This is a genomic window from Pseudomonas sp. Pseusp15 (assembly GCF_059492165.1).
The window spans coordinates 5001-59732 of the sequence record NZ_CP168523.1; the positions used below are offsets into that span (position 1 = coordinate 5001).

54 protein-coding genes and 2 rRNA genes (2 of these 56 running past the window's edge) are annotated in these 54732 nt (G+C 59.6%); 32 read left to right on the plus strand and 24 right to left on the minus strand.

The window, feature by feature from the left end; translation table 11 throughout:
- From ACEN8R_RS00020 to ACEN8R_RS00045, 6 genes are all read left to right on the plus strand, one after another.
- Positions 1-480: ribosomal RNA gene (locus tag ACEN8R_RS00020) — 23S ribosomal RNA — on the plus strand (it extends 2412 nt beyond the left edge of the window).
- Positions 481-648: 168 nt separating this feature from the next.
- Positions 649-764, plus strand: a 5S ribosomal RNA gene (gene rrf, locus ACEN8R_RS00025).
- 149 nt (positions 765-913) lie between these two features.
- A complete protein-coding gene (locus tag ACEN8R_RS00030) occupies positions 914-1573 on the plus strand; it encodes a paraquat-inducible protein A (protein ID WP_018927224.1) in 660 nt (219 codons plus the stop codon).
- Positions 1560-2183, plus strand: coding sequence for a paraquat-inducible protein A (locus ACEN8R_RS00035; protein WP_007941211.1), 624 nt, complete (start codon positions 1560-1562; stop codon positions 2181-2183). Before ACEN8R_RS00030 ends, ACEN8R_RS00035 begins: the two co-directional genes overlap by 14 nt.
- Positions 2176-4479: a PqiB family protein gene (locus ACEN8R_RS00040; RefSeq protein WP_018927223.1), complete on the plus strand. Its 2304-nt coding sequence runs from the start codon at positions 2176-2178 to the stop codon at positions 4477-4479. The genes ACEN8R_RS00035 and ACEN8R_RS00040 overlap by 8 nt, the downstream gene beginning before the upstream one ends.
- 129 nt (positions 4480-4608) lie before the next feature.
- Positions 4609-5550 (plus strand): AEC family transporter, encoded by a 942-nt coding sequence (locus ACEN8R_RS00045; protein WP_018927222.1) that lies wholly within the window; start codon positions 4609-4611, stop codon positions 5548-5550.
- Positions 5551-5580: 30 nt separating this feature from the next.
- Here the strand turns inward: ACEN8R_RS00045 and ACEN8R_RS00050 are convergent, their stop codons facing one another.
- From ACEN8R_RS00050 to gatC, 6 genes are all read right to left on the minus strand, one after another.
- Entirely contained in the window at positions 5581-5961 is a 381-nt protein-coding gene (locus ACEN8R_RS00050; RefSeq protein WP_007941215.1) for a carboxymuconolactone decarboxylase family protein, read from the minus strand.
- Entirely contained in the window at positions 5958-7019 is a 1062-nt protein-coding gene (locus ACEN8R_RS00055) for a calcium/sodium antiporter (protein ID WP_018927221.1), read from the minus strand. Before ACEN8R_RS00055 ends, ACEN8R_RS00050 begins: the two co-directional genes overlap by 4 nt.
- Positions 7020-7069: 50 nt before the next feature.
- The gene (locus ACEN8R_RS00060; RefSeq protein WP_018927220.1) at positions 7070-7444 is read right to left on the minus strand and encodes a septal ring lytic transglycosylase RlpA family protein; all 375 of its coding nucleotides are present in this window, start codon (positions 7442-7444) and stop codon (positions 7070-7072) included.
- A gap of 191 nt (positions 7445-7635) precedes the next feature.
- Complete coding sequence (gatB, locus tag ACEN8R_RS00065; RefSeq protein ID WP_018927219.1) at positions 7636-9081, minus strand: Asp-tRNA(Asn)/Glu-tRNA(Gln) amidotransferase subunit GatB; 1446 nt, start codon at positions 9079-9081, stop codon at positions 7636-7638.
- Positions 9082-9091: 10 nt separating this feature from the next.
- Positions 9092-10543, minus strand: a complete 1452-nt coding sequence (gene gatA, locus ACEN8R_RS00070; RefSeq protein ID WP_018927218.1) for an Asp-tRNA(Asn)/Glu-tRNA(Gln) amidotransferase subunit GatA — start codon at positions 10541-10543, stop codon at positions 9092-9094.
- Between the two features lie 16 nt (positions 10544-10559).
- Positions 10560-10847, minus strand: coding sequence for an Asp-tRNA(Asn)/Glu-tRNA(Gln) amidotransferase subunit GatC (gatC, locus tag ACEN8R_RS00075; RefSeq protein ID WP_007901429.1), 288 nt, complete (start codon positions 10845-10847; stop codon positions 10560-10562).
- Between the two features lie 210 nt (positions 10848-11057).
- Here gatC and mreB point away from each other — a divergent pair, with 210 nt between their 5' ends.
- The 8 genes from mreB (at position 11058) to tldD (ending at position 22355) form a co-directional block, all read left to right on the plus strand.
- Positions 11058-12095: a rod shape-determining protein MreB gene (gene mreB, locus ACEN8R_RS00080; protein WP_002555108.1), complete on the plus strand. Its 1038-nt coding sequence runs from the start codon at positions 11058-11060 to the stop codon at positions 12093-12095.
- Between the two features lie 143 nt (positions 12096-12238).
- Positions 12239-13366 (plus strand): rod shape-determining protein MreC, encoded by a 1128-nt coding sequence (gene mreC, locus ACEN8R_RS00085; RefSeq protein ID WP_081626525.1) that lies wholly within the window; start codon positions 12239-12241, stop codon positions 13364-13366.
- Complete coding sequence (gene mreD / locus ACEN8R_RS00090; RefSeq protein ID WP_018927216.1) at positions 13366-13857, plus strand: rod shape-determining protein MreD; 492 nt, start codon at positions 13366-13368, stop codon at positions 13855-13857. The genes mreC and mreD overlap by 1 nt, the downstream gene beginning before the upstream one ends.
- Positions 13858-13948: 91 nt before the next feature.
- Positions 13949-14545 (plus strand): Maf family protein, encoded by a 597-nt coding sequence (locus ACEN8R_RS00095; protein WP_018927215.1) that lies wholly within the window; start codon positions 13949-13951, stop codon positions 14543-14545.
- A gap of 57 nt (positions 14546-14602) precedes the next feature.
- Positions 14603-16060: a ribonuclease G gene (gene rng, locus ACEN8R_RS00100; RefSeq protein WP_007941226.1), complete on the plus strand. Its 1458-nt coding sequence runs from the start codon at positions 14603-14605 to the stop codon at positions 16058-16060.
- A gap of 75 nt (positions 16061-16135) precedes the next feature.
- Positions 16136-19939: a YhdP family protein gene (locus tag ACEN8R_RS00105; RefSeq protein ID WP_018927214.1), complete on the plus strand. Its 3804-nt coding sequence runs from the start codon at positions 16136-16138 to the stop codon at positions 19937-19939.
- 106 nt (positions 19940-20045) lie between these two features.
- Positions 20046-20900: a carbon-nitrogen hydrolase family protein gene (locus ACEN8R_RS00110; RefSeq protein WP_495624514.1), complete on the plus strand. Its 855-nt coding sequence runs from the start codon at positions 20046-20048 to the stop codon at positions 20898-20900.
- A 12-nt stretch (positions 20901-20912) separates the two neighbouring features.
- Positions 20913-22355 (plus strand): metalloprotease TldD, encoded by a 1443-nt coding sequence (gene tldD, locus ACEN8R_RS00115; protein WP_495624515.1) that lies wholly within the window; start codon positions 20913-20915, stop codon positions 22353-22355.
- A 60-nt stretch (positions 22356-22415) separates the two neighbouring features.
- Here tldD and yjgA read toward each other — a convergent pair whose 3' ends face one another.
- The gene (gene yjgA, locus ACEN8R_RS00120; protein WP_007941230.1) at positions 22416-22940 is read right to left on the minus strand and encodes a ribosome biogenesis factor YjgA; all 525 of its coding nucleotides are present in this window, start codon (positions 22938-22940) and stop codon (positions 22416-22418) included.
- Positions 22941-23048: 108 nt separating this feature from the next.
- On the opposite strand from yjgA, the gene pmbA reads away from it, so the two are divergent.
- Positions 23049-24395 carry a metalloprotease PmbA gene (gene pmbA, locus ACEN8R_RS00125; protein WP_018927211.1) on the plus strand — a complete coding sequence of 449 codons (1347 nt, stop codon included), beginning with the start codon at positions 23049-23051 and terminating at the stop codon, positions 24393-24395.
- 130 nt (positions 24396-24525) lie between these two features.
- Here pmbA and ACEN8R_RS00130 read toward each other — a convergent pair whose 3' ends face one another.
- From ACEN8R_RS00130 to ACEN8R_RS00175, 10 genes are all read right to left on the minus strand, one after another.
- Positions 24526-24798 (minus strand): HPr family phosphocarrier protein, encoded by a 273-nt coding sequence (locus ACEN8R_RS00130; RefSeq protein WP_018927210.1) that lies wholly within the window; start codon positions 24796-24798, stop codon positions 24526-24528.
- A 15-nt stretch (positions 24799-24813) separates the two neighbouring features.
- Positions 24814-25671, minus strand: coding sequence for an RNase adapter RapZ (rapZ, locus tag ACEN8R_RS00135; RefSeq protein WP_018927209.1), 858 nt, complete (start codon positions 25669-25671; stop codon positions 24814-24816).
- 2 nt (positions 25672-25673) lie between these two features.
- On the minus strand, positions 25674-26138 hold the full coding sequence (ptsN, locus tag ACEN8R_RS00140; RefSeq protein WP_018927208.1) for a PTS IIA-like nitrogen regulatory protein PtsN: 465 nt from the start codon (positions 26136-26138) through the stop codon (positions 25674-25676).
- A gap of 12 nt (positions 26139-26150) precedes the next feature.
- The gene (gene hpf, locus ACEN8R_RS00145; RefSeq protein WP_007941242.1) at positions 26151-26459 is read right to left on the minus strand and encodes a ribosome hibernation-promoting factor, HPF/YfiA family; all 309 of its coding nucleotides are present in this window, start codon (positions 26457-26459) and stop codon (positions 26151-26153) included.
- A 74-nt stretch (positions 26460-26533) separates the two neighbouring features.
- Entirely contained in the window at positions 26534-28027 is a 1494-nt protein-coding gene (locus ACEN8R_RS00150; RefSeq protein ID WP_064620307.1) for an RNA polymerase factor sigma-54, read from the minus strand.
- Positions 28028-28211: 184 nt separating this feature from the next.
- The gene (gene lptB, locus ACEN8R_RS00155; RefSeq protein ID WP_018927206.1) at positions 28212-28937 is read right to left on the minus strand and encodes an LPS export ABC transporter ATP-binding protein; all 726 of its coding nucleotides are present in this window, start codon (positions 28935-28937) and stop codon (positions 28212-28214) included.
- Positions 28937-29482 (minus strand): lipopolysaccharide transport periplasmic protein LptA, encoded by a 546-nt coding sequence (gene lptA / locus ACEN8R_RS00160; RefSeq protein ID WP_019581168.1) that lies wholly within the window; start codon positions 29480-29482, stop codon positions 28937-28939. The genes lptB and lptA overlap by 1 nt, the downstream gene beginning before the upstream one ends.
- Positions 29469-30041 carry an LPS export ABC transporter periplasmic protein LptC gene (lptC, locus tag ACEN8R_RS00165; RefSeq protein ID WP_018927204.1) on the minus strand — a complete coding sequence of 191 codons (573 nt, stop codon included), beginning with the start codon at positions 30039-30041 and terminating at the stop codon, positions 29469-29471. The genes lptA and lptC overlap by 14 nt, the downstream gene beginning before the upstream one ends.
- Before the next feature lie 7 nt (positions 30042-30048).
- Entirely contained in the window at positions 30049-30573 is a 525-nt protein-coding gene (locus ACEN8R_RS00170; RefSeq protein ID WP_064620298.1) for a KdsC family phosphatase, read from the minus strand.
- Entirely contained in the window at positions 30573-31547 is a 975-nt protein-coding gene (locus ACEN8R_RS00175; protein WP_086944705.1) for a KpsF/GutQ family sugar-phosphate isomerase, read from the minus strand. The genes ACEN8R_RS00170 and ACEN8R_RS00175 overlap by 1 nt, the downstream gene beginning before the upstream one ends.
- Positions 31548-31823: 276 nt before the next feature.
- Between ACEN8R_RS00175 and ACEN8R_RS00180 the strand changes: the two genes are divergently transcribed.
- The 10 genes from ACEN8R_RS00180 (at position 31824) to hisC (ending at position 39774) form a co-directional block, all read left to right on the plus strand.
- Positions 31824-32633, plus strand: a complete 810-nt coding sequence (locus ACEN8R_RS00180) for an ATP-binding cassette domain-containing protein (RefSeq protein WP_018927201.1) — start codon at positions 31824-31826, stop codon at positions 32631-32633.
- Positions 32633-33430: a lipid asymmetry maintenance ABC transporter permease subunit MlaE gene (mlaE, locus tag ACEN8R_RS00185; RefSeq protein ID WP_026286502.1), complete on the plus strand. Its 798-nt coding sequence runs from the start codon at positions 32633-32635 to the stop codon at positions 33428-33430. Before ACEN8R_RS00180 ends, mlaE begins: the two co-directional genes overlap by 1 nt.
- Entirely contained in the window at positions 33430-33897 is a 468-nt protein-coding gene (mlaD, locus tag ACEN8R_RS00190) for an outer membrane lipid asymmetry maintenance protein MlaD (protein WP_007941252.1), read from the plus strand. The genes mlaE and mlaD overlap by 1 nt, the downstream gene beginning before the upstream one ends.
- Positions 33898-33908: 11 nt before the next feature.
- Positions 33909-34562: an MlaC/ttg2D family ABC transporter substrate-binding protein gene (locus tag ACEN8R_RS00195; RefSeq protein WP_064620291.1), complete on the plus strand. Its 654-nt coding sequence runs from the start codon at positions 33909-33911 to the stop codon at positions 34560-34562.
- Entirely contained in the window at positions 34559-34864 is a 306-nt protein-coding gene (locus ACEN8R_RS00200; protein ID WP_018927197.1) for an STAS domain-containing protein, read from the plus strand. The genes ACEN8R_RS00195 and ACEN8R_RS00200 overlap by 4 nt, the downstream gene beginning before the upstream one ends.
- A gap of 114 nt (positions 34865-34978) precedes the next feature.
- The gene (locus tag ACEN8R_RS00205; protein WP_018927196.1) at positions 34979-35218 is read left to right on the plus strand and encodes a BolA family protein; all 240 of its coding nucleotides are present in this window, start codon (positions 34979-34981) and stop codon (positions 35216-35218) included.
- 22 nt (positions 35219-35240) lie between these two features.
- The gene (murA, locus tag ACEN8R_RS00210; protein WP_018927195.1) at positions 35241-36506 is read left to right on the plus strand and encodes a UDP-N-acetylglucosamine 1-carboxyvinyltransferase; all 1266 of its coding nucleotides are present in this window, start codon (positions 35241-35243) and stop codon (positions 36504-36506) included.
- Positions 36507-36632: 126 nt separating this feature from the next.
- A complete protein-coding gene (hisG, locus tag ACEN8R_RS00215; RefSeq protein ID WP_007941260.1) occupies positions 36633-37268 on the plus strand; it encodes an ATP phosphoribosyltransferase in 636 nt (211 codons plus the stop codon).
- Between the two features lie 125 nt (positions 37269-37393).
- The gene (gene hisD / locus ACEN8R_RS00220; RefSeq protein ID WP_018927194.1) at positions 37394-38719 is read left to right on the plus strand and encodes a histidinol dehydrogenase; all 1326 of its coding nucleotides are present in this window, start codon (positions 37394-37396) and stop codon (positions 38717-38719) included.
- A gap of 2 nt (positions 38720-38721) precedes the next feature.
- Positions 38722-39774 (plus strand): histidinol-phosphate transaminase, encoded by a 1053-nt coding sequence (hisC, locus tag ACEN8R_RS00225; protein ID WP_018927193.1) that lies wholly within the window; start codon positions 38722-38724, stop codon positions 39772-39774.
- Between the two features lie 45 nt (positions 39775-39819).
- Here the strand turns inward: hisC and ACEN8R_RS00230 are convergent, their stop codons facing one another.
- Together ACEN8R_RS00230 and algW are read right to left on the minus strand one after the other, a co-directional pair.
- The gene (locus tag ACEN8R_RS00230; protein ID WP_495624416.1) at positions 39820-40767 is read right to left on the minus strand and encodes an IS110 family transposase; all 948 of its coding nucleotides are present in this window, start codon (positions 40765-40767) and stop codon (positions 39820-39822) included.
- A gap of 240 nt (positions 40768-41007) precedes the next feature.
- Positions 41008-42168: a Do family serine endopeptidase AlgW gene (algW, locus tag ACEN8R_RS00235; protein WP_018927192.1), complete on the minus strand. Its 1161-nt coding sequence runs from the start codon at positions 42166-42168 to the stop codon at positions 41008-41010.
- 102 nt (positions 42169-42270) lie between these two features.
- On the opposite strand from algW, the gene ACEN8R_RS00240 reads away from it, so the two are divergent.
- From ACEN8R_RS00240 to cysN, 3 genes are all read left to right on the plus strand, one after another.
- Entirely contained in the window at positions 42271-43029 is a 759-nt protein-coding gene (locus ACEN8R_RS00240) for a Nif3-like dinuclear metal center hexameric protein (RefSeq protein WP_018927191.1), read from the plus strand.
- Positions 43030-43175: 146 nt separating this feature from the next.
- Positions 43176-44093 carry a sulfate adenylyltransferase subunit CysD gene (gene cysD, locus ACEN8R_RS00245; protein WP_007941268.1) on the plus strand — a complete coding sequence of 306 codons (918 nt, stop codon included), beginning with the start codon at positions 43176-43178 and terminating at the stop codon, positions 44091-44093.
- A 9-nt stretch (positions 44094-44102) separates the two neighbouring features.
- Positions 44103-46001: a sulfate adenylyltransferase subunit CysN gene (cysN, locus tag ACEN8R_RS00250; protein ID WP_018927190.1), complete on the plus strand. Its 1899-nt coding sequence runs from the start codon at positions 44103-44105 to the stop codon at positions 45999-46001.
- An 83-nt stretch (positions 46002-46084) separates the two neighbouring features.
- On the opposite strand, the gene yihG is transcribed toward cysN, so the two are convergent.
- From yihG to ACEN8R_RS00265, 3 genes are read right to left on the minus strand one after another with little or no spacing between them, the layout of a single operon-like run.
- Positions 46085-46990, minus strand: coding sequence for a 1-acylglycerol-3-phosphate O-acyltransferase, YihG family (gene yihG / locus ACEN8R_RS00255; RefSeq protein WP_495624516.1), 906 nt, complete (start codon positions 46988-46990; stop codon positions 46085-46087).
- Positions 46991-49090 (minus strand): phosphate acetyltransferase, encoded by a 2100-nt coding sequence (gene pta / locus ACEN8R_RS00260; RefSeq protein ID WP_018927188.1) that lies wholly within the window; start codon positions 49088-49090, stop codon positions 46991-46993.
- A gap of 60 nt (positions 49091-49150) precedes the next feature.
- Positions 49151-49489 (minus strand): DUF3565 domain-containing protein, encoded by a 339-nt coding sequence (locus ACEN8R_RS00265; protein WP_064621356.1) that lies wholly within the window; start codon positions 49487-49489, stop codon positions 49151-49153.
- On the opposite strand from ACEN8R_RS00265, the gene ACEN8R_RS00270 reads away from it, so the two are divergent.
- The 3 genes from ACEN8R_RS00270 to ACEN8R_RS00280 all read left to right on the plus strand — a co-directional run bounded on the left by ACEN8R_RS00270 (position 49458) and on the right by ACEN8R_RS00280 (position 51842).
- Complete coding sequence (locus ACEN8R_RS00270; protein WP_064620281.1) at positions 49458-49943, plus strand: FKBP-type peptidyl-prolyl cis-trans isomerase; 486 nt, start codon at positions 49458-49460, stop codon at positions 49941-49943. The genes ACEN8R_RS00265 and ACEN8R_RS00270 overlap by 32 nt on opposite strands.
- Positions 49944-50067: 124 nt before the next feature.
- Positions 50068-50550, plus strand: a complete 483-nt coding sequence (locus ACEN8R_RS00275) for a glutathione peroxidase (RefSeq protein ID WP_018927186.1) — start codon at positions 50068-50070, stop codon at positions 50548-50550.
- 188 nt (positions 50551-50738) lie between these two features.
- Entirely contained in the window at positions 50739-51842 is a 1104-nt protein-coding gene (locus ACEN8R_RS00280; protein WP_064620276.1) for an NADH:flavin oxidoreductase, read from the plus strand.
- Between the two features lie 70 nt (positions 51843-51912).
- Here the strand turns inward: ACEN8R_RS00280 and ACEN8R_RS00285 are convergent, their stop codons facing one another.
- On the minus strand, positions 51913-53112 hold the full coding sequence (locus ACEN8R_RS00285) for a glycosyltransferase family 4 protein (RefSeq protein WP_018927184.1): 1200 nt from the start codon (positions 53110-53112) through the stop codon (positions 51913-51915).
- A gap of 40 nt (positions 53113-53152) precedes the next feature.
- Positions 53153-53908: a sulfate transporter CysZ gene (gene cysZ, locus ACEN8R_RS00290; protein ID WP_018927183.1), complete on the minus strand. Its 756-nt coding sequence runs from the start codon at positions 53906-53908 to the stop codon at positions 53153-53155.
- A 314-nt stretch (positions 53909-54222) separates the two neighbouring features.
- On the opposite strand from cysZ, the gene trxB reads away from it, so the two are divergent.
- Positions 54223-54732: the 5' portion of a thioredoxin-disulfide reductase gene (trxB, locus tag ACEN8R_RS00295; protein ID WP_018927182.1), read on the plus strand. 453 nt of this gene lie beyond the right edge of the window; the window shows 510 of its 963 coding nt (coding positions 1-510); its start codon is at positions 54223-54225; the stop codon falls past the right edge of the window.

Genomic DNA, 54732 nt, shown 5'->3' on the forward strand with positions numbered 1-54732 from the left:
AACGGATAAAAGGTACTCCGGGGATAACAGGCTGATACCGCCCAAGAGTTCATATCGACGGCGGTGTTTGGCACCTCGATGTCGGCTCATCACATCCTGGGGCTGAAGCCGGTCCCAAGGGTATGGCTGTTCGCCATTTAAAGTGGTACGCGAGCTGGGTTTAGAACGTCGTGAGACAGTTCGGTCCCTATCTGCCGTGGACGTTTGAGATTTGAGAGGGGCTGCTCCTAGTACGAGAGGACCGGAGTGGACGAACCTCTGGTGTTCCGGTTGTCACGCCAGTGGCATTGCCGGGTAGCTATGTTCGGAATAGATAACCGCTGAAAGCATCTAAGCGGGAAACTAGCCTCAAGATGAGATCTCACTGGGACCTTGAGTCCCCTGAAGGGCCGTCGAAGACTACGACGTTGATAGGTTGGGTGTGTAAGCGCTGTGAGGCGTTGAGCTAACCAATACTAATTGCCCGTGAGGCTTGACCATATAACACCCAAGCAATTTGTATGCTTCGAGCTGAAAAGCGAAAGGGCACCAGATTGCGGTGTGTGAAGACGCAATGAACCGAAAGTTCGCAAGCATTCACAAAAACCGCACAAACTATCGCATACCCAATTTGCTGAAGCGTCGAAAGACGGTTCGGTACCCGAATTTCTTGACGACCATAGAGCATTGGAACCACCTGATCCCATCCCGAACTCAGAAGTGAAACGATGCATCGCCGATGGTAGTGTGGGGTTTCCCCATGTGAGAGTAGGTCATCGTCAAGATTAAATTCCGAAACCCCTATCTGCGTATGCAGGTAGGGGTTTTGTTTTGCCCGCAGAAAAAGTCTACTTCGCTGGTAACACAAAATTGCACAGTTATTTTCGAGTCAGGGCACTAGAATAGGTCCAACTTTTTTGGAGCCAGAGCCTTTATGCCAGATCCGGTTGACGCCCCTGGGCTGTCAGATTTACCACTGGACGGTTTGGTGGCGTGTCATGAGTGCGACTTGCTGATGCGCAAGCCTGAACTCGCCCATGGTGAGAAGGCCATTTGTCCACGCTGCGGTTATGAGCTGTATGCCCATCGGCACAATGTCGTGCAGCGCAGTCTCGCCTTGGTCATTGCCGCCCTGTTGTTGTATATCCCCGCGAACTTTTTACCCATCATGCAGCTCCATCTACTCGGACAGTCATCGAATGACACCGTCTGGAGCGGTGTTGTCGGCTTGTTCGATACCGGTATGCAGGGCGTAGCAGCAGTCGTATTTCTCTGCAGCATGGGGATTCCGCTGCTCAAGCTGCTCTGCCAATTGGTGGTGCTGCTGAGTATCCGATTCAATATCGGACGCAGCTACGGTTTGCTGCTCTACCGCATTTATCACCATCTTCGGGATTGGGGGATGCTTGAGGTTTACCTCATGGGCGTGCTGGTCGCGATCGTCAAATTGGCCGATATGGCGGCGATTACCGTAGGTCTTGGTCTGGCGTGCTTTATCAGTTTGTTGTTGGTCCAGGTCTGGCTGGAAGTGGTGATGTCGCCGCACCAGATCTGGCAGGCATTATCAGGAGAAGATGCCCATGCGGGCGATTGATGCGGGCATTCTGATTTGTGCCGAATGCCACGAGTTGAACAAGCAGGAAGCTGGCACTGACGAGCAGGTCTGCACCCGCTGTGGTGCGTTGGTTCATGCGCGCCGACCGAACAGCCTGATGCGTACCTGGGCGCTGCTAGTCACCGCTGCGATTATTTATATCCCGGCCAATGTGCTGCCGATCATGACCGTCAGTTCCCTGGGGCAGGGCGATCCGAGCACCATCATGTCCGGCGTGATCCAACTGGTTCAGCACGGCATGATTCCAATCGCGGCTGTGGTTTTTATCGCCAGTATTCTGGTTCCTACGTTCAAACTGGTGGGCATCGGGTTGCTGCTGTTTTCGGTGCAGCGGCGCCAGCCACTCTCCGCACGCCAACGTATATGGATGTACCGCTTTATCGAGTTCATCGGCCGCTGGTCGATGCTGGATATTTTTGTGATCGCCATCCTGGTGGCGGTTGTGAATTTCGGACGGCTTGCCAGCGTCGAAGCCAATCTTGGCGCCATCGCCTTCGCCAGTGTGGTGATTCTGACGATGCTTGCCGCAGTAACTTTCGATCCCCGACTGATTTGGGATAACACGGAGTCGGACGACGACCATGACTGATTTGCCTACAGCGAAAACCCGACCGGCCTCTAACTGGTCTGCCATTTGGGTATTGCCCCTGATCGCCTTGCTCATTGGCGGTTGGCTCGCCTGGCGTGCCTATAGCGAGACAGGCATTGAGATCCATGTGCGCTTCGAAAGCGGCGAAGGTATTCAGGCCAACAAGACCGAAGTCGTTTACAAAGGTATGTCGGTCGGTAAGGTGAAAGCCCTCACACTCGATGACGAAGGCAGCGCCAAAGGCGTGATCGCCACCATCGAGATGAATAAGGACGTGGAGCAATACCTCAGAACCAGCACGCGTTTCTGGCTGGTCAAGCCGAGCGTAACCCTGGCCGGTATCACGGGCCTGGAGACGCTGGTCTCGGGTAACTATGTGGCTGTCAGCCCGGGAGAGGGCGAACCGACCCGCAAGTTCAAGGCCCTGGCCGAAGAGCCGCCGCTGTCGGACGCCAAGCCTGGTCTGCACCTGACCATCAAGGCTGATCGTCTTGGTTCGCTGAATCGCGGCAGCCCGGTGTTCTACAAGCAGATCCAGGTCGGTCAGATCAAAAGCTATTTGCTGTCCGCGGACCAGAACACCGTTGAACTCAAAGTCTTCATCGAACCGACCTATGCCAGCCTGGTACGCAAACACACGCGTTTCTGGAATGCCAGCGGCATCAGCATCGATGCCAACCTGTCCGGTGTGAAAGTGCGTAGCGAGTCCCTCGCCAGCATAGTCGCTGGTGGTATTGCATTTGCTACACCGGAAAACCGCAAGGACAGCCCGCCCACCGACCCAAGCCTGCCGTTCCGTCTCTATGAAGACTTCGATGCAGCCGCCGCCGGTATTCGGGTCAAGGTCAAACTCAGCGATTTCGAAGGCCTGCAGGCCGGTCGTACACCGGTGATGTACAAAGGCATTCAGGTCGGCAATCTGAAGGCGCTCAAGATTGACCCGGACCTCTCCAGTGCAACCGCCGAGCTGACGCTCGACCCATTGGCTGAGGATTATCTGGTCACCGGCACGCAGTTCTGGGTGGTCAAGCCATCGATTTCGCTGGCTGGTATCACCGGTCTGGAAGCATTGGTCAAAGGTAACTACATTGCCGTGCGCCCTGGTGACAAGGGGGGCGCACCGCAGCGCGAGTTCGAAGCACGGGCCAAGGCGCCGCCGCTGGATCTGCGTTCGCCGGGCCTGCATCTGGTGCTGTTCACCGAAAACCTCGGCTCACTGGAAGTCGGCAGTCCGATTCTCTACAAGCAGGTCAAGGTGGGTTCGGTGCAGAGCTACCAGTTCTCTCGCACTAAAAAACAGCTGGTGATCGGTGTGCACATCGAGAAGGAGTACGAGGGGCTGGTCAACGCCTCGACGCGCTTCTGGAATGCCAGCGGCATTACGCTGACAGGTGGGCTGACCGGTGGCATCCAGGTCAAAAGTGAGTCGTTGCAAAGCCTGATGGCTGGCGGCATTGCTTTCGAAACCCCAGAAGCCAAAGCGCCGTTGCGGAAGCGCATTCCACGTTTCCGTCTGTTCGCCAGTCATGAAGAGGCAAACCAGAAAGGCGCCGTGGTGACCATCAAGGTCGATCGCGCCGATGGTCTGCGCATGGGCACGCCGATCCGGTTCAAAGGCCTCGACGTCGGCAAGGTCGAAGACGTTGACCTCAGCGACGACCTGCAATCGGTGCTGCTGACTGCGCGAATCACGGAAGTGCCGGAGCGTATCGCTCGGGTGGGCAGTCAGTTCTGGGTGGTCAAACCTGAATTGGGTCTGATCAAGACGTCCAACCTTGAGACACTGGTGACCGGGCAGTACATCGAAGTGCAACCGGCGCCGAAGAATCTCGGTCCGCAAAAGGACTTCGTAGCGCTGACCAATCCTCCGGAAACCGCCAAGGAAGAGGCCGGTTTGAGCCTGGTATTGAGTGCTGCTCGTCGAGGCTCGCTGAAGACCGGTGTACCCGTCACCTATCGCGAAATCACGGTGGGCAAGGTGACTGGCTATGAACTGGGGCAGACGGCGGATCGAGTGTTGGTACACATCCTGATCGAGCCGAAGTACGCGCCATTGGTACGCAGTGGCACGCGGTTCTGGAACACCAGTGGTTTTGGTTTTGACTACGGCTTGTTCAAAGGCGCAACCATACGCACCGAATCGCTGGAGACGCTGATCCAGGGCGGTATCGCCTTTGCCACACCGGATGGCGACCGCATGGGTGTCCCGGCGCGGCCTGAACAAACGTTCCCGCTGTTCGACAAGTTTGAAGATGAATGGCTGACTTGGGCGCCGAAGATTTCTATCGGTAAGTAACCCGAGGTTAATTTGGCGCTTATCAGGACGTCTTCGCGGGCAAGCCCGCGAAGACGGTCTACCAGACGCCGACGTCTCCGGTGGCTTATCATTAGCCCCCTAACGACGCCCACCCAAGGTTCCCCCGGCATGCTGGCTATTTTCCTCGAAACCCTGAACATCACTGCGCCGGTGTTTGCCATGCTGTTTCTGGGTGTGCTGCTCAAGCGCATCGACTGGATCAACGACAACTTCATCCATACTGCATCGGCCCTGGTGTTCAATGTCACCATGCCGGCGTTGCTGTTTCTGGGCATCTTGCATGCCGACCTGCACGCTGCGTTGCAACCGGCGCTGCTGATCTACTTCTCGGTCGCGACCCTGATGTGCTTTGCAATTGCCTGGGGTTGGGCGATCTGGAAATGCCCGCGGGAAGATCGGGGCATCTACACCCAAGGCGCGTTTCGCGGCAATAACGGGGTAATCGGCCTGGCCCTGGCGGCGAGCATGTACGGCGACTATGGCATTTCCCTTGGGGCGATTCTCGCGGCGCTGGTGATCCTGTTTTACAACACGCTCTCAACCATTGTGCTGGCGGTCTATAGCCCGGTGATCAAGTCTGATCCGTGGAGTATCTGCAAAAGTGTGATGGCCAATCCGCTGGTCATCAGTGTGATAGCGGCCGCACCATTTGCCTGGTTCCAGATCGGCTTGCCGGGGTGGCTGGAGAGGTCCGGTCAATATTTGGCGCAAACCACCTTGCCATTGGCATTGATCTGCATCGGTGGCACGTTGTCGCTGGCGGCAATGCGCAAAAGCGGCACGATGGCGCTGAGTTCAAGTCTGGTGAAGATGATCGGCCTGCCGGTGCTGGCGACACTCGGCGCCTGGCTCTGGGGCTTTCGTGGGGCGGAGTTGGGGATTCTGTTTCTGTACTTCGGCAGCCCGACCGCCGCGGCCAGTTTCGTCATGGCCCGGCAGGCCAATGGCAATCATGAACTGGCGGCGGCGATCATCGTGATTACTACACTGATGGCGGCGGTCACCACCAATATCGGGATCTTTTTGTTGCAGTGGGGTGGGTGGATCTAACCTCGGGATTTGCGGCGTTCTTCAGGTCGTCTACTCCGGCTTCTGATAGGTATCGATCACTTCCTGCGCCGCCCGAAATGCATCGATCGCCGCCGGCACACCGGCATACACCGCGCAATGCAGCAGTGCTTCGCGAATCTCTTCCACCGTGCAACCGTTGTTCAACGCACCGCGCACATGGCCTTTCAATTCTTGCGGGCACTTCAACGCGGTCAGCGCAGCGAGAGTGATCAGGCTGCGGGTTTTCAGCGGCAAACCTTCGCGGTTCCACACGCCGCCCCAGGCGTGCTCATTGACGAAGTCCTGCAGCGGCTGGGTGAATTCGGTGGCGTTGCCCAGGGCGCGGTCGACGAACGCGTCGCCCATCACTTGGCGGCGGATTTCAACCCCAGGCTTCTTATCAGTGCTCATGGCAATTCCCTCTTGTGGTGTTGGCGACGCCAGGCGCGAAGAGAGGTGAACAGCAAAAACGCCACCAGCGCCGGCAGGACGAAAAACAGCATAAGGTGTTCAAGCTTGCCAGCCAGCGGCATGCCCGTGGTGAACGACACCACGTGCAGCCCATAGGCCAGGTACAAGCCCAAAAACAGCAGGCCTTCGGCGCGGGTCACCCGGTAGCCGGAATAGAACACAGGCAGGCACAGCACCGCGACTCCGAGCATCACCGGCAAATCGAAATCCAGCGCGTTGGGCGAGACCGACAATGGTGATGGCGCGATCAATGCGGTCAGCCCGAGCACGCCCAAAAGGTTGAACAGGTTGCTGCCGATCACGTTGCCCACCGCGATGTCCCGCTGACCGCGCAACGCGGCGATCAACGAAGTGGCCAGTTCCGGCAGGGAGGTGCTGACGGCGACGATGGTCAGGCCGATGATCCGCTCCGACAAACCCAGGTCGGTCGCGACCGCCACCGCGGCGCCGAGCAACAAGTGCCCGGCGAACACCAGCATCGCCAGCCCGGCGACAATCATCAGCAGGCTGCTGAACCACGGTGCCTGCGACGCTTCATGAGCCCCTGATGGCGGACGGGCCGAGTGCCGCGACTGGCGCAGCAGCAAGCCCAGGTACAGCACCAGCGCGGCCAGCAGCATCATGCCGTCGACTCGATTCAGTTCTTTGTTCCACGCCAGTACGAACACCAGCAGGCTGGCGCCGATCATCAGTGGAATATCCAGACGCACCAATTGTCGCGAAACCCGCAATGGAGTAATCAGCGCCGAGAGCCCGAGGGTGACGAGGATGTTGAAGATGCTGCTACCAATCACGCTACCGACGGCGATGTCGGCGTTTTGCGCCAGGGTGGCTTGCAAGCTGACCGCCATCTGCGGTGCGCTGCTGCCGAGGGCCACGATGGTCAGGCCGATGATCAGCGGCCGCACATGCAGGCGCGCGGCCAGGCGTACCGCGGCGCGCACCATCAGTTCGGCGCCGGCGATCAATAAAAACAGACCGCAGAGCAATTCAATCACGCTGATCAGGGGTAAATCGGCCAGTCCGAAAATAGTCAGCGCTCCGTCTATCAGTCGTCGAGGGCTTGCACGCGAACCTTCGCGGTGCCACTGCGCAGCATGCCCAACTGGTCGGCCGCTTCACGGGACACGTCGATCAGGCGCCCGCGAGAATACGGTCCGCGGTCGTTGATGCGTACCACGCAGGATCTGTCGTTATTCAGGTTGGTAATCTTCACCCGGGTGCCGAATGGCAACTGGCGATGGGCAGCGGTCAGGCCATGCTGATTGAAACGCTCACCGCTGGCGGTGCGTTTGCCATGGTGCTTGGCACCGTAATACGAGGCCAGGCCGGTCTTGTCGTAGCCGTGTGGATCGATGGTGTCGGTACTGGCACAACCGGCCAGCAGAGAGAGCAGGGCGCAAGCGCTGAGCAGACGTTTCATTTGGACGGCTCCCAAAATAAATGTGGCGAGGGAGCTTGCTCTCGCTCGACCGAGAAGCGGTCGCAAAATCGGCTGATGCATTCTCGCTGAAAGAGTGCGGTTGCCGATTTGGGCCTGCTTCGCAGACCAGCGGGAGCAAGCTCCCTCGCCACAAGGAATGGAGCCAATATTGAGAGTTGGCTCCATTCTCATCAGCCTTCGAGCTTGCTTTTAAGCAGTTCGTTGACCTGTTGCGGGTTGGCTTTGCCTTTGGAGGCTTTCATGGCCTGGCCGACGAAGAAGCCGAACATCTTGCCGCGTTTGGCTTCGTCTGCCGCGCGGTATTGTTCGACCTGTTCAGCGTTGGCTGCGAGCATTTCGTCCAGTACCGCCGAGATCGCGCCGGTGTCGGTCACTTGCTTGAGGCCGCGCTTGTCGATGATTTCGTCCGCGCTGCCTTCGCCGTTGGCCATGGCTTCAAACACCACTTTGGCGATCTTGCCGGAGATAGTGTTGTCCTTGATGCGCAGCAGCATGCCGCCCAGTTGCTCGGCCGAAACCGGCGACTGGTCGATGTCCAGGCCTTGCTTGTTCAACAGGCTGCCCAGTTCAACCATGACCCAGTTGGCCGCCAGTTTGGCGTCGCCACTGATGCTCACGACTTTCTCGAAGTAATCGGCTTGTTCGCGGCTGGTGGCCAGTACGCTGGCGTCATACACCGACAAACCGAACTGCTGCTGGAAACGCTCGCGTTTCTGCGGCGGCAGTTCCGGCAGGGTGGCGCGCACCTCGTTGAGGAACGAGTCCTCGATGACCACCGGCAGCAGGTCAGGGTCGGGGAAGTAACGGTAGTCGTTGGCTTCCTCTTTGCTGCGCATCGGACGGGTTTCGTCCTTGTTCGGATCGTACAGGCGAGTCTGCTGGATCACCTTGCCGCCGTCTTCGATCAGTTCGATCTGGCGTTGCACTTCGCTGTTGATCGCCTTCTCGATGAAGCGGAACGAGTTGACGTTCTTGATCTCGCAGCGAGTACCGAACTCGGCCTGGCCTTTCGGACGGATCGACACGTTGCAGTCGCAACGCAGCGAGCCTTCGGCCATGTTGCCGTCACAGATGCCCAGGTAGCGTACCAGCGCGTGGATAGCCTTGACGTAAGCCACGGCTTCCTTGGCGCTGCGCATGTCCGGCTCGGAAACGATTTCCAGCAACGGCGTGCCGGCACGGTTCAGGTCGATGCCGGTGGCGCCGCTGAATTCTTCGTGCAGGCTTTTACCGGCGTCTTCTTCCAGGTGCGCGCGAGTGATGCCGACGCGTTTGACCGTGCCGTCTTCGAGGGCGATGTCCAGGTGGCCCTTGCCGACGATCGGCAATTCCATCTGGCTGATCTGGTAGCCCTTGGGCAGGTCCGGGTAGAAGTAGTTTTTGCGGGCGAACACGTTGTGCTGACCGATCTCAGCATCGATGGCCAGGCCGAACATCACCGCCATGCGCACTGCTTCCTGGTTCAGCACCGGCAATACGCCGGGCATGCCGAGGTCAACCAGGCTGGCCTGGGTGTTCGGCTCGGAACCGAAGGTGGTGGAACTACCGGAAAAGATTTTCGACCGGGTGGTGAGCTGGGTATGAATCTCCAGCCCGATCACGACTTCCCATTGCATGTGTTTCTCCTCAGAAGCCGGTTGGGGTGCGGGTGTGCCAGTCAGTGTTTTGCTGATACTGATGGGCAACGTTCAACAGGCGACCTTCCTGGAAATACGGGGCGAGCAGTTGCACGCCGACCGGCAGGCCATCGACAAAACCTGCAGGCATGGACAAGCCCGGCAGACCGGCGAGGTTGGCGGTGATGGTGTAAACGTCTTCCAGGTACGCGGCGACCGGGTCGTTGTTCTTGGCGCCGAGCTTCCAGGCCGGGTTCGGCGTGGTTGGGCCGAGGATGATGTCGACCTCATTGAAGGCGGCCATGAAGTCGTTCTTGATCAAGCGACGGATCTTCTGCGCCTTGAGGTAGTAGGCGTCGTAGTAACCGGCCGACAGTGCATAGGCACCGACCATGATCCGGCGCTGTACTTCCGGGCCGAAACCTTCGCCACGGGAACGCTTGTACAGGTCTTCCAGGTTTTTCGGGTCTTCGCAGCGATAGCCGAAACGTACGCCATCGAAGCGCGACAGGTTGGAGGACGCTTCCGCCGGGGCGATCACGTAGTACGCAGGAATCGCGTGCTGCATGTTCGGCAGGCTGATTTCCTTGATCACGGCGCCGAGCTTTTTCAGCTCTTCAACGCTGGCCATGATCAGGTCGGCGATGCGCGGGTCCAGGCCTGCGCTGAAGTATTCCTTCGGCACGCCGATGCGCAGGCCTTGCAGCGAACCGTTGAGGCCGGCGCTGTAATCAGGCACGGGCTCGTCGATGCTGGTGGAGTCCTGCGGGTCGAAACCGGCCATGCCTTGCAGCAGGATCGCGCAGTCTTCGGCGGTACGGGCCAACGGGCCGCCCTGATCGAGGCTGGATGCGTAGGCGATCATGCCCCAGCGCGAAACACGACCGTACGTCGGTTTCAGGCCGGTTAGGTTGGTCAGCGCAGCGGGCTGACGAATGGAGCCGCCGGTGTCGGTGCCCGTTGCCGCCGGCAACAGACGAGCGGCCACCGCCGCCGCGGAACCGCCGGACGAACCGCCCGGAACATATTCCAGGTTCCACGGGTTTTTCACCGCGCCGTAGTAGCTCGACTCGTTGGCCGACCCCATGGCGAATTCGTCCATGTTGGTCTTGCCCAGAGTCACGGCCCCGGCAGCGGCCAGTTTGGCGACCACGGTGGCGTCGTACGGCGCCTTGAAGTTGTCGAGCATCTTCGAGCCGCAGCTGGTGCGGATGCCCTGGGTGCAGAACAGGTCTTTGTGGGCGATCGGCGCGCCGAGCAGGGCGCCGCTCTCACCGTTGGCCCGACGTGCGTCAGCGGCTTTCGCCTGCTGCAGTGCCAGGTCTTCGGTGAGGCTGATGAAACTGTTGAGCTGCGGGTCGAGCTGGGCGATGCGCGCCAGCAGGACTTTGGTCAGCTCTTCGGAGGAAAACTTTTTATCGGCGAGTCCGCGGGCGATCTCGGCCAGAGTCAATTGATGCATTGCAGGCTCTTTCCCTTTAGTCGATGACTTTCGGAACCAGGTACAGGCCGTTTTCGACCGCTGGTGCGATGGACTGATAGGCCTCGCGATGATTGGTCTCGGTCACGACGTCTGCACGCAGGCGCTGGCTGGCTTCCAGTGGGTGGGCCAGCGGCTCGATACCGTCGGTATTGACCGCTTGCATTTCGTCGACCAGCCCGAGAATGCTGTTCAGGGCCGAAGTGATGTGTGGAAGATCGGCATCATTGAGGCCAAGGCAGGCCAGATGAGCGATTTTTTCCACGTCGGAGCGTTCAAGCGCCATGGGAATCTCCAGTGGAAAACAAAACGGACCGCGTCCGTGTGTTAGATTGTCGGAACACTACCGCATATCTACGGTCTCAAGGCCGCGATTGTGGTGCTTGGTGCACAGAAAAGCAGCCAATTTAACATATTGGCGCCTTGCCCAAAATCCCTGTCGTTGTTAGAGTTTGCCGCACTTTTTTACCCACGCGTTGCCTAGGGTCCCTTTCCCATGTTCAAGAAACTGCGTGGCATGTTTTCCAGCGATCTTTCCATTGACCTGGGCACTGCCAACACCCTTATTTACGTGCGCGAGCGCGGTATCGTCCTGAATGAGCCATCGGTTGTGGCTATTCGGACACACGGTAACCAGAAAAGTGTCGTTGCTGTCGGCACCGAGGCCAAGCGCATGCTCGGTCGTACGCCGGGCAATATTGCAGCCATTCGTCCGATGAAGGACGGCGTGATCGCCGACTTCAGCGTTTGCGAAAAAATGCTGCAGTACTTTATCAACAAGGTTCACGAAAACAGCTTTTTGCAGCCTAGCCCTCGTGTGCTGATCTGCGTTCCATGCAAATCCACCCAGGTTGAGCGTCGTGCCATCCGTGAGTCGGCCCTCGGTGCCGGCGCCCGTGAAGTGTTCCTGATTGAAGAGCCAATGGCTGCTGCGATCGGTGCCGGCCTGCCGGTTGAAGAAGCTCGCGGTTCGATGGTTGTCGATATCGGTGGCGGTACCACTGAAATCGCGCTGATCTCCCTCAACGGTGTGGTCTATGCCGAATCCGTACGGGTTGGCGGCGACCGCTTCGACGAAGCGATCATCACCTACGTGCGTCGCAACTACGGCAGCCTGATCGGCGAATCCACCGCCGAGCGCATCAAGCAGGAAATTGGTACGGCCTACCCGGGCGGCGAAGTTCGTGAAGTCGACGTTCGTGGCCGTAACCTGGCCGAAGGCGTTCCACGCGCATTCACCCTGAACTCCAACGAAGTGCTGGAAGCTCTGCAAGAGTCGCTGGCCACTATCGTTCAGGCAGTGAAAAGTGCGCTGGAGCAATCGCCTCCGGAACTGGCTTCCGATATCGCCGAGCGTGGTCTGGTACTGACCGGTGGTGGCGCTTTGCTGCGCGACCTCGACAAGTTGCTGGCCCAGGAAACCGGTCTGCCGGTGATCGTCGCCGAAGACCCGCTGACCTGCGTTGCTCGCGGCGGTGGCCGTGCATTGGAAATGATGGATAAACACACCATGGACCTGCTGTCGAGCGAGTGATCTCGCCCGATGCATCTATGCTGGTGAGCCCGCAGGCAGCACTTTGCAGTGCTGCCTGTTGGCGTTTATCTTCTGTCAGTCTGCATCCAGGCCGGTTTGATGCCGTATGAATAAAGAGAACATTTGCCTGGGAGGAGCGGCTTATTAAACCGCTTTTCACCAAAGGCCCCTCACTGGGCGTGCGCTTGTTGGTGCTGGTCGTGCTATCGGTCGCGCTGATGGTGGTCGATGCCCGCTTCACACTGCTCAAGCCAGTGCGTAGCCAAATGTCGCTGGTGCTGATGCAGTCTTACTGGATCACCGACCTGCCACAGCGGCTATGGCAAGGTGTGGCCAGCCAATTCGGCAGCCGGACCGAGCTGGTCGCCGAAAACGAAAAACTCAAAACCGAAAACCTGCTGTTGCAGGGCCGCATGCAAAAGCTTGCCGCCCTCACCGAGCAGAACGTTCGGCTGCGGGAGTTGCTCAACTCTTCCGCGCTGGTCAACGAGAAGGTCGAAGTGGCCGAGTTGATCGGCATGGACCCCAACCCCTTTACCCATCGCATCATCATCAATAAAGGTGAGCGCGACGGTGTGATCCTCGGTCAGCCGGTGCTCGATGCCCGTGGCCTGATGGGGCAGGTGGTCGAGTTGATGCCGTACACCTCTCGGGTACTGTTGCTGACCGACACCACCCACAGCATTCCGGTGCAGGTGAACCGTAACGGTCTGCGTGCGATTGCCAGCGGCACCGGCAACCCGGAACGCCTTGAGCTGCGTCATGTGGCCGATACCGCCGATATTAAGGAAGGCGATCTGCTGGTCAGCTCCGGCCTCGGTCAGCGTTTCCCGGCGGGTTACCCGGTAGCGACGGTCAAGGAAGTGATCCACGATTCCGGTCAACCGTTTGCCATTGTGCGTGCGGTGCCGACTGCCGCGCTGAACCGCAGTCGTTATTTGCTGTTGGTGTTCAGTGATGGTCGCACAGCCGAGGAGCGCGCCAATGAAGCCGCTCAGGCTCAAGAGGCTCTGGACCGGCAAGGTGGCGGGCCGATCATTCCTGCAACCGTGCCGAAACCGGCCGCGTCGGTGGTACCGGCTGCCGCTGCAACTCCGGCTGCCGCACCTGCCGCACCTGCCGCCGCGACCCCAGTCAAACCTGCCGCGTCCCATCCTGCTGCCGCCAAGCCACCCGCGACGGCGACGGCCGCCAAACCCAAACCTGCGGCCGTGAAGCCTGCTGCCAAACCGCCTGTCGCTGCGCCGGCCACCACTGGGGGAACAGAATAATGGGCGGTGCAACTTCCTCCCGAAACGGCTGGATGGTCTGGCTGACGTTCGCCATCGGCATGTTGCTCAGCGTTTCACCGCTGCCGCAATTCATGGAGATCCTGCGTCCTTTGTGGCTGGCCTTGCTGTTGGCCTTCTGGGCGTTGGCCCTGCCGCATAAAGTCGGCATGGTCACCGCCTGGTGCCTGGGGTTGGCCGAAGACGTGCTGTATGGCACGTTGCTGGGCCAGAACGCATTGATCCTCACGCTCATTACGTTCCTGGTGCTGTCGCTGCAACAGCGCCTGCGCATGTTCCCGATGTGGCAACAGAGCCTGGTGATCCTGGTGATCTTCGGCCTCGCCCAACTGGTTCAGTTGTGGCTGAGCGCCCTGACCGGTAATCGTCAGCCGACCCTGGCTCTGGTGTTGCCGGCACTGGTCAGTGCGTTGCTCTGGCCTTGGATCAGCTTCGGTTTGCGCGGTTTGCGTCGACGCTACAAAATTAATTAATTCGGTCAGGCATGTGCTCGCACCCGGTGTCCTGTCTCGCCAAAAAGGAACAGTATTCGTGAGACAGGGCACTAGACAGGGAGATGTCTTGATGAAACAGCTGTACCTCGCCTCAGGCTCGCCGCGTCGGCGTGAACTGCTCACGCAGATCGGCGTGCCGTTCACCGCCATCAGCGCGGACATCGACGAAACCCCTTTCCCTGAAGAATCCCCATCGGCCTATGTCGAGCGTTTGGCGCGCGGCAAGGCCGAGGTCGGGCGCGGGGCGATCGTGTCCGACGCGGATTTCTGCGTGCTGGGCGCCGACACTGCCGTGGTGCTGGACGGGAAAATTCTCGGCAAACCAGTGGATGAAGCCGAAGCGTGCGCCATGCTTATGCTGTTGTCCGGGTGTGAGCATGAAGTCCTGACGGCGATTGCAGTGCACGATGGTGAACGTTGCGAGTCTCTGGTAGTGCGCAGTCTGGTGCGTTTTCGCACCATCGGCCGCGATGAAGCGGCGGCCTATTGGGCCAGCGGCGAACCCCGGGACAAGGCGGGCGGCTACGGGATTCAAGGGCTGGGCGCGGTGTTCGTCGTCGGGCTCAATGGCAGCTACTCGGCGGTGGTCGGTTTGCCGCTGTGCGAAACCGCAGAACTGCTCGGCCATTTCGGCATACCCTGTTGGCAAACCCTTAACGCGCACTGAGCGTCGTACTGACAAGATGCGGCCATTATCGTGAACATGCCTGAACGAGACCCTGCCATGAGTGAAGAGATCCTGATCAACATCACGCCGATGGAATCACGCGTGGCGGTGGTCGAAAACGGTGTTCTGCAAGAGGTCCATGTCGAACGCACGCAAAAACGCGGGATCGTCGGCAATATCTACAAAGGCAAGGTCGTTCGGGTATTGCCGGGCATGCAGGCCGCCTTCGTCGATATCGGGCTGGACCGCGCCGCATTCATTCACGCCTCGGAAATTTCCCTGCGCGAAGGCCCGGCGGTGGAGAGCATCAGCTCGCTGGTTCACGAAGGCCAAAGCCTGGTGGTGCAAGTCACCAAGGACCCGATCGGCTCCAAAGGCGCACGCCTGACCACGCAACTGTCGATCCCGTCGCGCTATCTGGTGTACATGCCGCGCACTGCCCACGTCGGTATTTCCCTGAAGATCGAAGACGAAGCCGAGCGCGAACGCCTCAAGCAAGTGGTCACCGACTGCGTGGAGAAAGAAGGTATCAAGGAAGCCGGCGGTTTCATTCTGCGTACCGCTGCCGAAGGGGCCGGAGCCGATGAAATCCTCATGGATATCCGCTACCTGCGCAGGCTTTGGGACCAGATCAACGCCCAGATCAAAACCATCAGCGCGCCGAGCGTGATCTACGAAGATCTTGGTCTGGCATTGCGTACCTTGCGTGACCTGGTGAGCCCGAAGATCGAAAAGATCCGCATCGACTCCCGGGAAACCTTCCAGAAAACCACACAGTTCGTCGCCGAACTGATGCCGGAAATCGCTGACCGTCTGGAGCATTATCCGGGCGAGCGGCCGATTTTCGACCTGTATGGCGTCGAAGACGAAATCCAGAAAGCCCTGGAGCGCAAAGTGCCGCTCAAGTCCGGCGGCTATCTGGTGGTCGACCCGGCGGAAGCCATGAGCACCATCGACGTCAACACCGGAGCCTTCGTCGGTCATCGCAATCTCGAAGAAACCATCTTCAAGACCAACCTCGAAGCCGCCACCGCCATTGCCCGTCAACTGCGTCTGCGCAACCTGGGCGGGATCATCATCATCGACTTCATCGACATGGAAGATGAAGAGCATCAGCGTCAGGTGTTGCGCACCCTCGAGAAGCAACTGGAGCGCGATCACGCCAAGACCAACATCATCGGCATCACCGAGCTGGGCCTGGTGCAGATGACCCGCAAGCGCACCCGCGAAAGTCTCGAGCAAGTGCTGTGCGAACCGTGCAGCAGCTGCCAGGGGCGCGGCAAGCTCAAGACCCCGGAAACCGTCTGCTACGAGATCTTCCGCGAAATCCTGCGTGAGGCCCGTGCCTATCAGGCCGAAGGCTATCGCGTGCTGGCGAACCAGAAAGTGGTCGACCGCTTGCTCGATGAAGAGTCGGGCAACGTCGCCGAGCTCGAAGGGTTTATCGGGCGCACCATTCGGTTTCAGGTAGAAACCATGTATTCCCAGGAACAATACGACGTGGTGCTGCTCTGAAGCGTTGTATTTCAATTCCACTAGAACGGCTGGCCTCAGCTTTTTGCAGTATTATTGCCATGGGAGCCAACTGACATGGACGGTCTGACACGCATTTTGGCCGCATTGACCCGCTGGGGTCTGGGCCTGTGCGCGTTGGTTTTGGTGTTGATGGCGCTGTTCGTCAGTCTCGGCCGGGAGCTGACACCGCTGGTGGCCGAATACCGTGCCGATGTCGAAGCCAAAGCCAGCGCCGCCGTGGGCATGCCGCTGCACATCGGCGAACTGGAGGGCAACTGGAGCGGCCTCGCCCCGGTGCTGCTGGCCCATGACGTGATGGTCGGCGAGGGCTCCAATACCTTACGCCTGGACAAGGTGCGCGCGGTGCCGGATCTGTGGGCCAGCCTGCTGGCGCGCGAAATACGCATCGCACATCTGGAGCTCAACGGCCTGAAGATCAGCCTCAAGGAAGGCGAGGACGGTCATTGGGCGCTGGAAGGGTTGCCGGTGCGGCAGGATCAGCCGCTGGACCCGGAGCAGTTGTTCAATAGTATGCAGATGGTCCAGCAATTGTCGGTGCTCGACAGTCAGGTGACCTTGCAGCCACTGGATCAGCCGCCGCTGACCCTGACCTACGTCGGCCTCAATCTGAGAACCGGTGTGTCGCGTCAGCGCCTCGACGCCCGCTTGACCCTGCCCGACGGTCAGCCGGTTGCGATGAGCCTGCGCACCCGTATCCGCGCCAGCCAGTGGCAGGATGGCGAGGTTGAGGCTTACTTGAGCCTGCCGCAAAGCGATTGGTCGAAATGGTTGCCTGAGCGCCTGACCCAACAATGGAATTTCTCCGAGATCAAGGCCGGTGGCGAGCTCTGGGTGAACTGGCGCGAGGGCGCCCTGCAAAGTGCGGCGATCCGTTTGAACGCGCCGCAACTCAACGGCGCCTACGCCGAGCGCAAGCCGATCCAGATCAACAATCTGGCGCTTAACGGCTATTTCCAGCGCAGCTCCACAGGCGTCCTGGTAACCCTGGATTCCCTGGCGATGAGCCTGGGTGAAACCCGCTGGGAATCGAAACTGCAATTTCAACAAACCGCGGCGACCGACGAGACGCCAGAGCTTTTGCATCTGCAAGCCGATCGCATCGACCTCACGCCGCTCACCCCGTTGCTGAACGCATTGGGGCCGCTTCCGGAAGGTGTCGCTACGGCCGTCGAGCGGCTCAAGGTCACCGGGGTATTGCGCAACGTGCTGATCGACTTGCGCCCTGCGGCTACCGATGACAGCAAATTCAGCTTTGCCGCCAATCTGGAGCGGGTCGGCTTCGACGCCTATCACGGTGCACCGGCGGCGCGAAACGTCAGTGGCAGCATCAGCGGCGATCTCGGGCAGGGTGAGTTGCGCATGGACAGCAAGGATTTCTCCCTGCACCTGGACCCGATTTTCGCCAAGCCATGGCAGTACATTCAGGCCAATGCGCGGTTGAACTGGAAGCTCGATAAAGAAGGTTTCACCCTGATCGCGCCGTACCTGAAGGTGCTGGGCGAAGAGGGCAAGATTGCCGGCGACTTCCTGATTCGCCTGCATTTCGATCACACCCAGGAAGACTACATGGACCTGCGGGTCGGCCTGGTCGACGGCGACGGTCGCTATACCGCCAAGTACCTGCCGGCCGTGTTGAGCCCGGCGCTGGACGAATGGCTGCGTACGGCGATTCTCAAAGGCGCGGTGGATGAAGGTTTCTTCCAGTATCAGGGATCGCTGAACCATGGCGCCCCGGAAACAGCTCGCAGCATCAGCCTGTTTTTCAAGGTTCACGATGCCGAGCTGGCGTTTCAACCGGGTTGGCCGCATGTCAGCAAGGTCAGTGGCGATGTGTTCATCGAAGACAGCGGCGTGCGGATTCTCGCGGACAAGGGCCAATTGCTCGACACCCAGGTCAACGACGTCTACGTCAATATTCCCCATGTGCCTGCCGGACAGAGTCCCCACCTGTTCCTCGATGGAGGGTTCGCTGGCGGATTGGGCGATGGCCTGAAGATTCTGCAGGAAGCACCGATCGGCACCGCCGACACGTTCGCCGGCTGGGAGGGCGAGGGCGATCTGCAAGGCAAGCTCAACCTGGATATCCCGCTGGTCAAAGGTGAACAACCGAAAATCCTCGTCGACTTCAAGACCGACAAGGCTCGCTTGAAACTTCGCGAGCCCGTCCTGGAACTGACACAGCTCAAGGGCGACTTCCGCTTCGACAGCGCCAAGGGGTTGAGTGGGCAGAAGATCACCGCGCGAGCGTTTGACAAGCCCGTGACCGCGCAGATTTTTGCCGATGGCAGCGCGGGCAAGCTCAACACTCGGGTCACTGCGGCGGGTCAGGTCGAAGTCAAGAAACTCACCGAGTGGCTGAACGTCACTCAGCCGCTGCCGGTGTCTGGTGTAGTCCCTTATCAGCTGCAACTGAATCTTGATGGCGCCGACAGCCAATTGATCGTCAGCTCCAATCTCAAAGGCGTGGCGGTGGATTTGCCGGCGCCGTTCGGCATGGCGGCGGATGTCGGCCGCGACACCGTGTTCCGCATGACCCTGCAAGGACCGGAGCGGCGTTACTGGGTCAACTACGGTGAGCTGGCGAACTTCACGTTTGCGGCTCCGACCGGCAATTTCGTCGACGGTCGCGGTGAGTTGTTTCTCGGCGGTGGTGATGCTGTGCTACCCGGCAACAAAGGCCTGCGCGTGCGCGGTGTACTGTCCGAGCTGGATGTGTCCCCCTGGCAGGATCTTGTCAGCAAGTATGCTGGCCAGGATCCAGGCGGCAGCGCCAAGCAATTGCTCAGCGGCGCGGATTTCAAGGTTGGCAAGCTCAGCGGTTTCGGCACCACCCTTGATCAGGCGTCGGTGCAGTTGACGCGCAAGCCGGCCGCCTGGGCGCTGCAACTCGACAGTCAGCAGGCCAAGGGCACCGTCGGTATTCCCGATGCCAAAGCCACACCGATTGCGGTCAATCTGCAGTACGTACGTTTGCCGGCCCCAGACCCGACGGTGCTGGCCGACGAGAATTCTCCGGATCCGCTGGCCACTGTGGACCCGACGAAAATCCCGGCGCTGGATATCACCATCAATCAACTGTTCCAGGGGCAGGACCTGGTGGGCGCCTGGCTATTGAAAGTTCGCCCGACCGGCAAAGGCATTGCCCTCAACTCCCTGGATATGGGCCTCAAGGGCATCTTCCTGCAGGGCAACGGGGGTTGGGAAGGCACGCCCGGCAATTCCAGCAGTTGGTACAAGGGCCGGGTCAGTGGCAAGAACCTCGCCGACGTGCTCAAGGGCTGGGGCTTTGCGCCGAGCGTTACCAGTGAAGAGTTTCACATGGATGTCGACGGTCGCTGGCCTGGCTCACCGGCGTGGCTGGCCACCAAGCGCTTCTCCGGCAGCCTCGATGCGTCGCTCAATAAAGGTCAGTTTGTTGAAGTCGAGGGCAGCGCCCAGGCTCTACGGGTATTTGGCCTGCTCAACTTCAACTCCATTGGCCGCCGCTTGCGCCTGGACTTTTCCGACCTGTTCGGCAAAGGCTTGAGCTATGACCGGGTCAAAGGGCTGTTGGTCGCGAGCAACGGGGTCTACGTGACCCGTGAGCCGATCCGGCTGACCGGGCCGTCGAGCAACCTGGAACTCAACGGCACCCTGGACCTGGTGGCTGATCAGGTCGATGCCAAGTTGCTGGTGACCTTGCCGGTGACCAACAATCTGCCGATTGCCGCGCTGATCGTCGGTGCGCCAGCCGTAGGTGGGGCGCTGTTCCTGATCGATAAGCTGATCGGTGACCGCGTGGCGCGCTTCGCCAGCGTCAGATACACGGTCAAAGGTCCGTGGAAAGAGCCGAAAATCACCTACGACAAGCCTTTTTGAAAAGCCACTTTCCAAGCCTATGGAGTAGCATGGCCGTAAGTCCCCTGCAGGAGCTGCCGCAGGCGGCTCCTACAGGTATGTGTTGATTCCAGATAAGGAAATGGCCATGTCTGTAGCAGTCATTCAAATGGTCAGCCAGAGCGACGTGCTGGCCAATCTGGCCCAGGCCCGTCGTCTGCTTGAGCAGGCAGCGTCCGGTGGCGCGCGGCTTGCCGTGCTGCCGGAAAACTTCGCAGCCATGGGGCGTCGCGACATTGGCGACATTGGTCGCGCCGAAGCGCTGGGCGAAGGCCCGATCCTGCCGTGGTTGAAACAGACCGCCCGCGACCTCAAGTTATGGATAGTGGCCGGCACGTTGCCGTTGCCGCCGGCGGATCAACCGATGGCCAAAGCGCATGCGTGCTCGTTGCTGGTGGATGACCAGGGCGAGACCGTGGCGCGGTACGACAAGCTGCACCTGTTCGACGTGGACGTGGCGGACAATCGCGGGCGTTATCGCGAATCCGATGACTATGCTTATGGCAGTGGCGTGGTGGTTGCCGATACGCCAGTCGGTCGAGTCGGCCTGACGGTGTGTTACGACTTGCGCTTCCCGGAGCTGTACAGCGAATTGCGTGCTGCCGGCGCGGAATTGATTACCGCCCCGTCGGCCTTTACCGCGGTGACCGGCGCGGCCCATTGGGACGTGCTGATTCGCGCGCGGGCCATCGAGACTCAATGTTACGTGCTCGCGGCCGCCCAGGGTGGCACTCATCCGGGACCGCGAGAAACCTTTGGTCATGCCGCGATAATCGATCCATGGGGGCGCGTGCTGGCACAACAGGATCAGGGCGAGGCCGTGCTGCTGGCCGAACGCGACAGCCGCGAACAGGCGTCCATCAGGGCGCGGATGCCGGTGTCCACTCACCGGCGCTTTTTCTCGCAGGGCGCTCAGCGACCTGCATCAGAACGACGAATTTAAGGCGTAAAGCATATGAGCGAGTTGTTGTCCTCTGTCAGTGAACACCTCCTGGCGCCCGGCGGCGTAACGATCGAGAGCCTGCAAGGTGTGCTCGGCGATCTGGCCGGCCCGGGGATCGATGCCGCCGACCTGTATTTCCAGGGGCAGATTTCCGAGTCCTGGGCGCTGGAAGACGGGATCGTCAAGGAAGGCAGCTTCAACCTCGACCAGGGTGTCGGCGTGCGTGCGCAATCGGGTGAAAAAACCGGTTTCGCCTACAGCAATGCGATCACCCTCGAAGCGCTGGGCGCGGCGGCCCGTGCGGCCCGTTCGATCTCCCGGGCCGGGCAGAATGGCACCGTGCAGGCGTTCACTACCCAGGATGTCGCTCAGTTGTACGGGCCGGACAACCCGCTGGAAGTGATGACCCGCGCCGAGAAAGTCGAGCTGCTCAAGCGTATCGACGTGGCGACCCGGGCCCTCGACCCGCGTATCCAGCAAGTCACCGTGAGCATGGCCGGAGTTTGGGAGCGGATTCTGATCGCCTCCACCGATGGCGGCCTGGCGGCAGATGTGCGGCCGTTGGTGCGTTTCAACGTCAGCGTGATCGTCGAGCAGAACGGTCGTCGTGAGCGCGGCGGCCATGGCGGTGGCGGTCGTACCGACTACCGCTATTTCCTCAGCGAAGACCGCGCCATGGGCTATGCCCGTGAAGCGCTGCGTCAGGCACTGGTGAATCTGGAAGCCATCCCGGCGCCGGCCGGTACGTTGCCGGTGGTGTTGGGTTCGGGTTGGTCCGGCGTGTTGCTGCACGAAGCCGTCGGGCACGGTCTGGAAGGGGATTTCAACCGCAAGGGCAGTTCGGCCTACAGCGGGCGCATGGGCGAGATGGTTGCATCGAAGCTTTGCACCATCGTCGATGACGGCACCCTCGCCGGCCGCCGAGGTTCACTGAGCGTCGACGACGAAGGCACGCCGACCGAGTGCACAACGCTGATCGAAAACGGCGTGCTCAAGGGGTATATGCAGGACAAGCTCAACGCGCGCCTGATGGGCGAGGCCCGCACCGGCAACGGTCGTCGCGAATCCTACGCGCACCTGCCGATGCCGCGCATGACCAACACTTACATGCTCGGTGGCGAAAGCGACCCGGCGGAAATCATCGCCTCGGTGAAAAAAGGCATCTACTGCGCCAACCTCGGCGGCGGTCAGGTGGACATCACCAGTGGCAAGTTCGTGTTCTCCACCAGCGAGGCGTACCTGATCGAAGACGGCAAGATTACTGCACCGGTCAAAGGCGCGACGTTGATCGGCAACGGGCCGGAAGCCATGAGCCGGGTGTCGATGGTTGGTAATGATCTGGCGCTGGACAGCGGTGTGGGAACGTGTGGCAAGGATGGGCAGTCGGTGCCGGTGGGTGTCGGCCAGCCAACGCTGAAAATCGATGCGATCACCGTGGGTGGCACAGGATCGTAAGGGGCTCTTGAGAACGTGAAGCTTCGGGTGAGTTGCGAGGCAACTCACCCGATTCGGGACTTAACGCAAACCGCGTTGAGTCTCGTCCAGCTCACGGATGTACTTGAAGATTTTACGGCTCGAAGCCGGTGGCTTGTTGGTCGCCAGTTCGTGCTGGGCCTGACGGATCAGGGAGCGCAATTGTTGACGATCGGCCTCCGGGTAATCGACGACGAACTTCTCCAGGACGGCGTCGTCGCCTGCGATCAAGCGATCGCGCCAGCGTTCCAGGCCGTGGAAACGTTCGTTGTACTGCCGGGTGGAGGCATCGAGTTGATCGAGCAGGGTGAGAATGGCGCCAGTGTCCTGATCGCGCATCAGCTTGCCGATAAACTGAAGGTGCCGTTTACGCGCGATGTTCGCGGTGTGCTTGGGCGCATCGGCCAGAGCCCGGCGCAAAGCGTCGGTCAACGGCAGTTTTGCCAGCAGGTCAGGCTTGAGTGTTGTAAGGCGCTCGCCGAGGTCAACCAGAGCATGCAGCTCGCGTTTGACCTGGGATTTGCTTTTTTCTCCCGTATCGAGGGAGTCGTCGTAAGAATCAACCATGGTGGCCGTCCGCAAAGAAACGCCGCCATGATAACCAGTCGGGGGCCGCTTGTCCGGCCCGGTCGCTCGATGACCGTTACCGAAAGCAGAATTTGAGTGGAGAACAGCATGAGTGCAGTTGAAAGCGTCGGCCCACAAGCGTTGCCGGCACTGCAAGAGCAAGTTGAGCAGATCATTGCTGAAGCCAAGCGCCAAGGCGCCAGTGCCTGTGAAGTGGCGGTGTCGCTGGAGCAGGGCCTGTCGACCACGGTGCGTCAGCGGGAAGTCGAAACCGTTGAGTTCAACCGCGACCAGGGCTTTGGCATCACCCTGTATGTAGGGCAGCGCAAAGGCTCGGCCAGCACCTCGGCCAGCGGTTCGGAAGCGATTCGCGAAACCGTCGCAGCTGCGCTGGCGATTGCCAAGCACACGTCCGAAGACGAAGCCGCAGGCTTGGCGGATGCCGCGCTGATGGCCAAGGAACTGCAGGATTTCGACCTGTTCCACCAATGGAGTATCACACCGGAGCGAGCCATCGAGCAGGCCCTGGCCTGTGAAGCGGCGGCGTTTGCCGCCGACAGTCGGATCAAGAACGCCGACGGCACCACCCTCAGCACTCATCAGGGTTGCCGTGTGTACGGCAACAGCCACGGTTTTATCGGCGGTTACGCCTCGACCCGTCACAGCCTCAGCTGCGTGATGATCGCCGAAGCCGATGGCCAGATGCAGCGTGATTACTGGTACGACGTGAACCGGCAGGGCAATTTGTTGGCCAGCCCGGAGAGCATCGGCCAGCGTGCCGCGCAACGGGCGGCGAGCCGCTTGGGCGCACGCCCGGTACCGACTTGCGAAGTGCCGGTGCTGTTTTCTGCGGAACTGGCCGGCGGTTTGTTCGGCAGTTTCCTCTCGGCGATTTCCGGCGGCAGTCTGTATCGCAAGTCTTCGTTCCTCGAAGGCACGCTGGGGCAGAAACTGTTCCCGCAATGGCTGACCATCGATGAACGTCCGCACTTGATGCGCGCTTTGGGCAGCTCTGCCTTCGACGGCGATGGCCTGGCGACCTACGCCAAGCCGTTCGTGGAAAACGGCGAGCTGGTGTCCTATGTGCTTGGCACCTATTCCGGCCGTAAGCTGGGCATGCCGAGCACCGCGAATGCGGGCGGCGTGCACAACCTGTTCGTCACCCATGGCGATGAAGATCAGGCGGCCCTGTTGCGCCGCATGGGTCGTGGTCTGCTGGTCACTGAATTGATGGGGCAGGGCCTGAACATGGTCACTGGCGATTACTCCCGTGGCGCAGCGGGTTTTTGGGTCGAGAACGGCGAAATCCAGTTCGCGGTCCAGGAAGTGACTATTGCCGGCAACATGCGCGACATGTTCAAGCAGATCATTGCGGTCGGTAATGACCTGGAATTGCGCAGCAACATTCGCACAGGTTCGGTGTTGATCGAGCGGATGACGGTGGCGGGTAGTTAAGCTGCGGTTGCTGCACAAAAAAATGCGCCACCCGATCGGGTGGCGCTTTTTTTTTTTGGATCAAAATATCGCAGTTTCGTCAGCGCCTACGCATCCGTGGGCGCAATCGAAAGCCGTAATTCATTGATCTTTATTCGCCTTCGTCGAAGAAGTTGTTGATCAGCGCCACCAGTGCATCCATAGCTTCCTGCTCTTGTTCACCTTCGGTTTTCAGGTGGATTTTGGTGCCCTTGCCGGCCGCGAGCATCATCATGGCCATGATGCTTTTGCCATCGACCATCGTTTCCGGTGTACGGCCAGCTCGGATCTGGCAAGGGAACTGCCCGGCGACGCCAACGAATTTTGCAGACGCGCGGGCATGCAGGCCCAGCTTGTTGATGATTTCGATTTCCAGAGCAGGCATCGCGATGTGAATCCTTTAGCTGAGGTCGCGGTGGCGAACCTGGACGTTCTTCAGGGATTGTTGCAGGACCTGGCCCAGACGTTCGGTCAGGTAGACAGAGCGGTGATGCCCGCCGGTGCAGCCAATGGCAATGGTGACATAGGCGCGGTTGCTGGCGGCAAAGCGGGGCAGCCACTTGAGCAGGTAGGAGGAAATGTCCTGGAACATTTCCTCGACATCCGGCTGCGCCGCCAGGTAGTCGGCCACCGGTTGATCGAGCCCGGACTGTGCCCGCAGCTCCGGTTTCCAGTAAGGGTTAGGCAGGCAGCGCACGTCGAACACCAGATCGGCGTCCACCGGCATGCCACGCTTGAACCCGAAAGACTCCACCAGAAACGCAGTACCGGGCTCCGGCTGATTCAGCAGGCGCAGCTTGATGGTATCGCGCAGCTGATACAGGTTCAGATTGGTGGTGTTGACCTTGAGGTCGGCCAGGTCGGCGATCGGCCCCAGCAGATTGGTTTCGTCCTCTATCGCCTCCGCCAGCGAGCGATTGGCACTGCTCAGCGGGTGACGACGGCGGGTTTCCGAAAATCGTTTGAGCAGGGTCTCTTCATCGGCGTCCAGATACAGCACATCGCACTGGATATGCCGGCTGCGGACTTCTTCCAGCAATTCGGGAAACCGTGACAGGTGGCTCGGCAAGTTGCGTGCATCGATGGACACGGCCACCAGAGGTTGTGCCAGTTCGGTGTGAATCAGTGCGCGTTCGGCCAGTTCCGGCAACAGACCGGCCGGCAGGTTGTCGATGCAGTAGTAGCCGTTGTCCTCGAGAACATCGAGGGCAGTGCTTTTACCTGAGCCGGAGCGGCCGCTGACGATGATCAGGCGCATGATTAGTGACCGTTTTGCTCGTCCAGGACAACCTGATACAAGGCTTCGTTGCTCGGGGCGCTGCGCAGTTTTTCACGCACTTCCTTGCGATCAAGCATGCTGGCGATCTGGCGCAGCAACTCCAGGTGCGCATCGGTGGCGGCTTCGGGGACCAGCAGTACAAACAGCAGGTCAACCGGGGCACCGTCGATGGCGTCGAAATCGATGGGTGCATCCAGGTGCATCAAGGCACTGATGGGCGATCCGCAGCCCTTGAGACGGCAGTGGGGGATGGCGATACCGTTGCCAAAGCCGGTGGAACCGAGTTTTTCACGGGCGACCAGACTCTCGAAGACATCCTGCATGGCCAGATCCGGCACTTCGCGATGGATGAGGTTGGCAATTTGCTCGAGGGCTTTCTTTTTACTGCCGCCCGGCACGTTCACCAGGGAACGGCCGGGGGTCAGGATGCTTTCAAGTCGGATCATGGGTTGGGAGTGTTAACGACCGGTCGCGCCCTGGAGGAGGCTCTGGGTCTTTTCCTTATGCTTTTTGAGTTGTTTATCCAGCTTGTCGGTCAGTGCGTCGATCGCTGCGTACATATCGGTATGTTCCGCGTTAGCGACCACCTCATTGCCGGGAATATGCAGCGTGGCTTCGATTTTCTGCTTGAGCTTCTCGACCGTCATCGTGACCTGCACGTTGGTGATCTTGTCGAAATGCCTCTCTAATCGTTCGAGTTTTTCGCCGATGTAGGTGCGAAGAGGTTCGGTCACTTCCAGTTGGTGTCCACTGATGTTGACTTGCATACAGCTTCTCCTTCGTTGCCAGTGCATAAAGCGGTAGATCCGATGATCTACCACTGGAACGCTGTGGCGTGGCTCTACATCAACCGCTTGCGTTCGCTCGAAGGCGCGATTCCTAGGGATTCGCGGTACTTGGCGACGGTGCGGCGAGCCACCTGAATGCCTTGTGCCTCCAGTAAACCAGCGATCTTGCTGTCACTCAACGGCTTTTTCTGATTTTCCGCGGCAACCAGTTTTTTGATGATCGCGCGGATCGCCGTAGACGAGCATTCACCGCCTTCGGAGGTGCTGACGTGGCTGGAAAAAAAGTATTTCAGTTCATAGATGCCCCGTGGGGTATGCATGAATTTTTGCGTGGTCACCCGTGAAATCGTCGATTCGTGCATGCCCACCGCTTCAGCGATGTCATGCAGCACCAGCGGTTTCATGGCCTCGTCGCCGTACTCCAGGAAGCCGCGTTGATGCTCGACGATCTGGGTGGCCACTTTCATCAGGGTTTCGTTGCGGCTTTGCAGGCTCTTGATGAACCAGCGAGCCTCCTGCAGTTGATTACGCATGAAGGTGTTGTCAGCGCTGGTATCGGCGCGGCGTACGAAGCCGGCGTATTGGGCGTTGACCCGCAGGCGCGGCACCGACTCCTGGTTCAGTTCCACCAGCCAGCGCTCGTTGTCCTTGCGCACGATCACGTCGGGAACGACGTATTCGGCTTCGGTGGACTCGATTTGCGAACCCGGGCGCGGGTTGAGGCTCTGGACCAGTTCGATCACCTGGCGCAGTTCATCTTCCTTGAGCTTCATGCGGCGCATCAGCTGGCTGTAGTCGCGGCTGCCGAGCAAGTCGATGTAATCGGTGACCAAGCGCTTGGCCTCGGTCAGCCAAGGGGTCTTGGCGGGCAGTTGGCGCAGTTGCAGCAGCAGGCATTCACCGAGGTTGCGGGCGCCGATACCGGCGGGCTCGAATTGCTGGATGCGGTGCAGGACGGCTTCGATTTCGTCCAGTTCGATGTCCAGTTCCGGATCGAAGGCCTCGAGGATTTCCTCGAGGGTTTCGTCCAGATAGCCCTGATTGTTGATGCAGTCGATCAGGGTCACGGCGATCAGGCGATCGGTGTCGGACATCGGTGCCAGGTTCAGTTGCCAGAGCAAATGGCTTTGCAGGCTTTCACCGGCCGAAGTACGGGTGGTGAAATCCCACTCGTCGTCATCGTTGCTCGGCAGGCTGCTGGCGCTGGTCTGGTAGACGTCTTCCCAGGCGGTATCGACAGGCAATTCGTTGGGAATGCGCTCGTTCCAGTCGCCTTCCTCAAGGTTATCCACCGTCGGGGCGGTTTCCTGGTAGGAGGGTTCCTGAATGTCGGTGTTGGGTTGCTGTTCGGCTTTGTCGGCCAAGGGGTCTGCGTTATCGAAGTCGTCGCCTTCTTCCTGGCGTTCGAGCATCGGATTGGACTCCAGGGCCTCCTGGATTTCCTGTTGCAGGTCCAGGGTCGACAATTGGAGCAGGCGGATGGCCTGTTGCAGCTGCGGTGTCATCGTCAGCTGCTGGCCCATTCTCAAGACTAGCGATGGTTTCATGGCAGGGGCTTAACACCTTATTCGCCGGCGCACATGCGCCATCCACTACAGGGCGCCGAAGCGCCAAACATAAGCAAATTATATGCCTGAAACTGAAGTGTTTGCCTAGAGCGCTGTAACAATAAAAAACTATTGATTTTTTATTGATATGAGCACCAAGGCGACTGGCCAGGCACCTCAGCGCTTACAGGCGGAACTCATGGCCCAGATACACTTCCTTGACCAGTTCGTTGGCCAGGATGGTGGCGGAGTCGCCTTCAGCGATCAGCTGGCCATCGTTGACGATGTAGGCGGTTTCGCAGATGTCCAGGGTTTCACGGACGTTGTGGTCAGTGATCAGCACGCCAATGCCTTTGGCCTTGAGGTGGTGGATGATCTGCTTGATGTCGCCCACCGAGATCGGGTCCACGCCGGCGAAGGGTTCGTCGAGGAGGATGAATTTCGGGTTGGTGGCCAGTGCCCGGGCGATTTCCACCCGACGGCGTTCACCACCGGACAGGCTCATGCCAAGGCTGTCACGAATGTGGTGGATGTGAAATTCCTGCAGCAGGCTTTCCAGCTCTTTGCGGCGACCGGCCTTGTCGAGCTCCTTGCGGGTCTCGAGGATGGCCATGATATTGTCGGTCACCGACAGCTTGCGGAAGATCGACGCTTCTTGCGGAAGATAGCCGATACCGGCCTTCGCGCGACCGTGCATCGGCTGGTGGCTGACGTCCAGGTCATCGATCAGTACGCGACCCTGATCGGCCTGTACCAGGCCCACGATCATGTAGAAACAGGTGGTTTTACCGGCGCCGTTGGGGCCAAGCAGGCCGACGATCTGGCCGCTGTCGATGGACAGGCTGACGTCACGCACGACCTGGCGGCTCTTGTAGCTCTTGGCCAGATGCTGAGCTTTCAGAGTTGCCATTACTGGGTTTTCTCGTCGGTTTTCTTCTTCGGCTGGATCACCATGTCGATACGCGGACGTGCCTCGGTGACCTTGCTGCCTGTGGCGCGACCGGCGCTGGCGAGTTTTTTCACCGTGTCATAGACGATTTTTTCGCCCTGGGTGACGTTGTTGTCCTTGTCGACAACTTTGGCCTTGTCGATCAGTACGACGCGGTTTTGCGCGGCGTGATATTGGATGGTCACGCCCCAGCCCTGAACAGGCTTGGTGTCGCCAGCTGTTTGCAATTGCTCGAAGTACGCCAGGTTGCCCACCGAGGTCACCACGTCGATGTCGCCAGTCGGGGTGCGAGTGATGGTCACGGTGTTGCCGGTGACCTTCATCGAGCCCTGAGTGATGATCACATCACCTTTATAGGTGGCAACACCATTCTTATCGTCCAGTTGGGCGTCGTCGGCCTGAATGCGGATAGGCTGCGCTTGATCGGTCGGCAGAGCCCAGGCGCTCACGCTTCCCAGTGCTGCGCTCAGACTGAGCAAAATAGGGAGGGTTTTAACGAGCCTCATACTGTCCTCTTACGTTCGATAGCAGGTGTATCCTGCTTTCTTTCAAGTACGCTTTCATTCCGTTGCCTGTCGATACACCGCCGGCGCCGTCGATTCTAACGGGTTGATCGGTCTGCGCATATTGCTGCTGCGGGAACACTGTCATACGGGTGGTGGTAATCAGGGTTTTACGGTTTTTTTCGTCGAAACGCGTGATACGTACCGAGTCGATCAACTCGACCTGGGTGCCGTCCGGGTTGACTTCGCCGCGATCGCTCTGGACGTGCCAGGGGAATTCGGTGCCGCGAAACATGTTCAGGTCAGGATTGGACAGCAACGTCACTTCGGTCGCTTTCAGGTGTTCGACCTTGTCGGACGTCATTTCGTACTGCAATTTGCCGTCCGGCAGGTACTGCACGCTGTGGGCATTGGTGGCGTAATAGTCGATCATGGCTTCATCGACATGCGCCACTGGCTTGTCGAGGAAGCGTTCCGGGCTGATGTTCCAGTAGCCGACCGCAGCGAATAGCGCCGCGATGCAACCGAATATCAGGATGTTGCGAATCTTTTTGCTCAGCATGATGGGCTCACAGGTACGCGGCGTTGGCCGCATCGAGGCGGCCCTGGGCGCGCAGGATCAATTCGCAGAATTCGCGCGCGGCACCCTCGCCGCCACGGGCCTGGGTGATGCCGTGGGCGTGTTCACGCACGAAGCTGGCGGCGTTGGCCACGGCCATGCCCAGACCGACGCGGCGAATCACCGGCAGGTCCGGCAGGTCGTCGCCGAGGTAGGCCACTTGTTCATAGTTCAGGTTGAGTTGGGCAAGGAGCTCGTCGAGCACCACCAGTTTGTCTTCGCGACCCTGGTACAGGTGTGGAATGCCGAGGTTCCTGGCTCGTCGTTCGACCACCGGGGTCTTGCGTCCGCTGATGATAGCGGTCTGCACGCCGGCTGCCATCAACATCTTGATGCCTTGGCCGTCGAGGGTGTTGAAAGTCTTGAATTCGCTGCCGTCTTCGAGGAAGTACAGGCGCCCGTCGGTCAGCACGCCGTCGACGTCGAATACCGCCAGTTTGATCTGTTTGCCGCGTTGCAGCAGGTCCGTGCTCATTACATTACTCCAGCGCGCAGCAAATCGTGCATGTTCAGGGCGCCGACCGGGCGGTCTTCGCTGTCGACAACGACCAGTGCATTGATCTTGTGGTCTTCCATGATTTTCAACGCCTCGGCAGCCAGCATCTCGGCACGTGCGGTCTTGCCGTGGGCGGTCATCACCTGCTCGATGGTGGCGCTGTGGATGTCGATGCTGCGGTCCAGGGTGCGACGCAGATCGCCGTCGGTGAAGATCCCGGCAAGTTTACCGTTGGCTTCCAGAATCACGGTCATGCCCAGGCCCTTGCGGGTCATTTCCATCAATGCGTCCTTGAGCAGGGTGCCGCGCTTAACCTGCGGCAGCTCTTGCCCGGCGTGCATGACGTTTTCCACTTTCAACAGCAGGCGTCGACCAAGTGCGCCGCCTGGGTGGGAAAAAGCGAAATCTTCAGCGGTAAAACCGCGGGCTTCCAGCAGCGCCACCGCCAGGGCATCGCCCATCACCAGAGCGGCGGTGGTCGATGAGGTTGGCGCCAGGTTCAGCGGGCAGGCTTCGTGCTCGACGTGAACGTTGAGGTTGACCTCGGCAGCCTTGGCCAGTGCCGAGTCGGGATTGCCGGTGACGCTGATCAATTTGATGCCCAGGCGCTTGATCAGTGGCAGCAGGGTAACGATTTCATTGGTGGAACCGGAGTTCGACAGTGCCAGGATGATGTCGTCACGCGTGATCATACCCATGTCGCCGTGGCTGGCTTCGGCTGGATGCACGAAGAACGCCGTGGTGCCGGTGCTGGCCAGGGTGGCGGCAATCTTGTTGCCGATGTGCCCCGATTTGCCCATGCCGACCACGACTACGCGGCCTTTGCTGGCCAGAATCATCTCGCAAGCGCGTACGAAATCCGCGTCGATATGGGGTAACAAGCCTTGCACGGCTTCCAGTTCGAGACGGATGGTGCGTTGTGCAGATTGAATCAGGTCGCTGGATTGGCTCATGTCAGAAATCGTATAGCCTGATGAAAAGGCGGCGATTATAACGGTAATGATCAAAACCCTCACGCAAGTTCGTCGCGGTTTGTCATTCCTTGTTACCGAGACCCTCTAAATAGATGATTTCAGGTGGTCATGTTGCTGAACGTGCCCGGCTTGGGCCTTGGGCGCTTGGCATTTGCAGTGATATAGTTCGCCGCCAGTTCGGCCTGCCCGGGAAGGTATGTGCTTTCGTCAGAAAGCCAGGCGTCCGAGTGAGAGGCTGCATCGCAAGGAGTTTAGATGAGTGCCGATAACGCCTACGCGGTCGAGCTGAAGGGACTGACCTTCAAGCGCGGTGCGCGCAGCATTTTCAATAACATCGATATCCGCATACCACGCGGCAAAGTCACCGGCATCATGGGGCCTTCCGGGTGTGGCAAGACCACGCTGTTGCGGTTGATGGGGGCCCAATTGCGCCCCACCAGCGGCGAAGTCTGGGTCAATGGCCAGAACCTGCCGACGTTGTCGCGCAGCGATTTGTTCGATGCGCGCAAGCACATGGGCGTGCTGTTTCAGAGCGGCGCGCTGTTTACCGATCTCGATGTATTCGAGAACGTCGCCTTTCCGCTGCGTGTTCATACCACACTGCCGGAAGAGATGATTCGCGATATTGTCCTGCTCAAATTGCAGGCCGTGGGCTTGCGTGGCGCCATTGACCTGATGCCTGACGAATTGTCCGGCGGCATGAAACGTCGAGTCGCGCTGGCCCGGGCGATTGCCCTCGATCCGCAAATTCTCATGTACGACGAGCCTTTTGTCGGCCAGGACCCGATCGCCATGGGCGTGCTGGTGCGCCTGATCCGCCTGCTCAACGATGCGCTGGGCATCACCAGCATCGTGGTCTCCCACGATCTGGCCGAGACCGCGAGCATCGCCGACTACATCATTGTGGTGGGTGACGGGCAAGTGTTGGGGCAGGGCACACCCAAGGAATTGATGACTTCGCAGGAACCACGGATTCGCCAGTTCATGACTGGCGAACCCGACGGCCCGGTCGCATACCACTTTCCAGCGACGGATTACCGCGCAGATCTTCTGGGGAAGCGCTGATGCGCAAGATTTCATTAATAGAAAGAGTGCGCCGTTTCGGCCACGCCGGCATCGATGTGCTGGCGGTATTCGGGCGTTCGGCGCTGTTCCTGTTTCATGCCTTGCTCGGTCGCGGTGGCATCGGCGGCAGTTTTGGCCTGCTGGTCAAGCAACTGCATTCGGTTGGCGTGATGTCCCTGGTGATCATCGTGGTCTCCGGGGTGTTCATCGGTATGGTGCTGGCGCTGCAGGGCTTCAATATCCTGTCCAGCTATGGCTCGGAGCAGGCTGTCGGGCAGATGGTTGCGCTGACACTGCTGCGTGAACTGGGGCCGGTCGTCACGGCCTTGCTGTTCGCCGGGCGTGCGGGTTCGGCGCTGACCGCCGAAATCGGCAACATGAAATCCACCGAGCAACTGTCCAGTCTGGAAATGATCGGGGTTGACCCGCTCAAGTACATTATTGCTCCGCGCCTGTGGGCCGGCTTCATTTCCCTGCCGGTGCTGGCAATGATTTTCAGCGTGGTGGGTATCTGGGGCGGTTCGTGGGTGGCCGTCGACTGGCTGGGTGTCTATGAAGGCTCCTACTGGTCGAACATGCAAAACAGCGTGACGTTTGTCGACGATGTGCTCAACGGCATTATCAAAAGCATCGTTTTTGCCTTCGTCGTGACCTGGATCGCCGTATTCCAAGGCTATGACTGCGAGCCCACTTCCGAGGGGATCAGTCGTGCCACTACCAAGACCGTGGTGTACGCCTCTTTGGCGGTACTCGGCCTGGACTTTATTCTGACCGCCTTGATGTTTGGAGATTTCTGATGCAAAACCGCACCCTGGAAATCGGTGTCGGCCTTTTCTTGCTGGCTGGCATCCTGGCTTTGCTGTTGCTTGCGTTGCGGGTCAGTGGCCTGTCCCCGAGCCCGAGCACCGATACTTATAAACTTTATGCATATTTCGATAATATCGCCGGTTTGACTGTCAGAGCTAAAGTGACCATGGCCGGTGTGACCATTGGCAAGGTCACTGCGATCGATCTGGATCGCGACAGCTTCACCGGTCGGGTGACCATGCAACTGGAAAAGCGCGTAGATAACCTGCCGACTGACTCCACTGCATCTATCCTGACCGCTGGCCTGTTGGGTGAGAAATACATCGGTATCAGTGTGGGTGGGGAACAAGCCCTGCTCAAGGATGGTGGAACCATCCACGACACGCAGTCGTCGCTGGTGCTCGAGGACCTGATCGGTAAATTTCTGCTCAATACCGTTAGCAAAGACGCCAAATGAGGAGCTTTTCAATGATCTCTATCTTGCGACGTGGCCTGTTGATATTGCTCGCAGCCTTGCCGTTGATGGCTAACGCCATCGCGGCGCAGTCGGCGCACGATCTGGTTCAGGACACCACGACCCGGATGCTCGCCGACCTGTCGGCCAATAAAGAGAAGTACAAGCAGGATCCACAAGACTTTTATACGGCGTTGAACACCATCGTCGGTCCTGTGGTGGATGCCGAGGGCATTTCCAAAAGCATCATGACCGTCAAATACTCGCGCAAAGCAACGCCCGAGCAAATGAAGACGTTTGAAGAAAACTTCAAAAAAGGTCTGTTCCAGTTTTATGGCAACGCATTGCTTGAATACAACAACCAGGGCATTACTGTTGAGCCTGCCAAGGATGAATCGGGAGACCGTACCAGCGTTGGCATGACGGTCAAAGGCAGCAGCGGCGCGATCTATCCCGTGTCTTACACACTCGAAAAGATCAACGGCGAATGGAAGCTGCGTAACGTCATCATCAACGGCATCAATATCGGCAAGCTATTCCGCGATCAGTTCGCTGATGCGATGCAGCGCAATGGCAACGACCTGGACAAGACCATCAATGGTTGGGCCGGGGAAGTCGCCAAAGCCAAGGAAAACACCGAAAAAGCTGTCGAGAAGAAAGCCCAATGAGTGAGTCGGCCATTCGCATGAGCGAAACCGGCGAGCTGCTGCTCAGCGGTGTGCTGGATTACCGGACCGGCCCGAACTTGCGCAAGCAGGGGCAGGTGCTGATCAAGTCCAGCAAGGCGCCTGCGCTGGTGGTCGATTGCTCCGCAGTGGAGAAGTCCAGCAGTGTCGGCTTGTCGCTGCTGCTGTGCTTCATGCGCGATGCCCAGGTGGCCGGCAAGGCCGTGAGCATTCGCGCGATGCCCGAAGACATGCGCAAAATCGCTCAGGTCAGCGAATTGACCGAGCTGTTGGCGCACCCCTGAACCGCATCTATAAAGAAGCCCCCCGTCAGAGTCCTGCTTCGCGGGGTTCGCAGGCGCGGGGCTTTTTTGTATGATGTCCGACCCGCGCGCACAGGGCGCCGATTGAGGTTGAGCATGCAGGCCGTAGAAGTGAAGAGCTTCCTTGAAGGAAAGCTGCCAAACACGAAGGTGGAAGTTGAAGGCGAAGGCTGCAATTTCCAGCTTAACGTGATTAGCGATGAACTGGCGGCGTTGAGCCCGGTGAAGCGCCAGCAGCAGGTCTATGCCCATTTGAACCCGTGGATTGTCGATGGCAGCATCCATGCGGTCACTATGAAATTTTTCAGCAGCGCGGCCTGGGCCGAGCGCACCTGAGCCCAAGGGCGTCGAGATTCTTATGGATAAATTGATTATTACTGGTGGCGCTCGTCTTGATGGCGAGATCCGCATCTCCGGGGCAAAGAACTCGGCCTTGCCGATCCTGGCTGCCACCTTGCTGTGCGATGGCCCGGTGACCGTGGCCAACCTGCCGCACCTGCACGACATCACCACCATGATCGAGCTGTTCGGTCGCATGGGCATTGAGCCGGTGATCGACGAGAAGCTCAGCGTCGAAATCGACCCACGCACCATCAAGACCCTGATCGCGCCGTACGAACTGGTTAAAACCATGCGCGCCTCGATCCTGGTGCTGGGCCCGATGGTTGCCCGTTTCGGTGAAGCCGAAGTTGCACTGCCTGGCGGTTGCGCCATCGGTTCGCGTCCGGTTGACCTGCACATCCGTGGTCTTGAAGCCATGGGCGCGGTCATCGATGTCGAAGGCGGCTACATCAAGGCCAAGGCCCCTGAAGGCGGCCTGCGCGGTGCGCACTTCTTCTTCGACACCGTCAGCGTGACCGGTACCGAGAACATCATGATGGCGGCCGCTCTGGCCAAGGGCCGCAGCGTTCTGGCCAACGCCGCTCGCGAGCCTGAAGTCGTCGACCTGGCGAACTTCCTGAACGCCATGGGCGCGAAGGTTTCCGGCGCCGGCACCGACACCATCACCATCGATGGCGTCGAGCGTCTGCACACGACCACTTACAAAGTGATGCCTGACCGTATCGAGACCGGCACCTATCTGGTGGCGGCAGCGGTCACCGGCGGGCGTGTGAAGGTCAAGGACACCGATCCGACCATACTCGAAGCCGTTCTGGAAAAACTTCGTGAATCCGGCGCCGAAATCACCACCGGTGAAGACTGGATCGAGCTGAACATGCACGGCAAGCGGCCGAAAGCCGTCAACGTGCGGACCGCTCCATACCCGGCGTTCCCGACCGACATGCAAGCGCAATTCATCTCCCTCAACGCCATTGCCGAAGGCACTGGTGCTGTGATCGAGACGATCTTCGAAAACCGTTTCATGCACGTTTACGAACTGCACCGCATGGGCGCGCACATTCAGGTTGAAGGCAACACCGCCATCGTCACCGGCATCGAAAAGCTCAAGGGCGCGCCAGTCATGGCCACCGACCTGCGTGCTTCGGCCAGCCTGGTGATCTCGGCGCTGATCGCCGAAGGCGATACCCTGATCGATCGCATCTACCACATCGACCGTGGTTATGAGTGCATCGAAGAGAAGCTGCAGATGCTCGGCGCCAAGATCCGCCGCGTACCGGGCTAGTTTCTGCTGCATGGGCGCAGGGACGCGTCCGTTGATTTGTTGAAGTCGAGCCGGTTTCCGGCTCGATGTGTGTCCGGCGCCGTTTGCGACCGGGCATGAGTACCTTGATAAGGACTGACGTTTCCCATGTTGACTATCGCACTGTCCAAGGGCCGCATCCTTGACGACACCCTGCCGCTTCTGGCTGAAGCGGGCATCGTGCCGACCGAGAATCCGGACAAGAGCCGCAAGCTGATCATCCCCACGACCCAGGCCGATGTGCGCTTGCTGATCGTGCGTGCCACCGATGTGCCGACCTATGTCGAGCATGGTGCCGCCGATCTGGGCGTCGCCGGTAAAGACGTGCTGATGGAATACGGCGGCCAGGGTCTGTACGAACCGCTGGACCTGCAAATCGCCCAGTGCAAACTGATGACGGCCGGTAAAGTCGGCGCAGTCGAGCCCAAGGGCCGTCTGCGCATTGCCACCAAGTTCGTCAACGTCGCCAAGCGCTACTATGCCGAACAGGGTCGTCAGGTCGACATCATCAAGCTCTACGGCTCGATGGAACTGGCGCCGCTGATCGGCCTGGCGGACAAGATCATCGACGTGGTCGACACCGGTAACACGCTGCGGGCCAATGGCCTGGAGCCACAGGATTTCATCGCTGCCATCAGCTCCCGTCTGATCGTCAACAAGGCGTCGATGAAAATGCAGCATGCCCGTATCCAGGCGTTGATCGACACCCTGCGCAAGGCAGTGGAGTCTCGACACCGCGGCTGATTCACCTGCGCGACCTTGAGTCGCGCCCGTCTATCCGCCTCATAGCCAGAATTCTCGGGTGCCCAAGCGGATCAACGGCTAGCTTAGGGCGCCCGAGTTTTTGCCAATCCTATGAGGCTCTCGCTATGACCGCACCGACTGCAATTCGCCGACTCAACGCTGCTGACCCGGATTTCGCACATCATCTGGATCATCTGCTGAGCTGGGAAAGTGTGTCTGACGACTCGGTCAATCAGCGGGTGCTGGACATCATCAAGGCCGTGCGCGAGCGTGGCGATGCGGCGGTGGTCGAGTTCACCCAGAAGTTCGATGGCCTGCAAGTGGCGTCCATGGCGGACTTGATCCTGCCGCGCGAACGCCTGGAACTGGCATTGACCCGCATCACCGTGCCTCAGCGCGAAGCCCTGGAAAAAGCCGCGACCCGTGTGCGCAGCTACCACGAAAAGCAGAAACAGGACTCCTGGAGCTACACCGAAGCCGATGGCACGGTGCTGGGCCAGAAGGTCACGCCACTGGATCGCGCCGGTCTGTACGTGCCGGGCGGCAAGGCGTCCTACCCGTCCTCGGTGCTGATGAACGCGATTCCGGCCAAGGTGGCGGGCGTGACCGAAGTGGTCATGGTCGTGCCGACCCCGCGCGGTGAAGTCAACGAACTGGTGCTGGCCGCAGCCTGCATCGCCGGCGTCGACCGGGTGTTCACCATCGGCGGTGCGCAGGCGGTTGCGGCGCTGGCTTACGGCACCGAAAGCGTGCCGAAGGTCGACAAAGTGGTTGGCCCGGGCAACATCTATGTCGCCACCGCCAAGCGCCACGTGTTCGGCCAGGTCGGCATCGACATGATCGCCGGCCCGTCGGAGATTCTGGTGGTGTGTGATGGCCAGACCGATCCGGACTGGATCGCCATGGACCTGTTCTCCCAGGCCGAGCACGACGAAGACGCCCAGGCGATTCTGGTCAGCCCGGACGCCGAGTTCCTCGACAAGGTCGCGGCAAGCATCGCCAAACTGCTGCCAACCATGGAACGCGCCGAGATCATCGAAACCTCGATCAATGGCCGTGGTGCGCTGATCAAGGTTCGCGACATGGAACAGGCCATCGAAGTGGCCAACCGCATTGCCCCAGAGCACCTGGAGCTGTCGGTCGCCGATCCACAGGCCTGGCTGCCGCAGATCCGTCACGCCGGCGCGATCTTCATGGGCCGCCACACTTCCGAAGCCCTGGGCGACTACTGCGCAGGTCCGAACCACGTATTGCCGACCTCCGGCACTGCGCGCTTCTCTTCGCCGCTGGGTGTTTACGACTTCCAGAAACGTTCGTCGATCATCTTCTGCTCCGAGCAGGGTGCCTCCGAACTGGGCAAGACCGCCTCCGTACTGGCCCGTGGCGAATCGCTGAGCGCTCACGCCCGCAGTGCTGAATACCGCATTCTTGATGACAAGCAGGGGAACTGAACATGAGTAAATTCTGGAGCCCGTTCGTCAAGAATCTGGTGCCTTACGTGCCGGGCGAGCAGCCGAAACTGGCAAAACTGGTGAAGCTCAACACCAACGAAAACCCGTACGGTCCATCGCCAAAAGCCCTGGCGGCGATGCAAACCGAACTGAACGACAACCTGCGTCTGTACCCGGACCCGAACAGCGACCTGCTCAAGCAAGCCGTTGCCAAGTACTACGGCGTGCAGGGCAATCAGGTGTTCCTCGGTAACGGTTCCGATGAAGTCCTGGCGCACATCTTTCACGGTTTGCTGCAGCACGATAAACCGCTGCTGTTCCCGGACATCAGCTACAGCTTCTACCCGGTTTACTGCGGGTTGTATGGCATCAAGTTCGATGCGGTTGCGCTGGACGAGCAGTTCCAGATCAACCCGGCGGACTATGCCAAGCCGAACGGCGGGATCATCTTCCCGAACCCGAATGCGCCGACCGGTTGCCTGTTGGCGCTGGATGCTGTTGAGCAAATCCTCAAGGCCAGCCCGGATTCGGTGGTCGTGGTGGATGAGGCTTACGTCGACTTCGGCGGTGAAACGGCGATCACGCTGGTGGACCGTTATCCGAACCTGTTGGTGACGCAGACCCTGTCCAAGTCCCGTTCCCTGGCCGGCCTGCGGGTTGGTCTGGCCGTGGGGCACCCGGATCTGATCGAGGCACTGGAGAGGATCAAGAACAGCTTCAACTCCTACCCGCTGGATCGTCTGGCGATTGTGGGGGCTGCGGCGGCGTTCGAAGATCGCGAGTATTTCGACAAGACTTGCCGGTTGGTCATCGAGAGTCGGGAGCAAGTGGTCGCGCAACTGGAAGCGAAAGGGTTTGAAGTGTTGCCGTCGGCGGCGAACTTCATTTTCGCCCGTCATCCGAAGCACGATGCTGCGGGGCTGGCGGCGAAGTTGCGTGAACAGGGCGTGATTGTTCGGCACTTCAAGCAAGAGCGGATTGCCCAGTTCCTGCGGATTTCCATCGGCACGCCGGAGCAGAATCAGGCACTGATCGACGGCCTCGGCGACCTCTAGACCAAAACTGTTCCTGTGGGAGATTCTATGGTTGAGGGGAAACCCTCAACTTGCTTTCGGCTGGTATTCGCTCTGCCCCTTCAGTAGTGCGAATACGACCCGAGCAAGTTTACGGGCCAGAATCACCAGTGCCTGAGTGGTGCTGAACCCTTTAGCTCGTTGCTCTTCATAAAAACCTTTCCAGGTTGCCGTTCGGCTGGCCGACATGGCTGCATTGTGCAAAAGTCGGCGCGCCTCCGGATCACCTCGTTTTGTCAGACTGCGGCGACCGTCCTTCTGTCCCGACTGTGAAACCCGTAAATCCATCCCCAAAAAAGCGATGAATGCGTCAGCGTTTTTAAACTCGCCCCGCTGAAACGCCGCGATCAGGCGAGCTCCAGTCAAAAAGCCTATGCCTTCAACTTTCATGCAGCGCCTTAGATGGGTAAGTAAACCGGCCTCTTTAAGGAGGTCGTTGATCATCTTCTCGACCAGCACTTCAAGCCTCTGCATTGAGGCTATTTGCTCGGCAAAAGCGGCTTTGAGCAGCGGCTCACTTGCCCAGCTCTGTACCAGGCCAACTCGTGCCTGAACCAGCGCGGCGCGCCGGCGGAAAAGGCTCAAGAGCTGACGATACAGCGGCGATGGTGGAGTCCATGGGTGAAGCTCTTCATATTCGTTTTTCAGATAACGGGCGAGCAGCTTTGCATCCAGCGCGTCGGTTTTGGCGCGAACCTTCACACCTTTGCGGTAGTGGCTTAGTTCATAGCCACCGACCATGTAAATCGTGCAGCCGGCATCATGGGCCAGGTCGGCGAATTCCAAGTGATAGATATTGGTCGACTCAATTGCTACGTCGACCGGTTCCGGCAAGGCTTTCAGCCATTTCTTGATGGCTGGCTTGTTATTGGGAAGCGTCTCCAGCAGATCCAGTTCGGTCTGGTAGATCACCAGTTCATTTTTGGCGACATCCACGCCCACGATTGGCTTGGAAACAGAAACCGACATTGCCATTGAACACCCCCCCGAGATATGGTTTTGAGCACTTGAAGGGCTCACCCAGAGGCGCAGGCTTGTTCCTATCGTCGGTCTAGCCAGATGCATTCTTTATCGGCGCTTGGGTGAAAGGAGGAGGGGCGAAATCTCCCACGGATCTGTACTGCGCCAACAGTCAGAATCGAGCCTTGTCCCTCCTCCTCCCTTCAAGTACCAGCATACAAGCGAGCGGTGCTGCTCGTTCCCACAGGGTCCCGCTTACTCTTCTTCTTTTTCCTGGATCGGCGCCGGCGGCGGACGCAGACCGATTTCTGCGGTGAGCTTGAGTTCTTTACCGTTGCGCATCACCTGAATCGTGACCTTGTCGGTCGGTTTGATGCGCGCCACCTGGTTCATTGACTTGCGACCATCGCCAGCCGGTTCACCGTCGATGCTGAGGATCACGTCGCCCAATTGCAGGCCGGCCTTTTGCGCCGGGCCGTCACGGAAAATCCCCGCGACCACAATTCCCGGGCGTCCCGACAGGCCAAACGATTCCGCCAGTTCCTGACTCAACGGTTGCACTTCGATGCCGAGCCAGCCGCGAATCACCTGGCCGTGTTCGATGATCGACTTCATCACTTCCATCGCCAGTTTGACCGGGATCGCGAAGCCGATGCCTTGCGAGCCACCGGACTTGGAGAAGATTGCCGTGTTGATGCCGGTCAGGTTGCCGTTGGCGTCCACCAGTGCACCGCCGGAGTTGCCGGGGTTGATCGCGGCATCGGTCTGGATGAAGTCTTCGTAGTTGTTCAGGCCCAACTGATTGCGCCCGGTGGCGCTGATGATCCCCATGGTCACGGTCTGGCCGACGCCGAACGGGTTGCCGATGGCCAGGGCCACGTCGCCGATGCGCAGGTTGTCGGAACGGCCGACGGTGATCGACGGCAGGTTTTTCAGGTCGATCTTCAATACCGCGAGGTCGGTTTCCGGGTCGCTGCCGATGACCCGGGCCAGGGTTTCACGACCATCCTTGAGGGCCACCACGATCTGGTCGGCACCGCTGGTCACGTGGTTGTTGGTCAGCAGGTAACCTTCCGGGCTCATGATCACGCCCGAACCGAGGCTCGACTCCATGCGCTTCTGCTTGGGCGAGTTGTCGCCGAAGAAGCGGCGGAACTGCGGGTCTTCAAACAGCGGATGGCTGGGTTTGTTGACCACTTTGGTGGTGTAAAGGTTGACCACCGACGGCGCAGCCGTGGTCACCGCATCGGCATAGGACACCGGGCCCTGCTGCACACCAAGGGTTTGCGGGGCTTGTTGCAGATTGACGTCGAGGCTTGGCAGCCCGACCCACTGCGGGTAACGCTGAATAATCAGTAGAGCGACAAGCACGCCGGCCAACAGCGGCCAGCCGGAAAAACGCAGCGCCTTGAGCATTAAGCACGTCCTGAGAGGTTGCAGGCGGTATGAGACCGCCCATAATGTCGCGCATTATACGAGGCCGCGCGCGCCTCTGAACGGGATATTTAGGAGTCTTTTATGGCCGTCGCCCTGAGCACCCTGGTCGAAGAAGCCGACCGTTACCTGGCAAGTGCGAAGATTGCCGATTACTGCCCCAACGGCTTGCAGGTCGAAGGCCGGCCGCAAGTAATGCGCATCGTCAGCGGTGTCACCGCCAGCCAGGCGTTGCTGGACGCCGCGGTGGAGGCCCAGGCCGATCTGGTGCTGGTGCATCACGGCTATTTCTGGAAAGGCGAGAACCCGTGCATCACCGGCATGAAGCAGCGCCGGTTGAAAACCCTGCTCAAGCACGACATCAGCCTGCTGTCCTATCACTTGCCGCTGGACCTGCACCCTGAAGTCGGCAACAACGTACAGCTTGCCCGGCAATTGGATATTACCGTCGAAGGCCCGCTGGATCCGGACAACCTGAAAATCGTCGGCCTGGTCGGCTCGTTGAGCGAACCGATGACCCCCCGCGATTTCGCCCGCCGAGTACAGGAAGTCATGGGGCGCGAGCCGTTACTGATCGAAGGCAGCGAGATGATTCGTCGGGTCGGCTGGTGCACCGGTGGTGGCCAGGGTTACATTGACCAGGCGGTGTTGGCCGGTGTCGATCTGTACCTCAGCGGCGAGGCCTCCGAGCAGACGTTCCACAGCGCCCGGGAAAACGACATCAGTTTCATCGCCGCCGGCCACCATGCCACCGAGCGTTACGGTGTACAGGCTTTGGGTGATTACCTGGCGCGACGTTTCGCCCTCGAGCACATCTTCATCGATTGCCCGAACCCGATTTGACTACAGGGCTGGAGCCCAAACGAGGGGGTATATTCATATACCCTTTCGATCTAGCCGCCGTCCTGATTAGAAGAGGGCGCTGTGCTAGGATTCCCCGCTCGAACACGGCCCGCAGGCCGTCCATAAGATCGTTTTCGTGAGTAGCCATGGTCGACAAACTGACGCATCTGAAACAGCTGGAGGCCGAAAGCATCCACATCATCCGCGAGGTCGCCGCCGAGTTCGATAACCCGGTGATGCTGTACTCCGTCGGTAAAGACTCCGCCGTGATGCTGCACCTTGCGCGCAAGGCATTCTTCCCGGGCAAACTTCCGTTTCCGGTGATGCACGTCGACACCCAGTGGAAGTTCAAGGAAATGTACGCGTTCCGCGACCGCATGGTCGAAGAGCTCGGCCTGGACCTGCTGGTACACGTCAACCCCGAGGGTGTTGCGCAGGGTATCAACCCGCTGACCCACGGCAGTGCCAAGCACACCGACATCATGAAGACCGAAGGCCTCAAGCAGGCCCTCGACAAGTACGGCTTCGACGCCGCATTCGGTGGCGCCCGTCGCGACGAAGAGAAGTCCCGTGCCAAAGAGCGCGTGTATTCCTTCCGTGACAGCAAGCACCGCTGGGACCCGAAAAACCAGCGCCCGGAGCTGTGGAACGTCTACAACGGCAAGGTCAACAAGGGTGAATCGATCCGCGTATTCCCGTTGTCGAACTGGACCGAACTGGACATCTGGCAGTACATCTACCTGGAAGGCATCCCGATCGTACCGCTGTATTTCGCAGCCGAGCGTGATGTCATCGAGATGAACGGCACCTGGATCATGATCGACGACGAACGCCTGCTCAATCACCTGAGCGACGAAGACAAGGCGCGCATCGTCAAGAAGAAGGTCCGTTTCCGTACACTGGGCGACTACCCGTTGACCGGTGCTGTCGAGTCTGAGGCCACCAGCCTGACCGACATCATTCAGGAAATGCTCCTGACGCGAACTTCCGAACGCCAGGGCCGAGTCATCGATCACGATGGCGCCGGTTCCATGGAAGAAAAGAAACGTCAGGGTTATTTCTAAGGGGTTGTCATGTCGCACGCATCTGATTTGATCAGCGAGGACATCCTCGCCTACCTGGGCCAGCATGAACGCAAGGAAATGCTGCGCTTTCTGACTTGTGGCAACGTCGACGACGGCAAGAGCACCTTGATCGGGCGCCTGCTGCACGACTCCAAAATGATCTACGAAGATCATCTGGAAGCCATTACCCGCGACTCGAAAAAAGTCGGCACCACCGGCGAAGACATCGACCTGGCGTTGCTGGTCGACGGCTTGCAGGCCGAGCGTGAGCAGGGCATCACCATCGATGTCGCCTACCGCTATTTCTCTACCGCCAAGCGCAAATTCATCATCGCCGATACCCCCGGCCATGAGCAGTACACCCGCAACATGGCCACCGGTGCATCCACCTGTGACCTGGCGATCATCCTGGTCGACGCCCGTTACGGCGTGCAGACCCAGACCCGTCGCCACAGCTTTATCGCCTCGTTGCTGGGCATCAAGCACATCGTGGTCGCCATCAACAAGATGGACCTCAACGGCTTCGACGAAAGCGTATTTGAGTCGATCAAGGCCGATTACCTGAAGTTCGCCGAAGGCATCGCGTTCAAGCCGAGCACCATGGCGTTCGTGCCGATGTCCGCGCTCAAGGGCGACAACGTGGTGAACAAGTCCGAGCGCTCGCCGTGGTACACCGGCCAGTCGCTGATGGAAATCCTTGAAACCGTCGAAATCGCCAGCGACCGCAACTACACCGATCTGCGTTTCCCGGTGCAGTACGTCAACCGTCCGAACCTGAACTTCCGTGGTTTCGCCGGCACCCTGGCCAGCGGCATCGTGCACAAGGGCGACGAAGTCGTTGTGTTGCCGTCGGGCAAGAGCAGCCGCGTGAAATCCATTGTCACCTTCGAAGGTGAGCTGGAGCACGCCGGTCCTGGTCAAGCGGTGACGCTGACCATGGAAGACGAGATCGACATTTCCCGTGGCGACTTGCTGGTGCACGCCGATAACCAGCCGCAAGTGACCGACGCCTTCGACGCCATGCTGGTGTGGATGGCCGAAGAGCCGATGCTGCCGGGCAAGAAGTACGACATCAAGCGCGCCACGACTTACGTGCCGGGCTCGATCACCAGCATCGTCAATCGCGTGGACGTGAACACCTTGGCCGAAGGCCCTGCCAGCTCGTTGCAGCTGAACGAGATCGGTCGGGTCAAGATCAGCCTCGACGCGGCCATTGCGCTGGACGGTTACGACAGCAACCGCACCACGGGTTCGTTCATCGTCATCGACCGTTTGACCAACGGCACGGTCGCGGCCGGCATGATCATCGCTCAGCCGCTGGCGCATGGCAGCAGCTCCCACCACGGCAAACTGGCCCATGTAGCCACCGAAGAACGCGCCCAGCGCTTCGGTCAGCAACCGGCCACCGTGTTGTTCAGCGGCCTGTCGGGCGCTGGCAAAAGCACCCTGGCGTATGCGGTTGAACGCAAGCTGTTCGACATGGGTCGCGCGGTGTTTGTACTCGATGGCCAGAACCTGCGTCATGACCTGAACAAAGGTCTGCCGCAGGATCGCGCCGGGCGCACCGAGAATTGGCGTCGTGCGGCGCACGTTGCGCGTCAGTTCAACGAAGCCGGCCTGCTGACACTGGCGGCGTTCGTTGCCCCGAGTGCCGAAGGTCGTGAGCAGGCCAAGGACCTGATCGGCAAGGAGCGTCTGCTGACGGTCTACGTCCAGGCCTCGCCGACGGTCTGCGCTGAGCGTGATCCGCAAGGTCTGTACGCGGCGGGTGGCGACAACATCCCGGGCGAATCCTTCCCGTACGACGTGCCGCTGGATGCCGATCTGGTGATCGACACCCAGTCGCTGTCGCTGGAAGAAAGCGTCAAGCAAGTGCTGGATCTGCTGCGCAAGCGTGGCGCGATCTAAGCATTAGCTGAAAACAAAAAGCCCGCAGATGAGTGATCATCTGCGGACTTTTTTGTGTCCGGGAGGACACTTTCGCGGGCACCTCAAGAATTCACTGGATACTCCCGGTGCATTTGTCCCAACAGCGCATCCTTGTCATTCCACAACTGATTGATCCACCCCTGAAACTCCAGGCGATACACCCCGTCCTGGTCGTAGTTCTTGCCAACGAACTGTGGTGGAATCTTCAGCTCCTGAAAGTGCACCACTACATCCTTCACATTGCCGCAGAGCAAATCCCAATAGCCTGGACGCCCGGCCGGGTAGTGGATGGTCACGTTGACGATGGCTTCCAGCTGGTCGCCCATGGCATCCAGCACAAAGGCAATGCCGCCCGCTTTCGGCTTCAGCAGGTAGCGGAACGGTGAACCCTGCTGGGCGTGTTTGCCCTCGGTAAAGCGTGTGCCTTCGACGAAGTTGAAAATCCCCACCGGGTTATTGCGGAACTTGTCGCAGGTCTTGCGGGTGGTCTCCAGGTCTTTGCCCTTCTTCTGCGGATGCTTTTCCAGATAGGCCTTGGAGTAACGCTTCATGAACGGAAAACCCAACGCCCACCACGCCAGGCCAATCACCGGTACCCAGATCAGTTCCTGTTTGAGGAAGAACTTCAGCGGGCGGATGCGACGGTTGAGCACGTACTGCAGCACCATGATGTCGACCCAGCTCTGGTGGTTGCTGGTGATCAGATAGGAGTGCCGATAGTCCAGGTCTTGCAAGCCGCTGAGGTGCCAGCGTGTGCGGCAAACCAGATTCATCCAGCCCTTGTTGTTACTGATCCACGCTTCGTGGGTATGACTCATCAGCCAGCGCGCGAAACGTTGGGTGAGGGCGAACGGCAACACTTTGAACAGCGCCACACAGAACAGAAACGAGCAGAGCAGAATCGTATTCAGCGCCAACAGCAGCGAGGCGATCACGCCGCGCACGGGTGCAGGTAGAAAATCCAGCATTTAAATATCCATAGGTCGGTTGGCCGCTTGAATCGCGGTCAACGCGATGGTGTACACGATGTCGTCGACTTGCGCGCCACGCGGCAGGTCGTTCACCGGTTTGCGCAGGCCTTGCAGCATTGGCCCGAGGCTGACGCAGTCGGCGCTACGTTGCACGGCTTTGTGGGTGGTATTGCCGGTGTTCAGGTCGGGGAACACGAACACCGTGGCACGACCGGCCACCTGACTGTTCGGCGCCAGTTGCCGGGCCACGGTTTCGTTGGCAGCGGCATCGTATTGCAACGGGCCGTCGATCAGCAGTGAGTGTTGCTGTTCGTGGGCGAGCAAGGTGGCCTCGCGAACCTTCTCGACTTCTTCGCCGCTGGCCGATTCACCGCTGGAGTAGCTGATCATCGCCACTCGCGGAGTGATGCCGAACGCCGCTGCCGAATCGGCGCTTTGCAAGGCGATCTCGGCCAGTTCGCTGGCGCTCGGGTGCGGGTTCATCACGCAGTCGCCGTAGACCAGCACTTCTTCGGGAAACAGCATGAAGAATACCGACGACACCAGGGTGCAACCCGGCGCGGTCTTGATCAGTTGCAGGGCCGGGCGGATGGTGTTGGCGGTGGAGTGAATGACCCCGGACACCAGCCCGTCGACTTCATCCAGCGCCAGCATCATGGTGCCGATCACCACGGTGTCTTCCAGTTGCTGCTCGGCCATCGGCGCGTTGAGGCTTTTGGTCTTGCGCAGCGCAACCATCGGCTCGACGTAACGCTCGCGGATCAGGTCCGGGTCGAGGATTTCCAGCCCCGGTGGCAACTCGATGCCTTGGGCGCGGGCGACCGCCTCGACGTCTGCCGGCTTGGCCAGCAACACGCAACGGGCGATGCCCCGTGCCTGGCAGATCGCGGCGGCCTGGACGGTCAACGGCTCGCTGCCCTCGGGCAACACGATGCGCTTGTTGGCGGCCTGGGCACGCTGGATCAGTTGATAGCGGAACACTGCAGGCGACAGGCGCATTTCCCGTGGTGTGCCGCAGCGCTGGTGCAGCCAGTTGGCGTCGAGGTGGCTGGCGACGAAATCGGTGATGATCTCCGCGCGCTCGCGGTCGTCGATCGGGATTTCCTTGTTCAAACCGTTCAACTGGTTGGCGGTGTCGTAGGAACCGGTACTCACCGACAACACCGGCAGACCGGCCTGCAAGGCGCCTCGGCACAGCTCCATGATGCGCGGGTCGGGCAGGGTGTCGCTGGTCAGCAGCAGGCCGGCCAGGGGCACACCGTTCATCGCCGCGAGGCTGACCGCGAGGATGATGTCGTCGCGATCGCCGGGGGTCACCACCAGCACGCCGGGCTTGAGCAGTTCCACGGTGTTGCGCACGGTGCGGGCGCAGATGATGATTTTGGTCATGCGCCGGGTTTCGTAGTCACCGGCATTGAGCACCTGAGCGCCCATCAACTCGGCCACGTCACGGGTGCGCGGCGCGTTCAGCTCCGGTTGAAACGGGATGCAGCCGAGCAGACGGAAGTCGCCACTGCGCAGCAACGGCGAGTGCTCTCTCAGGCGCGAGGCGAAGACGTCCATGCTTTCGTCGGTCTTGACCTTGTTGAGGATCACGCCCAGCACTTTCGGATCCTTCGGCCCGCCGAACAATTGCGCCTGCAATTCCACCCGGCCGGACAATTCGGTCAGCACTTCGTTTTCCGGCGCCGAAACCAGAATCACGTCGGCGTCGAGGCTCTTGGCCAAGTGCAGGTTGACCCGCGCGGCGTAGCTGGCGCTGCGGGTCGGGACCATGCCTTCGACAATCAGCACGTCCTTGCCGATAGCGGCTTGCTGGTAAAGGGTGATGATTTCTTCGAGCAATTCGTCCAGCTGACCGTCGCCGAGCATCCGCTCGACATGGGCCAGGCCCAATGGCTGAGGCGGTTTCAAACCGTGGGTGCGGGCCACCAGTTCGGTGGAGCGTTCAGGGCCGGTGTCGCCCGGGTGCGGTTGGGCAATCGGTTTGAAAAAGCCGACTTTGAGGCCGGCCCGCTCAAGGGTACGCACCAGCCCGAGGCTGATGGAGGTCAGACCCACACCAAAATCGGTGGGCGCGATAAAAAAAGTTTGCATGCGGATTCTCTAAGGGTGCATGGCAATGGTGAACGCCTATGGCTGGCGTTCTACCGATATTCAGTGGTCAAGGTTATCGCTAACCGAGCCTTGTGCGCACCAACCGCAATCAAAGGGCTGGCCTATTTTTTCATTGCGCAGCGCAGGGTCCAGCACCCAGGCCCGGGATTGCCACGGCGGCTGGTGCCGCAGGTGTTGGGTATGGCCGCAGGACAGCTCGGCCACCCAGTGCCCGTCCTCGTCCTGATGAAAACCTGTAATGGTCGAGGCTTTCATTGCACCCCGTTTGTCTGGGTTGTGTTCGCTTTCGGGCGATTGCTTCGCTAAACTTGGACATTCATCTTTCTTATGCAAAAGGTCTCGCCCCATGCTGATCGCCGCCAATAAGGCTGTCTCCATCGACTATACCCTGACCAACGACGCTGGTGAGGTCATCGACAGCTCCGCCGGCGGCGCGCCGCTGGTCTACCTGCAAGGCGCAGGTAACATCATTCCGGGCCTGGAGAAGGCGCTGGAAGGCAAAGCAGTCGGTGATGAACTGAAAGTCTCCGTAGAACCTGAAGATGCCTACGGCGAATACGCTGCCGAACTGGTCAGCACCCTGAGCCGCAGCATGTTCGAAGGCGTCGATGAACTGGAAGTGGGCATGCAGTTCCACGCTTCCGCTCCGGACGGCCAGATGCAGATCGTCACCATTCGCGATCTGGACGGCGACGATGTCACCGTCGACGGCAACCACCCGCTGGCCGGTCAGCGCCTGAATTTCCAGGTCAAGATCGTTGCCATCCGTGATGCCAGCCAGGAAGAAATCGCTCATGGTCACGTCCATGGCGAAGGTGGCCATCACCACTGATTTTCTGCGCTAAGCTTTCGAGAACTGGAGAGGCGCCCGAGGGCGCCTTTTTAGTCCGCGGCTGTCCTTGGCGACATGACCAAGTGGCTGTTTCGAGAAGAACACGGGAAATTTGGAGTCCGTCATGAGTGCTTTTCACGACCTTACATTGAAAACTTTGGATGGCCAGGAGTTACCTCTGGCGCCCTTCAAAGGGCACGTCGTGCTGGTGGTCAACGTCGCCTCCAAATGTGGCTTGACCCCACAGTACGCAGCTCTGGAAAACCTCTACCAGCAATACAAGGGCAAGGGTTTCAGCGTGCTGGGCTTGCCGTGCAACCAGTTTGCCGGGCAGGAACCGGGCACAGAGCAGGAAATCCAGGCGTTCTGCAGCCTCAACTATGGCGTGACCTTTCCGTTGTCCAGCAAGCTGGAAGTCAACGGTCACGAACGTCATCAGCTGTACCGCCTGCTGGCGGGCGAGGGTGCGGAGTTTCCGGGCGACATCACCTGGAACTTCGAAAAATTCCTGTTGGGCAAGGACGGTCGCGTATTGGCGCGGTTCTCGCCGCGTACGGCGCCGGATGATCCTTCTGTTATCCAGGCGATTGAAAAAGCTCTGAGTTAAAGCGCAGATCAAGATCAAAAGATCGCAGCCTTCGGCAGCTACAGGTATTCACATTCCTCTGTAGAAGCTGCCGAAGGCTGCGATCTTTTCGTTTCTAATCCTTAATCACTCAAATCAATAGTGCTGTTCAAGGCAGGGCGCCCTCCATATTATCGCCGTCATAAAGCCTATGTCCCGTGGAGCGTCCAATGCCTGTCAAAGCCCTGTTCAAGCCTTTTCACCTCGGCGCTCTCGAACTGCCGACCCGCGTCGTCATGGCACCGATGACCCGCTCGTTTTCGCCGGGCGGCGTGCCCAACTCCAAAGTGATTGAATACTACCGTCGCCGCGCTGCCGCCGGAGTTGGCCTGATCATCACCGAAGGCACCACGGTCGGTCACAAGGCCTCCAACGGTTACCCGAACGTGCCGCACTTCTACGGTGAAGACGCACTGGCCGGCTGGAAAAAAGTCGTCGATGCAGTGCATGCCGAAGGCGGCAAGATCGTTCCGCAGCTGTGGCATGTGGGCAGCGTGCGCCGTATCGGCACCGAGCCGGATGCCAGCGTGCCGGGTTATGGTCCGTCGGAAAAACTGAAAGACGGACAGGTCGTGGTTCACGGCATGACCCAGCAGGATATCCAGGAGGTGATCGCTGCGTTCGCCCAAGCCGCCAAAGACGCCCAGAGCATCGGCATGGACGGCGTGGAAATCCACGGTGCCCATGGTTATCTGGTGGACCAGTTCTTCTGGGAAGGCAGCAACCAGCGCACCGACGAATACGGTGGCAGCCTGGCCAACCGTTCGCGCTTCGCCATCGAATTGATTCAGGCGGTGCGTGCAGCAGTCGGCGAGGGATTCCCGATCATCTTCCGTTTCTCCCAGTGGAAGCAGCAGGACTACACCGCGCGTCTGGTGCAGACGTCAGAGGCGTTGGGCGAATTTCTCAAGCCGTTGTCCGACGCCGGCGTGGATATTTTCCACTGCTCGACACGCCGTTTCTGGGAGCCGGAGTTCGACGGTTCCGAACTGAACCTGGCCGGCTGGACCCGTAAGCTCACCGGCAAGCCGACCATCACCGTTGGCAGCGTCGGCCTGGATGGCGAGTTCCTGCAATTCATGGTCAACACCGACAAGATCGCACAGCCGGCCAGCCTGGAAAAACTGCTGGAACGTTTGAATAACGATGAGTTCGACCTGGTGGCGGTGGGGCGTGCGTTGTTGGTGGACCCGGACTGGGCGCAGAAAGTGCGTGACGGTCGTGAGCAGGACATCCTGCCATTCAGCCGTGATGCGTTGATGACGCTGGTGTAAATGGCGACTGAAAAGGCCTTTTCGCGGGCAAGCCTCGCTCCTACAAGGGCGAGGCTTGCCCGCGAAGCTTTTAAGGTAACAACGCTGCATCGGATAGAACTTGTTCCTGCGCACAAGCCCCCCGCAACTGCCCCTCGAACTGCTCGATAATCGCCGCCCAGCCCTGACGGCTTGCATGCTGGCGGGCATTGAGCCGCATGCAGCGCAAGGTTTCGCGCTCCTCCAGCAGCCAACGTGCCGCATCGCAGAACGCCTGTTCATCCCCGGGCATGGCCAATACGCCGTTATAGCCATGGCGAATATGCTGAGCCGCCGCAGCTTGATCGTACGCCACCACCCCCAGCCCTGAGGCCAATGCCTCAAGCACCACATTGCCGAAGGTTTCGGTCAGGCTCGGAAACAGAAACACATCCCCCGAGGCATAGTGACTGGCCAGCGCTTCGCCGCGTTGTGAGCCGCAAAAAATCGCCTCGGGCAATTCCTTTTCCAGCGTCGATCGTTGCGGACCGTCACCGACCACAATCAATTTCATGTTGCGCTGTGGATAAGTGGTTTTCAGCGCGTCGAAACTGCGCTTGAGCAGGCCAAGATTCTTCTCCTGGGCCAGGCGTCCTACGTGGATGAAGGCGATGTCATCCTCGGCCAGTCCCCATTGCTCACGCAGCGGTTTCAGTCGTTTGACCGGATGAAACAACTGGCTGTCGACGCCTCGAGAGAGTAACGCCAGACGCTCGAAACTGCGCCGCTCCAGCTCCAGTCGCTGGCTGGCGCTGGGCACCAGGGTCAGGGTCGAGCGATTGTGAAACCAGCGCAGGTAGTGGGTCAGCAAGCGCGTCAGCAACCCGAGCCCATACTGGCTGGAATACTGCTGAAAATTGGTATGAAAGCCGCTGACCACCGAAATCCCCAAACGTCGTGCCGCGCGTAACGCCGACAACCCCAGCGGTCCTTCGGTGGCGATGTACAACACGTCCGGGCGATGGCGCTTCCAGCGCCGCAGCAGCTTGTGCATCGACGACTGGCCCCATTGCAGGCCGGGATAACCCGGCAGCGGCCAGCCCCGACACAGCAGCAACTCATCATTGCTGCCCGTCAGCGGGTCGCCGCCCTGACGTGGCCGCACCAACTCGACCTGATGCCCGCGCGCGCGCAAACCGTCGAACAAGCGGCCAAGGGTATTGGCCACGCCGTTGATTTCCGGGGGGAAGGTTTCGGTGATCAGAGTAATATGCAGAGCTGTCGTCATGACCTCAGTGTCGGCTGAGGCCATGTCGTCATTGTGACGGTGGGATGATGGATATATGACGCGATTAACTGCGTTCCGCCACCAGATTCTCCGCGCCACGCTCACGCACCCAGAACAGCGTCGCACCAGCCACGGCCGCCGGCATCATCAAAATGTTCACCACCGGAATCAGCAGCACCAGATAAACGATCCCGCCAAAACTCATGCTCTGCCAGCGCTTCTTGCGCAGCCAGGCGAGCATCTCGTTCCAGCCCAGCTTGTGGTTGTCCGCCGGGTAGTCGATGTATTGGATCGCCATCATCCACACCCCGAACAGCAGCCACAGCGGTGCGGCAATGATGTTCACCACCGGGATGAAGGAGAGGATGAACAGCCCGATGGCCCTTGGCAGGAAGTAGCCGAGCTTGCGCATTTCCCGGGTCAGGGTACGGGGGATCATGGCGATCAGTTCGCCCCAGCTGAAGGTCGGGAAATCGTCGGTGCCGCGCACCACCACTTCGACTTTCTCCGCGAGGAAGCCGTTGAACGGTGCGGCAATAACGTTGGCGAGCATTGTGAAGGTGAAGAACACCATCAACACCACCAACACCACGAATATCGGCCAGAGGATATAGCTGAGGAAGCTCAGCCAATCGGGCAGGGACGGCATCAGCGTATCGACCCATAGGCTGAACTGATGACCGGCCAGATAGATCAATCCGACGAACAGCACAAGGTTGATCGCCAGCGGCAGCAACACGAACAGACGCAGACTTGGGCTCAGGACCAGATTGAGGCCTTCGCGCAGGTATTGCGGGCCGGACAGAACGGGGGCGGGCATAACGTGCTCCGAACAAGAGGGAAACGCGCCGACCTTACCGGCTTTGCCTGAGGTGCGAAAGCGCGGTAGCGGCATCGACATTAACTGTAACAAAGGCGTCTATACATTCACCGCAACGGAATAGAGACCGCCTATGAGCTGGATTGTTAAACCGTATTTCCTTAATCTTCGCCCCCTCGATACGCTGCACCCATTCTTTTACAGGACTGTCGAGCCCAAGCCTTCCCCAAGTGCTTTCAGCGGTCCTTTTTTATTCCCGCCGGCAATCCGGCGTTCCGCGCCCAGTGTTTCGGGCCGGTCAACAGGAGCAGGTCATGTCTGAAGTTCGTCATTCGCGAGTGATTATTCTCGGTTCCGGCCCTGCCGGTTACAGCGCCGCTGTCTATGCGGCCCGTGCCAACCTCAAGCCACTGCTGATCACCGGCATGCAAGCCGGCGGTCAACTGACCACCACCACCGAAGTCGACAACTGGCCGGGCGACGTCCACGGCCTGACCGGCCCGGCGCTGATGGAACGGATGAAAGAGCACGCCGAGCGCTTTGAAACCGAGATCGTGTTTGATCACATCAATGCCGTGGACTTCGCTGCCAAGCCGTACACCCTGATTGGCGACAGCGCGACTTACACCTGCGACGCCCTGATCATCGCTACCGGTGCCAGCGCTCGTTACCTGGGCCTGCCGTCGGAAGAAACGTTCATGGGCAAAGGCGTTTCGGCCTGCGCGACCTGTGACGGTTTCTTCTATCGCAACAAGCCAGTGGCTGTGGTCGGTGGCGGTAATACCGCTGTCGAAGAAGCGCTGTACCTGGCCAACATCGCCAGC

What these genes read in the sequence shown, in the direction of transcription:
- algW (WP_018927192.1), bottom strand. Translation starts at nt 42,168, where the DNA reads ATGCTCAAGGCGCTGCGTTTTTCCGGCTGGCCGCTGTTGGCCGGCGTG.
- gatB (WP_018927219.1), bottom strand. Translation starts at nt 9,081, where the DNA reads ATGCAATGGGAAGTCGTGATCGGGCTGGAGATTCATACCCAGCTCACC.
- ACEN8R_RS00200 (WP_018927197.1), top strand. Translation starts at nt 34,559, where the DNA reads ATGAGTGAGTCGGCCATTCGCATGAGCGAAACCGGCGAGCTGCTGCTC.
- rapZ (WP_018927209.1), bottom strand. Translation starts at nt 25,671, where the DNA reads ATGCGCCTGATCATCGTCAGCGGCCGCTCCGGCTCAGGTAAAAGCACT.
- yihG (WP_495624516.1), bottom strand. Translation starts at nt 46,990, where the DNA reads ATGCTGGATTTTCTACCTGCACCCGTGCGCGGCGTGATCGCCTCGCTG.
- hisC (WP_018927193.1), top strand. Translation starts at nt 38,722, where the DNA reads ATGAGTAAATTCTGGAGCCCGTTCGTCAAGAATCTGGTGCCTTACGTG.
- lptB (WP_018927206.1), bottom strand. Translation starts at nt 28,937, where the DNA reads ATGGCAACTCTGAAAGCTCAGCATCTGGCCAAGAGCTACAAGAGCCGC.
- ACEN8R_RS00275 (WP_018927186.1), top strand. Translation starts at nt 50,068, where the DNA reads ATGAGTGCTTTTCACGACCTTACATTGAAAACTTTGGATGGCCAGGAG.
- ACEN8R_RS00130 (WP_018927210.1), bottom strand. Translation starts at nt 24,798, where the DNA reads ATGCCTGCTCTGGAAATCGAAATCATCAACAAGCTGGGCCTGCATGCC.
- ACEN8R_RS00280 (WP_064620276.1), top strand. Translation starts at nt 50,739, where the DNA reads ATGCCTGTCAAAGCCCTGTTCAAGCCTTTTCACCTCGGCGCTCTCGAA.
- pmbA (WP_018927211.1), top strand. Translation starts at nt 23,049, where the DNA reads ATGAGTGCAGTTGAAAGCGTCGGCCCACAAGCGTTGCCGGCACTGCAA.
- ACEN8R_RS00110 (WP_495624514.1), top strand. Translation starts at nt 20,046, where the DNA reads ATGTCTGTAGCAGTCATTCAAATGGTCAGCCAGAGCGACGTGCTGGCC.
- hisD (WP_018927194.1), top strand. Translation starts at nt 37,394, where the DNA reads ATGACCGCACCGACTGCAATTCGCCGACTCAACGCTGCTGACCCGGAT.
- ACEN8R_RS00045 (WP_018927222.1), top strand. Translation starts at nt 4,609, where the DNA reads ATGCTGGCTATTTTCCTCGAAACCCTGAACATCACTGCGCCGGTGTTT.
- ACEN8R_RS00175 (WP_086944705.1), bottom strand. Translation starts at nt 31,547, where the DNA reads ATGAGCCAATCCAGCGACCTGATTCAATCTGCACAACGCACCATCCGT.
- lptC (WP_018927204.1), bottom strand. Translation starts at nt 30,041, where the DNA reads ATGCTGAGCAAAAAGATTCGCAACATCCTGATATTCGGTTGCATCGCG.
- rng (WP_007941226.1), top strand. Translation starts at nt 14,603, where the DNA reads ATGAGTGAAGAGATCCTGATCAACATCACGCCGATGGAATCACGCGTG.
- cysZ (WP_018927183.1), bottom strand. Translation starts at nt 53,908, where the DNA reads ATGCCCGCCCCCGTTCTGTCCGGCCCGCAATACCTGCGCGAAGGCCTC.
- mreB (WP_002555108.1), top strand. Translation starts at nt 11,058, where the DNA reads ATGTTCAAGAAACTGCGTGGCATGTTTTCCAGCGATCTTTCCATTGAC.
- ACEN8R_RS00050 (WP_007941215.1), bottom strand. Translation starts at nt 5,961, where the DNA reads ATGAGCACTGATAAGAAGCCTGGGGTTGAAATCCGCCGCCAAGTGATG.
- ACEN8R_RS00240 (WP_018927191.1), top strand. Translation starts at nt 42,271, where the DNA reads ATGGCCGTCGCCCTGAGCACCCTGGTCGAAGAAGCCGACCGTTACCTG.
- ACEN8R_RS00270 (WP_064620281.1), top strand. Translation starts at nt 49,458, where the DNA reads ATGCTGATCGCCGCCAATAAGGCTGTCTCCATCGACTATACCCTGACC.
- hisG (WP_007941260.1), top strand. Translation starts at nt 36,633, where the DNA reads ATGTTGACTATCGCACTGTCCAAGGGCCGCATCCTTGACGACACCCTG.
- ACEN8R_RS00095 (WP_018927215.1), top strand. Translation starts at nt 13,949, where the DNA reads ATGAAACAGCTGTACCTCGCCTCAGGCTCGCCGCGTCGGCGTGAACTG.
- ACEN8R_RS00150 (WP_064620307.1), bottom strand. Translation starts at nt 28,027, where the DNA reads ATGAAACCATCGCTAGTCTTGAGAATGGGCCAGCAGCTGACGATGACA.
- mreD (WP_018927216.1), top strand. Translation starts at nt 13,366, where the DNA reads ATGGGCGGTGCAACTTCCTCCCGAAACGGCTGGATGGTCTGGCTGACG.
- ACEN8R_RS00030 (WP_018927224.1), top strand. Translation starts at nt 914, where the DNA reads ATGCCAGATCCGGTTGACGCCCCTGGGCTGTCAGATTTACCACTGGAC.
- ACEN8R_RS00035 (WP_007941211.1), top strand. Translation starts at nt 1,560, where the DNA reads ATGCGGGCGATTGATGCGGGCATTCTGATTTGTGCCGAATGCCACGAG.
- lptA (WP_019581168.1), bottom strand. Translation starts at nt 29,482, where the DNA reads ATGAGGCTCGTTAAAACCCTCCCTATTTTGCTCAGTCTGAGCGCAGCA.
- mlaE (WP_026286502.1), top strand. Translation starts at nt 32,633, where the DNA reads ATGCGCAAGATTTCATTAATAGAAAGAGTGCGCCGTTTCGGCCACGCC.
- ptsN (WP_018927208.1), bottom strand. Translation starts at nt 26,138, where the DNA reads ATGATCCGACTTGAAAGCATCCTGACCCCCGGCCGTTCCCTGGTGAAC.
- tldD (WP_495624515.1), top strand. Translation starts at nt 20,913, where the DNA reads ATGAGCGAGTTGTTGTCCTCTGTCAGTGAACACCTCCTGGCGCCCGGC.
- ACEN8R_RS00285 (WP_018927184.1), bottom strand. Translation starts at nt 53,112, where the DNA reads ATGGCCTCAGCCGACACTGAGGTCATGACGACAGCTCTGCATATTACT.
- pta (WP_018927188.1), bottom strand. Translation starts at nt 49,090, where the DNA reads ATGCAAACTTTTTTTATCGCGCCCACCGATTTTGGTGTGGGTCTGACC.
- gatC (WP_007901429.1), bottom strand. Translation starts at nt 10,847, where the DNA reads ATGGCGCTTGAACGCTCCGACGTGGAAAAAATCGCTCATCTGGCCTGC.
- ACEN8R_RS00170 (WP_064620298.1), bottom strand. Translation starts at nt 30,573, where the DNA reads ATGAGCACGGACCTGCTGCAACGCGGCAAACAGATCAAACTGGCGGTA.
- ACEN8R_RS00040 (WP_018927223.1), top strand. Translation starts at nt 2,176, where the DNA reads ATGACTGATTTGCCTACAGCGAAAACCCGACCGGCCTCTAACTGGTCT.
- cysN (WP_018927190.1), top strand. Translation starts at nt 44,103, where the DNA reads ATGTCGCACGCATCTGATTTGATCAGCGAGGACATCCTCGCCTACCTG.
- murA (WP_018927195.1), top strand. Translation starts at nt 35,241, where the DNA reads ATGGATAAATTGATTATTACTGGTGGCGCTCGTCTTGATGGCGAGATC.
- ACEN8R_RS00230 (WP_495624416.1), bottom strand. Translation starts at nt 40,767, where the DNA reads ATGGCAATGTCGGTTTCTGTTTCCAAGCCAATCGTGGGCGTGGATGTC.
- cysD (WP_007941268.1), top strand. Translation starts at nt 43,176, where the DNA reads ATGGTCGACAAACTGACGCATCTGAAACAGCTGGAGGCCGAAAGCATC.
- ACEN8R_RS00265 (WP_064621356.1), bottom strand. Translation starts at nt 49,489, where the DNA reads ATGGAGACAGCCTTATTGGCGGCGATCAGCATGGGGCGAGACCTTTTG.
- ACEN8R_RS00060 (WP_018927220.1), bottom strand. Translation starts at nt 7,444, where the DNA reads ATGAAACGTCTGCTCAGCGCTTGCGCCCTGCTCTCTCTGCTGGCCGGT.
- hpf (WP_007941242.1), bottom strand. Translation starts at nt 26,459, where the DNA reads ATGCAAGTCAACATCAGTGGACACCAACTGGAAGTGACCGAACCTCTT.
- mlaD (WP_007941252.1), top strand. Translation starts at nt 33,430, where the DNA reads ATGCAAAACCGCACCCTGGAAATCGGTGTCGGCCTTTTCTTGCTGGCT.
- ACEN8R_RS00105 (WP_018927214.1), top strand. Translation starts at nt 16,136, where the DNA reads ATGGACGGTCTGACACGCATTTTGGCCGCATTGACCCGCTGGGGTCTG.
- gatA (WP_018927218.1), bottom strand. Translation starts at nt 10,543, where the DNA reads ATGCATCAATTGACTCTGGCCGAGATCGCCCGCGGACTCGCCGATAAA.
- yjgA (WP_007941230.1), bottom strand. Translation starts at nt 22,940, where the DNA reads ATGGTTGATTCTTACGACGACTCCCTCGATACGGGAGAAAAAAGCAAA.
- ACEN8R_RS00195 (WP_064620291.1), top strand. Translation starts at nt 33,909, where the DNA reads ATGATCTCTATCTTGCGACGTGGCCTGTTGATATTGCTCGCAGCCTTG.
- ACEN8R_RS00205 (WP_018927196.1), top strand. Translation starts at nt 34,979, where the DNA reads ATGCAGGCCGTAGAAGTGAAGAGCTTCCTTGAAGGAAAGCTGCCAAAC.
- ACEN8R_RS00180 (WP_018927201.1), top strand. Translation starts at nt 31,824, where the DNA reads ATGAGTGCCGATAACGCCTACGCGGTCGAGCTGAAGGGACTGACCTTC.